50 protein-coding genes (1 of these 50 running past the window's edge) are annotated in these 57671 nt (G+C 63.5%); 21 read left to right on the top strand and 29 right to left on the bottom strand.

All coding sequences use genetic code 11. The features are described 5' to 3' along the window. From uvrA to AB4Y77_RS04335, 3 genes are all read right to left on the bottom strand, one after another. Positions 1–754, bottom strand: the beginning of a protein-coding gene (uvrA, locus tag AB4Y77_RS04345; RefSeq protein ID WP_442013079.1) for an excinuclease ABC subunit UvrA. The gene continues 2174 nt to the left of window position 1, outside the view; 754 of the gene's 2928 nt are visible here — the first part of the coding sequence; the start codon lies at positions 752–754; its stop codon lies beyond the left edge, outside the window. A 65-nt stretch (positions 755–819) separates the two neighbouring features. Continuing rightward, positions 820–1200: a GntR family transcriptional regulator gene (locus AB4Y77_RS04340; RefSeq protein ID WP_311213279.1), complete on the bottom strand. Its 381-nt coding sequence runs from the start codon at positions 1198–1200 to the stop codon at positions 820–822. A 202-nt stretch (positions 1201–1402) separates the two neighbouring features. After that, entirely contained in the window at positions 1403–2182 is a 780-nt protein-coding gene (locus AB4Y77_RS04335) for a trans-aconitate 2-methyltransferase (protein WP_442013078.1), read from the bottom strand. Positions 2183–2252: 70 nt separating this feature from the next. Between AB4Y77_RS04335 and AB4Y77_RS04330 the strand changes: the two genes are divergently transcribed. Genes AB4Y77_RS04330 through AB4Y77_RS04315 form a run of 4 tightly spaced genes read left to right on the top strand, consistent with a single transcriptional unit; the run spans position 2253 to position 8080 of the window. Then, positions 2253–4787: a DEAD/DEAH box helicase gene (locus AB4Y77_RS04330; RefSeq protein WP_311213277.1), complete on the top strand. Its 2535-nt coding sequence runs from the start codon at positions 2253–2255 to the stop codon at positions 4785–4787. Positions 4788–4797: 10 nt separating this feature from the next. Beyond that, complete coding sequence (locus AB4Y77_RS04325) at positions 4798–6168, top strand: CoA transferase (protein WP_442013077.1); 1371 nt, start codon at positions 4798–4800, stop codon at positions 6166–6168. Between the two features lie 48 nt (positions 6169–6216). Continuing rightward, positions 6217–6729 carry a GNAT family N-acetyltransferase gene (locus tag AB4Y77_RS04320; RefSeq protein WP_311213275.1) on the top strand — a complete coding sequence of 171 codons (513 nt, stop codon included), beginning with the start codon at positions 6217–6219 and terminating at the stop codon, positions 6727–6729. Further along, the gene (locus AB4Y77_RS04315) at positions 6722–8080 is read left to right on the top strand and encodes an alpha/beta fold hydrolase (RefSeq protein WP_311213274.1); all 1359 of its coding nucleotides are present in this window, start codon (positions 6722–6724) and stop codon (positions 8078–8080) included. The genes AB4Y77_RS04320 and AB4Y77_RS04315 overlap by 8 nt, the downstream gene beginning before the upstream one ends. On the opposite strand, the gene AB4Y77_RS04310 is transcribed toward AB4Y77_RS04315, so the two are convergent. The 4 genes from AB4Y77_RS04310 to coaE all read right to left on the bottom strand — a co-directional run bounded on the left by AB4Y77_RS04310 (position 8077) and on the right by coaE (position 14017). Beyond that, complete coding sequence (locus AB4Y77_RS04310; RefSeq protein WP_311213273.1) at positions 8077–9423, bottom strand: MFS transporter; 1347 nt, start codon at positions 9421–9423, stop codon at positions 8077–8079. The genes AB4Y77_RS04315 and AB4Y77_RS04310 overlap by 4 nt on opposite strands. Positions 9424–9452: 29 nt before the next feature. Continuing rightward, entirely contained in the window at positions 9453–10481 is a 1029-nt protein-coding gene (locus AB4Y77_RS04305; RefSeq protein WP_311213272.1) for a TerC family protein, read from the bottom strand. Positions 10482–10649: 168 nt separating this feature from the next. Then, entirely contained in the window at positions 10650–12749 is a 2100-nt protein-coding gene (uvrB, locus tag AB4Y77_RS04300) for an excinuclease ABC subunit UvrB (protein WP_011774759.1), read from the bottom strand. A gap of 29 nt (positions 12750–12778) precedes the next feature. Next, a complete protein-coding gene (coaE, locus tag AB4Y77_RS04295) occupies positions 12779–14017 on the bottom strand; it encodes a dephospho-CoA kinase (RefSeq protein WP_311213271.1) in 1239 nt (412 codons plus the stop codon). A gap of 22 nt (positions 14018–14039) precedes the next feature. On the opposite strand from coaE, the gene AB4Y77_RS04290 reads away from it, so the two are divergent. After that, positions 14040–14729: an IMPACT family protein gene (locus AB4Y77_RS04290; protein ID WP_311213270.1), complete on the top strand. Its 690-nt coding sequence runs from the start codon at positions 14040–14042 to the stop codon at positions 14727–14729. A gap of 203 nt (positions 14730–14932) precedes the next feature. On the opposite strand, the gene rpsA is transcribed toward AB4Y77_RS04290, so the two are convergent. The 4 genes from rpsA to polA all read right to left on the bottom strand — a co-directional run bounded on the left by rpsA (position 14933) and on the right by polA (position 21635). Further along, positions 14933–16414 carry a 30S ribosomal protein S1 gene (gene rpsA / locus AB4Y77_RS04285; protein ID WP_026540604.1) on the bottom strand — a complete coding sequence of 494 codons (1482 nt, stop codon included), beginning with the start codon at positions 16412–16414 and terminating at the stop codon, positions 14933–14935. 184 nt (positions 16415–16598) lie between these two features. After that, positions 16599–17540, bottom strand: coding sequence for a polysaccharide deacetylase family protein (locus AB4Y77_RS04280; RefSeq protein WP_311213269.1), 942 nt, complete (start codon positions 17538–17540; stop codon positions 16599–16601). A 50-nt stretch (positions 17541–17590) separates the two neighbouring features. Further along, the gene (locus tag AB4Y77_RS04275) at positions 17591–18907 is read right to left on the bottom strand and encodes a GNAT family N-acetyltransferase (protein WP_442013076.1); all 1317 of its coding nucleotides are present in this window, start codon (positions 18905–18907) and stop codon (positions 17591–17593) included. Positions 18908–18992: 85 nt separating this feature from the next. Further along, the gene (gene polA, locus AB4Y77_RS04270) at positions 18993–21635 is read right to left on the bottom strand and encodes a DNA polymerase I (protein ID WP_442013201.1); all 2643 of its coding nucleotides are present in this window, start codon (positions 21633–21635) and stop codon (positions 18993–18995) included. A gap of 160 nt (positions 21636–21795) precedes the next feature. On the opposite strand from polA, the gene AB4Y77_RS04265 reads away from it, so the two are divergent. Further along, positions 21796–22260, top strand: a complete 465-nt coding sequence (locus AB4Y77_RS04265) for a hotdog fold thioesterase (protein WP_311213267.1) — start codon at positions 21796–21798, stop codon at positions 22258–22260. A gap of 4 nt (positions 22261–22264) precedes the next feature. Here the strand turns inward: AB4Y77_RS04265 and AB4Y77_RS04260 are convergent, their stop codons facing one another. The 6 genes from AB4Y77_RS04260 to AB4Y77_RS04235 form a co-directional block, all read right to left on the bottom strand. Further along, the gene (locus AB4Y77_RS04260) at positions 22265–22816 is read right to left on the bottom strand and encodes a dihydrofolate reductase family protein (RefSeq protein ID WP_442013075.1); all 552 of its coding nucleotides are present in this window, start codon (positions 22814–22816) and stop codon (positions 22265–22267) included. A gap of 13 nt (positions 22817–22829) precedes the next feature. Beyond that, positions 22830–23717, bottom strand: coding sequence for a hypothetical protein (locus AB4Y77_RS04255; protein ID WP_311213265.1), 888 nt, complete (start codon positions 23715–23717; stop codon positions 22830–22832). After that, positions 23714–24493 carry a hypothetical protein gene (locus AB4Y77_RS04250; RefSeq protein WP_311213264.1) on the bottom strand — a complete coding sequence of 260 codons (780 nt, stop codon included), beginning with the start codon at positions 24491–24493 and terminating at the stop codon, positions 23714–23716. The genes AB4Y77_RS04255 and AB4Y77_RS04250 overlap by 4 nt, the downstream gene beginning before the upstream one ends. A gap of 327 nt (positions 24494–24820) precedes the next feature. Next, complete coding sequence (locus AB4Y77_RS04245; protein WP_311213263.1) at positions 24821–25042, bottom strand: hypothetical protein; 222 nt, start codon at positions 25040–25042, stop codon at positions 24821–24823. Continuing rightward, complete coding sequence (locus AB4Y77_RS04240; RefSeq protein WP_311213262.1) at positions 25039–26244, bottom strand: inorganic phosphate transporter; 1206 nt, start codon at positions 26242–26244, stop codon at positions 25039–25041. The genes AB4Y77_RS04245 and AB4Y77_RS04240 overlap by 4 nt, the downstream gene beginning before the upstream one ends. Before the next feature lie 181 nt (positions 26245–26425). After that, a complete protein-coding gene (locus AB4Y77_RS04235; protein ID WP_442013074.1) occupies positions 26426–26944 on the bottom strand; it encodes an HAD domain-containing protein in 519 nt (172 codons plus the stop codon). A gap of 108 nt (positions 26945–27052) precedes the next feature. On the opposite strand from AB4Y77_RS04235, the gene kynA reads away from it, so the two are divergent. Genes kynA through AB4Y77_RS04220 form a run of 3 tightly spaced genes read left to right on the top strand, consistent with a single transcriptional unit; the run spans position 27053 to position 30102 of the window. After that, positions 27053–27922: a tryptophan 2,3-dioxygenase gene (gene kynA, locus AB4Y77_RS04230; RefSeq protein ID WP_311213260.1), complete on the top strand. Its 870-nt coding sequence runs from the start codon at positions 27053–27055 to the stop codon at positions 27920–27922. 52 nt (positions 27923–27974) lie between these two features. Beyond that, positions 27975–29213, top strand: coding sequence for a kynureninase (locus tag AB4Y77_RS04225; protein WP_311213259.1), 1239 nt, complete (start codon positions 27975–27977; stop codon positions 29211–29213). Between the two features lie 7 nt (positions 29214–29220). Further along, positions 29221–30102: a PaaX family transcriptional regulator gene (locus AB4Y77_RS04220; protein WP_311213258.1), complete on the top strand. Its 882-nt coding sequence runs from the start codon at positions 29221–29223 to the stop codon at positions 30100–30102. A 55-nt stretch (positions 30103–30157) separates the two neighbouring features. On the opposite strand, the gene AB4Y77_RS04215 is transcribed toward AB4Y77_RS04220, so the two are convergent. The 5 genes from AB4Y77_RS04215 to AB4Y77_RS04195 form a co-directional block, all read right to left on the bottom strand. Next, complete coding sequence (locus AB4Y77_RS04215; protein ID WP_311213257.1) at positions 30158–30448, bottom strand: Dabb family protein; 291 nt, start codon at positions 30446–30448, stop codon at positions 30158–30160. Then, complete coding sequence (locus AB4Y77_RS04210) at positions 30445–32118, bottom strand: FAD-dependent oxidoreductase (protein ID WP_442013073.1); 1674 nt, start codon at positions 32116–32118, stop codon at positions 30445–30447. Before AB4Y77_RS04210 ends, AB4Y77_RS04215 begins: the two co-directional genes overlap by 4 nt. A gap of 38 nt (positions 32119–32156) precedes the next feature. Beyond that, positions 32157–32942, bottom strand: coding sequence for an SDR family NAD(P)-dependent oxidoreductase (locus tag AB4Y77_RS04205; RefSeq protein WP_311213255.1), 786 nt, complete (start codon positions 32940–32942; stop codon positions 32157–32159). Between the two features lie 176 nt (positions 32943–33118). After that, positions 33119–33913 (bottom strand): IclR family transcriptional regulator, encoded by a 795-nt coding sequence (locus AB4Y77_RS04200; RefSeq protein WP_311213254.1) that lies wholly within the window; start codon positions 33911–33913, stop codon positions 33119–33121. 1 nt (position 33914) lies between these two features. Beyond that, entirely contained in the window at positions 33915–34637 is a 723-nt protein-coding gene (locus AB4Y77_RS04195; RefSeq protein WP_442013072.1) for a GntR family transcriptional regulator, read from the bottom strand. Positions 34638–34740: 103 nt separating this feature from the next. Between AB4Y77_RS04195 and AB4Y77_RS04190 the strand changes: the two genes are divergently transcribed. The 5 genes from AB4Y77_RS04190 to AB4Y77_RS04170 all read left to right on the top strand — a co-directional run bounded on the left by AB4Y77_RS04190 (position 34741) and on the right by AB4Y77_RS04170 (position 39367). After that, entirely contained in the window at positions 34741–35676 is a 936-nt protein-coding gene (locus tag AB4Y77_RS04190) for an N-acetylglucosamine kinase (protein ID WP_311213252.1), read from the top strand. A gap of 74 nt (positions 35677–35750) precedes the next feature. Next, complete coding sequence (locus AB4Y77_RS04185; RefSeq protein ID WP_442013200.1) at positions 35751–36902, top strand: LolA family protein; 1152 nt, start codon at positions 35751–35753, stop codon at positions 36900–36902. After that, positions 36899–37870 (top strand): ABC transporter ATP-binding protein, encoded by a 972-nt coding sequence (locus AB4Y77_RS04180; RefSeq protein ID WP_442013071.1) that lies wholly within the window; start codon positions 36899–36901, stop codon positions 37868–37870. Before AB4Y77_RS04185 ends, AB4Y77_RS04180 begins: the two co-directional genes overlap by 4 nt. Continuing rightward, the gene (locus tag AB4Y77_RS04175) at positions 37860–38726 is read left to right on the top strand and encodes an ABC transporter permease (RefSeq protein WP_442013070.1); all 867 of its coding nucleotides are present in this window, start codon (positions 37860–37862) and stop codon (positions 38724–38726) included. The genes AB4Y77_RS04180 and AB4Y77_RS04175 overlap by 11 nt, the downstream gene beginning before the upstream one ends. Positions 38727–38746: 20 nt before the next feature. Further along, positions 38747–39367: an L-threonylcarbamoyladenylate synthase gene (locus tag AB4Y77_RS04170; protein WP_089595019.1), complete on the top strand. Its 621-nt coding sequence runs from the start codon at positions 38747–38749 to the stop codon at positions 39365–39367. A gap of 25 nt (positions 39368–39392) precedes the next feature. On the opposite strand, the gene AB4Y77_RS04165 is transcribed toward AB4Y77_RS04170, so the two are convergent. Both AB4Y77_RS04165 and ligD read right to left on the bottom strand, forming a co-directional pair. Continuing rightward, a complete protein-coding gene (locus AB4Y77_RS04165; RefSeq protein WP_442013069.1) occupies positions 39393–40421 on the bottom strand; it encodes a serine hydrolase domain-containing protein in 1029 nt (342 codons plus the stop codon). Positions 40422–40557: 136 nt separating this feature from the next. Beyond that, positions 40558–41583 carry a non-homologous end-joining DNA ligase gene (gene ligD, locus AB4Y77_RS04160; RefSeq protein WP_311213247.1) on the bottom strand — a complete coding sequence of 342 codons (1026 nt, stop codon included), beginning with the start codon at positions 41581–41583 and terminating at the stop codon, positions 40558–40560. Between the two features lie 76 nt (positions 41584–41659). Between ligD and AB4Y77_RS04155 the strand changes: the two genes are divergently transcribed. Then, a complete protein-coding gene (locus tag AB4Y77_RS04155; RefSeq protein ID WP_442013068.1) occupies positions 41660–42325 on the top strand; it encodes an alpha/beta hydrolase family protein in 666 nt (221 codons plus the stop codon). A gap of 15 nt (positions 42326–42340) precedes the next feature. Here AB4Y77_RS04155 and AB4Y77_RS04150 read toward each other — a convergent pair whose 3' ends face one another. From AB4Y77_RS04150 to AB4Y77_RS04140, 3 genes are all read right to left on the bottom strand, one after another. Then, positions 42341–44446 (bottom strand): elongation factor G-like protein EF-G2, encoded by a 2106-nt coding sequence (locus AB4Y77_RS04150; RefSeq protein WP_442013067.1) that lies wholly within the window; start codon positions 44444–44446, stop codon positions 42341–42343. Between the two features lie 159 nt (positions 44447–44605). Next, complete coding sequence (locus tag AB4Y77_RS04145; RefSeq protein ID WP_311213244.1) at positions 44606–45340, bottom strand: M50 family metallopeptidase; 735 nt, start codon at positions 45338–45340, stop codon at positions 44606–44608. 31 nt (positions 45341–45371) lie between these two features. Beyond that, the gene (locus AB4Y77_RS04140; protein ID WP_311213243.1) at positions 45372–45989 is read right to left on the bottom strand and encodes a TetR/AcrR family transcriptional regulator C-terminal domain-containing protein; all 618 of its coding nucleotides are present in this window, start codon (positions 45987–45989) and stop codon (positions 45372–45374) included. A 148-nt stretch (positions 45990–46137) separates the two neighbouring features. Here AB4Y77_RS04140 and AB4Y77_RS04135 point away from each other — a divergent pair, with 148 nt between their 5' ends. Together AB4Y77_RS04135 and AB4Y77_RS04130 are read left to right on the top strand one after the other, a co-directional pair. Beyond that, positions 46138–47595 (top strand): APC family permease, encoded by a 1458-nt coding sequence (locus AB4Y77_RS04135; protein ID WP_442013066.1) that lies wholly within the window; start codon positions 46138–46140, stop codon positions 47593–47595. After that, on the top strand, positions 47585–49216 hold the full coding sequence (locus AB4Y77_RS04130) for an amidohydrolase (RefSeq protein ID WP_311213241.1): 1632 nt from the start codon (positions 47585–47587) through the stop codon (positions 49214–49216). Before AB4Y77_RS04135 ends, AB4Y77_RS04130 begins: the two co-directional genes overlap by 11 nt. Here the strand turns inward: AB4Y77_RS04130 and hrpB are convergent. Beyond that, positions 49213–51879, bottom strand: coding sequence for an ATP-dependent helicase HrpB (hrpB, locus tag AB4Y77_RS04125; protein WP_442013065.1), 2667 nt, complete (start codon positions 51877–51879; stop codon positions 49213–49215). The genes AB4Y77_RS04130 and hrpB overlap by 4 nt on opposite strands. 81 nt (positions 51880–51960) lie before the next feature. Further along, entirely contained in the window at positions 51961–53004 is a 1044-nt protein-coding gene (locus AB4Y77_RS04120) for an NAD(P)-dependent alcohol dehydrogenase (protein WP_311213239.1), read from the bottom strand. Positions 53005–53134: 130 nt separating this feature from the next. Between AB4Y77_RS04120 and AB4Y77_RS04115 the strand changes: the two genes are divergently transcribed. The 4 genes from AB4Y77_RS04115 to AB4Y77_RS04100 form a co-directional block, all read left to right on the top strand. Then, entirely contained in the window at positions 53135–54025 is an 891-nt protein-coding gene (locus AB4Y77_RS04115; protein ID WP_442013064.1) for a helix-turn-helix transcriptional regulator, read from the top strand. Between the two features lie 18 nt (positions 54026–54043). Further along, positions 54044–54448: a (R)-mandelonitrile lyase gene (locus AB4Y77_RS04110; RefSeq protein ID WP_442013063.1), complete on the top strand. Its 405-nt coding sequence runs from the start codon at positions 54044–54046 to the stop codon at positions 54446–54448. A 102-nt stretch (positions 54449–54550) separates the two neighbouring features. Beyond that, the gene (locus tag AB4Y77_RS04105) at positions 54551–56260 is read left to right on the top strand and encodes an acyltransferase (RefSeq protein ID WP_442013062.1); all 1710 of its coding nucleotides are present in this window, start codon (positions 54551–54553) and stop codon (positions 56258–56260) included. Between the two features lie 114 nt (positions 56261–56374). Next, positions 56375–57671 (top strand): DUF222 domain-containing protein (locus tag AB4Y77_RS04100; RefSeq protein ID WP_442013061.1); only part of this gene is annotated, 1297 nt, incomplete at its 3' end.

Below are 57671 nucleotides of genomic sequence, written 5' to 3'. Positions count from 1 at the left end.
TTTCCACGGAATCCGTGAGCCGCTGGCTGATGTCTTCCTTGACCACCAAGCGGTCAACCACCACTTCGATGGTGTGCTTGAACTGCTTCCCCAGCTTGGGCGGATCGCTCAGTTGGACCAGCTCACCGTCAACGCGTGCGCGCGAATAACCCTTGGCTGTCAGCTCTTTGAACAGGTCAACGAACTCGCCCTTGCGCCCGCGGACCACCGGGGCGAGGACTTGGAAACGTGTGCCCGCCTCAAGCTCCAGAAGCTGGTCAACGATCTGCTGCGGCGTCTGGCGCGCGATGGGTTCGCCACAGACAGGGCAGTGCGGGCGGCCAACTCGGGCCCACAGCAACCGCATGTAGTCATAGATCTCGGTGATGGTACCCACCGTGGAGCGGGGGTTCTTGCTGGTGGATTTCTGGTCGATGGACACCGCGGGCGACAAGCCCTCGATGAAGTCGACATCAGGCTTATCCACCTGGCCAAGGAACTGGCGGGCGTACGCGGACAGCGATTCAACGTACCGGCGCTGCCCTTCGGCGAAGATGGTGTCGAAAGCCAACGATGATTTTCCGGAACCCGAGAGCCCCGTGAACACGATCATGGCATCGCGCGGAAGGTCGAGGTCCACGTTGCGCAGGTTATGCTCCCGGGCACCCTTGACCACCAGCCGCGAGAGGTCGGGCCTCGCGGGTTTGGTGTCAGGAACGACAGGAATGCTGTTCGGGGATTCGATGGCGGTATCTTCAGCTAAGGCTTTGGGCACTTACCAATGCTAATCGAAAACTTCTTCGAATTTCCATGTCGTGCCTCACATGCTACCGATCGGTATCAATCCGCGTCGTAAGCTGCGGCAAGAAGCTGGACTGCCTCGGCGAAAGATGCGCCCTGTGCCTTCGCAGCGGCCGCATACTCCCCCGCCACTTCGGCCAGGGCTCCCCAACGATCATCCCGTGCACAGACCACGGTGCCATTCCGGCCGCGGGTTGCCACGACACCCGCTGCTTCCAGTTCCTTGTAGGCCCGGGCGACGGTGTGCGGTGCCACGTCCAGAACGCCTGCCAGGTTGCGCACGGGCGGCAGCTTCGCTCCCACCGCCAGGACTCCCGAGTCAGCGAGTTCGATGATGCGCAACCTCAACTGCTCAAAGAGGGCGACGGCGCTGGCGGTGTTGGGGCGCCAGCTCCCCGGGAAGTCGCCTGAGGGAGTCACGAGGACCTCCGCCCGGGTGCCGGAAGGAGGCGGGGCATCTGGTGTTCGAAGCGTCCTTGGTCCATGCCGAGAATTAGACCAGCGACGACGGCACTGGACAAGCCATGACGACACGCGCATCTCCATCCATGACCAGGCGGATCACCATGCAGCTCACGGCGCAGGAAGATCGCTGCCTTCCCGCACGGGGAATCCAGCAGCATCATGTGTTCTTCCTTGCCACGGCAAAGATGCGCCGGAACGGGTAGACGGTTCCATGGCTTGTGGCGGGATAGGCCTCGCGCAGCATCGAGGCGTACTCAGCTTCGAAGTCGGCAGCTTCTTCCCCGGACAGGGCGGCCAACACGGGACGGAGCCCCGTGCCGCGGACCCATTGCAGGACCGGGTCACTGCCCGGCAGTACCTGCTGGTAGGTGGTTTCCCAAGCGTCAGCCGAGCAACCGGCGTCGAGCATTATTCCCAAGTAGTCCGCCGGGCTCCCCACGGCCCCGTCATGTCGGAGAACGCCGCCCAGCCGGGCCGACCACTGGGGCGATTCCGCGAGTTGCCGCATCAGAGTGTGGGAGGGAGAGGTGAAATTTCCGGGAACCTGCAGGGCAAACCACGCGCCGGGCTTCAGTGCGCGCAGCCACCCGGCCAGCATTTCCTGATGGCCTGGGACCCATTGAAGGGCTGCATTGCTCACAACTACATCGGTATCGGCGGAGGGCGACCAGTCCGCGATGTCGCCCTGTGTAAATTCCAGATGATTGAACTGCTGCGTGAGCGCGCCCGCTTTGCGGAGCATTTCCTCCGAAGAGTCGACGCCCACAACACGGGCCCCTGGCCAGCGTTCGGTGAGCGTAGCAGTCAGGTTTCCGGGGCCACAGCCAAGGTCCACTATCGTGCCGGGCTCACTGGACTGGACCCTCGCTACGAGGTCGTGGAAAGGACGGTCCCTATGGTTTCCGAATTCCACATACTTGGACGGATCCCACTTCATCAAAGCCTCCTCGCATTTGCCACCATTGCTGGGCCGAGCCTAAACCTTACGGGCACTAAGCTGGAAACCAATGAAACTTCTTGAGCAGCTTCCCGGTTCCACCGCCACCGGTCCCCTGGACCCGGACGAAATCTACACACGGTTCGTGGAGTGGACCGAAACCCGTGGACTGCAGCTGTACCCGGCCCAGGACGAAGCGATCATGGAGCTTGCCTCCGGCGCCAACGTCATCCTCGCCACCCCCACAGGCTCGGGGAAATCGTTGGTGGCGATCGCTGCACACTTCGAGGCGATGGCACGCGGCCAGCGGAGTTACTACACGGCTCCGATCAAGGCACTTGTGTCTGAAAAGTTCTTTGCCCTCTGTGACATCTTCGGCGCGGAGAACGTGGGCATGATCACCGGCGATTCCGGCGTCAACCAGGACGCCCCGATCATCTGCTGCACCGCCGAAATCCTGGCCAACATTGCCCTCCGTGAAGGCTCGACGGCGGAGCTTGGCTCGGTGGTCATGGATGAGTTCCACTTCTACTCCGATCCTCAGCGCGGGTGGGCGTGGCAGGTACCCCTGCTGGAACTCCCCCAGGCGCAGTTCCTCCTGATGTCCGCGACCCTGGGCGACGTCAGGCGCTTCGAAACCGGGCTGACTGAACTCACTGGCCGGTCCACCACCACAGTGAGCTCAGCGGAACGTCCTATTCCGCTGCACTACTACTACCACCTGACCCCGGTCCACGAGAGCCTGGAAGAACTGCTGTCCACCAAGCAGGTCCCGGTGTACGTGGTCCACTTCAGCCAGGCCGAAGCCATTGAGCGTGCCCAGAACCTTATGAGCATCAACATGTGCAGCCGCGCCGAGAAGGACAGGATCGCTGAGCTCATTGCTGGTTTCCGGTTCGCCGCCGGCTTCGGAAAAACCCTCAACAGGCTGGTCCGCCACGGCATCGGTGTCCACCACGCCGGCATGCTTCCCAAATACCGCCGGCTGGTGGAGCAACTGGCCCAGGCCGGGCTGCTGAAGGTCATCTGCGGTACCGACACCTTGGGGGTGGGCATCAACGTGCCCATCCGGACCGTGTTGCTGACTGCGTTGAGCAAGTACGACGGCGTACGCACCAGATCGCTTAATTCACGTGAGTTCCACCAGATTGCCGGACGCGCCGGCCGCGCGGGGTACGACACCGCCGGCACGGTGGTAGTCCAGGCCCCCGACCATGTGGTGGAGAACACCAAGGCAATGGCCAAGGCAACTGCCAAGTTCGGGGATGACCAAAAGAAGTTGCGGCAGGTGGTCAAGAAGAAGCCTCCTGAGGGATTCGTCTCCTGGGGTGAGCCCACGTTTAAACGGCTGGTGGAGTCCGTGCCTGAGCCACTGACGTCCAGTTTCACCGTGACGCACGCAATGCTCCTGAACCTGATGGAACGCCCGGGTGACCCGTTCCAGGCAACCAGGCGCTTGCTCAGCGAGAACCACGAGAACCGCGCAGCCCAGCTCAAGCTCATGAAGAAGGCTCTGGGGATTTACCGCGAACTGCTGGCCGCAGGGGTGGTTGAACGGATCCCGGAGGAAGAGCAGGAAGTCGAGGGGCGCTCTGTACGCCTGACAGTGCACCTGCAGGCAAACTTCGCCCTGAACCAGCCGCTCTCCCCCTTCGCTTTGGCCGCCTTGGAATTGCTCGATCCCGAGTCGCCGTCCTACGCCTTGGACGTGGTCTCCGTGATCGAGTCAACCTTGGAGAAGCCCCGCCAGATTCTTTCCGCGCAGCAAAAGAAGGCACGCGGCGAGGCAGTTGCGGCCATGAAGGCCGATGGCATCGAGTACGACCAGCGGATGGCCATGCTTGACGAAGTTACCTACCCCATGCCTTTAGCGGAGATCCTCGGCGAAGCTTTCGAGGTATACCGCAAGGCCGCGCCGTGGGTGGGCGACTTCGAGCTGGCGCCGAAATCCATCATCCGGGACATGTACGAGCGCGCCATGAACTTTGGTGAGTTCGTGCAGTTCTATGGCCTGGCGCGCTCGGAGGGCATCGTCCTGCGGTACTTGGCGGACGGGTTCCGCGCTCTGCGGCAGACTGTTCCCCAGGATTCGCTGCGTGAGGACCTTGAAGACCTGATTGCGTGGCTGGGAGAACTGGTCCGCCAGGTTGATTCCAGTCTGCTGGATGAATGGGAAGAGCTCACTTCGGGGCTTGCCCCCACACCACACGACGCGCCCCCGCCCCCGCCGCCGCTGCTGACGTCCAACATCCGGGCTTTCCGCGTGATGGTCCGGAACGAAATGTTCCGCAGGGTTGAACTCTTCGCGGATGAGGATTCTGCGGCACTGGGTGAGCTGGACGGCGATGCCGGCTGGGATGCAGAACGCTGGGAAGAAGTCCTGGACGACTACTTCGATGAACACGACGACATCGGCACGGGTCCTGATGCCCGTGGCCCGGGGCTGCTGATCATCACCGAAGAACCCGGCACCTGGAAAGTGCGGCAGATCTTCGACGATCCCGCGGGCAACCATGACTGGGGAATCTCGGCCGAGGTGGACCTGGCCGCATCTGACGAAACCGGTACCGCCGTGGTCCGGGTGACAGACGCCAACAGGCTCTAGGCCAACTGCTGTGGAACCGGTCCCGGACCTGACTGGCAGCCTGCGGTTGCTCGACGCCTTCAGTGCCGCGGAGCCGGCAGCCTGCATCGGTCCACGCTGGTGGTGGAGTGGCAACCTGGACGTCGAGGGCCTCGCGTTGGGGTCCGTCCAGGCAGCCGCCACTGCCCTCGAACTCCTGACGGGTTCTTCGGGACGCTACGCGGTGTCGTCAGAGCTGACGGCAGCCTCTTTTGATTCGTTGGGTCACCTGAGGATCTCGGGTCGGAAACCTCAGGGATTTGCTCCAATGTCCGGGTTCCGCGCCACCGCAGATGGCTGGGTCCGTCTGCATGCCAACTACCCGCACCATGCGGTGCGGCTGATGGAAACGCTCCGGGCCACTACGCCCGAGGAGCTTGACCGGGTGCTGCGTTCCATGACCGCACTGGAGGCAGAGGAAGCCATCACTGCCGGGCGGGGTGTTGCTGCGGCCGTCCGTACCCGGGAAGAGTGGACGGCAACAGCAATGCATACGGCGGCAAGCACTGGACCGTGGATCGCGTTCACCCGTCCCGCAGCGCCGGAGAATGCTCTGCGGCCGTCGTCGTGGATTCCCTCAATGGACCTTTTCCGGCCCTTGGCCGGACTCAGGGTCCTGGACCTGACCCGCGTCATAGCCGGGCCCACAGCCACGCGACTTCTGGGTGCCCTGGGTGCGGATGTGCTGCGGATCGATCCTCCCGGCCTTCCCGAGCTCACCGATGCCTTTGTTGACTCCGGGTTCGATAAGCGCAGCGCCGAAGCTGACCTCAGCAATGCCGGGGCCTTGGAAGTAGTGAACCGCTTGCTTTCGGCGGCCGACGTCGTAGTGACCGGCTACCGCCCAGGTGGACTGGGCAGGTTCGGTTTGAACCCGGACAAGATGCTGGCCGCCAGGCCTGATCTGGTGGTGGTGACATTGAGCGCCTGGGGCAGCTCAGGACCGTGGAACGGCCGGCGCGGCTTCGACAGCCTGGTCCAGGCAGCCTGTGGAATCGCGGAGCGATACGGAAACGACGACGACGGGTGGACGCCCGGCGCGCTGCCCGTCCAGGCGCTGGATCACGCAACGGGGTATGGGATTGCTGCAGCCGCCATGGCTCTCCTGTCCGAACGCCTCCACACAGGACGAGGAGGAACGGCGGACGTTTCCCTGGTCCGCACGGCGGAGGTGCTGTTCCGCCTGTCGTCGCCCGGGCCCGCCAGCGGTATCGGCGGACTGCCCGAACCGGACTTCCGGAAGGTGGACAGCCCTTACGGTCCGCTCCGGTTCGTAGGGCCACCCCTGACCATGGACGGTTTTCCCCTCCAGTACGGCAAGGCGCCGGTGAAGTACGGAACGTCCGCCCTGGCGTGGCAGTGAGGAAGAACCGGGAGCGGCAGGCACGGCTCCCCTAGTAAGCTCGGAGCCATGAGTGTAATCCGCCCAGCCACTGTAGACGACGTCCCTGCCATCCTCCGGATGATCCATGATCTTGCGATCTACGAGAAGGAACCCGACGCGGTCAAAAATACCCCGGCCATGCTTACCGAAGTACTCTTCGGTGAAAACCCGCGGGTCTACGCCAACATCGCCGAAAACAGTGCCGGCACAGTTCAAGGGTTCGCCCTCTGGTTCCTGAACTACTCCACCTGGGAGGGCGTCCACGGAATCTACCTCGAGGACCTCTACGTGAACCCCGATGCACGCGGCGAGGGCCATGGCAAGGCGCTGTTGCAGCATCTGGCGTCCACCGCCGTCGAACGTGGTTACGCCCGTGTTGAGTGGAGCGTCCTTGACTGGAACGAACCCTCCATCAACTTCTACAAGAACCTTGGCGCTTTCCCCATGGAAGAGTGGTCCACGTTCCGCCTGACCGGCGAGGCACTTGAGGCCTTTGGCACGAAAGCGGGCCAGGCCAACGAGGCTCTTGCCCGTGGCTGACCAAAACGCCGGCCAGAACGCCGGCCGTAGCACTGCAGGCGTCCACAGTGTTCACGCACGCCACGAGTTCCGTGGCTTGCGCACGGCGGAGCACTACTTCACCGTTCCCTTGGTGCACGCACCGGAGGAATCAGTCACCGCCGGCGAGACCATCACGGTCTTTGCCAGGGAGTACTCATCCACCGACCACTCGCCTGAGGAAGCCGGCAGGTTGCCTTGGTTGTTGTTCCTGCAAGGTGGCCCGGGTGGCCGTGGCAACCGGGTCACATCATTGTCGGGTTGGATGAAGGCCGCTGCCAAGGACTTCCGCATCCTGATGCTCGACCAACGCGGCACAGGCTTGTCCACACCCGTTGAACGGCAGTCACTCGAACTCCGGGGCGACGCCGCAGCACAAGCCGAATACTTGACCCACTTCCGTGCCGACTCGATCGTCGCTGACGCTGAGTACATCCGCGGCGTGCTCGGCTCGGGTCCATGGTCTGTCCTCGGCCAGAGCTTCGGCGGCTTCTGCGCGTTGACGTACCTGTCCTTCGCCCCGGGGGGTCTCCGCGAGGTCCTTATCACCGGTGGGCTGGCGCCGCTGCACGGTCCGGCGGACCGCGTGTACCAGGCCACGTTCCACCGCGTCGCTGCGCGGAACGCCGAGTACTTCTCCTGGTACCCGGAAGATCGGGACGTCGTCACCCGGATCGCCCGCCACCTGGACCGGAATGCTGAGTTCCTTGCCAGCGGCGAAAGGCTCACGACCGAGCGGTTCCAGATGATCGGATCCTTCCTCGGGGGCAACACGCGGGTGGACGCGCTTCACTACCTTCTGGAGGATGCATTTATTGACACGCCCTCCGGCCCAGGCCTGTCCGAGGCGTTCCTTGAACAAGTGCGGAGCCTCGTGAGTCGCGCGGCCAACCCTCTGTATGCCGTCGTCCATGAGTCGATTTACGGACAGGGTGAGGCAACCAACTGGGCCGCATGGCGGGTGTTGGAGGACCACCCGGAATTCAAGCCTGACGCGAACGAGCCTCTGCTCACCGGTGAGATGGTCTACCCCTGGTACTTCGAACAGGATCCGGCCTTGGTACCTCTGCGGGACGTGGCTGAGCAGTTGGCCGCCAAGAAAGACTGGAAGCCCCTGTACAGTCCCGAACGGTTGGCGGCAAACACCGTCCCCGTGGCGGCCGCCGTCTATAAGGACGATATCTACGTGGATCATGACCTGTCCCTGGAAACGGCGGCCGCGGTGCGTGGGCTTCAACCATGGGTCACCGCAGACTTCCACCACGATGGCATCGGCGAAGACGGCGAGGGAATCTTCGCTCGTCTCCTTGGGATGGTTCGGGCAGTCCGCTAGGCCGGTGGCTGGGGCGCCGGCGCGTCCTGGGCCCGTGCCGACCGTGCGGCCATGACGAAGGTCAAAGCCAGCACGATCGCGGCCAAAACGCTGGACGCGATATTCAGGCCCTGGTATCCGATCCACGCGAGCAGCAGGCCGGAGGTGGCGCCACCGATGGCGCCGGCGCCACCCATGAGGGTGTCAGAGACGCCCTGAACGGTGACGCGCGCATCGGGGGCAACACTTTCAGCCAGCAACGTTGAACCGGCGATGGTTGCCGCAGACCAGCCCAGGCCCAAGAGGATCAGGCCAGCGGTGACCAGACCAGGCTCATTCTGGCCAAACCCGGCAATGAACACGGCCACCAGCAGCAGGCCGTGGCCCATGGCAATGGTTTGCAGGCGCCCTGCTTTGTCAGTCAGCCACCCCCATAGCGGCGACAACGCAAACATTCCGGCAATGTGAAGCGAAATCGTGAGGCCGATGATCACCAAGGCATCCGCGCTGTCCGTCGTTCCAACATGGTGTCCTGCGTGGGAACCGCCCACGAGTTGCTGAAGGTGCAGGGGCGTCATGGACATCACGGCGACCATGACGCCGTGCGCGGCCACAACAGCGGCCAAGGCCAGCATCGCCGAAGGTGATGCGCGCACGGCGCGCAATCCTGAACGGATGGTACCCCTGACGGGCAGCGCGCCCTCGCCAGCGTCGCCGCTTGCCTGGGATGCCAGCCGCCGGGACAGCAACAGGGGGTCAGGACGAAGGCCCGCGAACAACAGGACGGCTGCAAGGAACAGTCCGGCCGCCGAAAAAACGAAGGGACCGGCAATGGGCGGCAGCCCGAGTGCCTCCCCCACCACGGCGCCGGGCTGGATCAGGTTGGGGCCGGCGACAGCACCAATAGTGATGGCCCAAACCACGGTGGACAAGGATCGTCCGCGGTGCTCAGGGTCAGCGAGGTCGACGGCGGCGAACCTCGCCTGCAGGTTTGCGGCCGTCCCAAGACCCAGGAAAGCTGCGCCCAATAAGAGCAACACGAAGGACTGGCCCACCACAGACGCAATAATCAGGAGGGCCCCCATCATCGCGGCCACCAGTCCGGTGACCAAGCCCGTGCGGCGTCCACGCGTTTCCGCCAGTCGCGCAAGGGGAAGAGCCGCGATCGCTGCAGCCAGGGTCAGCACTGTGGTGATGGAGCCGGCCCAGGCTTCTGAACCTGACAGGTCCACTGCCAGCAACGATCCAATGGAGAGCGTGGCTCCATTGCCGACGCCGCTGAGAAGTTGTGCGGAACTGAGCAGGAAAACAGTACGGCGCTGAACCCGTTGTGGGTCCAGCGCCGTAGTTGAAGTGGTAGTCACTTCACGAGACTACAACTTTCCGAGGAGAGTTACTCTGCCTCGCTCATGCTCTTTTTTGCATCTTCCTCGAGCCGTGCATCCAGTTTGGCCTGGCGTGCCTGCGGGCTCAGGAGGCTGGCGACAACAGCCACGATGATGGTTCCGACAATGACCGCCAAGGACACGTAGGTGGGGATCTCAGGAGCCCACTCGATGTGGTGGCCGCCGTTGATGAACGGAAGCTCGTTGACGTGCATGGCGTGCAGGACAAGCTTGACGCCAATGAAGGCAAGAATCACGGACAGGGCGTGCTTCAGGTACACCAAGCGTGTCATGAGACCACCGAGGAGGAAGTAAAGCTGGCGCAGGCCCATCAGCGCGAAAATGTTCGCCGTGAAGACGATGAAGGCGCTCTGGGTCAGGCCGAAGATCGCGGGGATGGAGTCCACAGCGAACAGGAGGTCCGTCAGGCCGATGGTCACGAAGACGATCAGCATGGGGGTGAAGACCTTCTTGCCGTCCACCACGGTGCGGATCTTGTTGCCGTCGAACTTTTCGGACATCGGCAGGACCTTGCGGAGGCGGGCAATCAGCGGGTTCTCTGAACCCTCTTCTTCGTCTTCGCCCGAGTCCTTGGCCTGCTTCCAAGCAGTCCAGAGGAGGAAGGCGCCGAAGATGTAGAAGACCCAGCTGAATTGTTCGATGACCACAGCGCCGAGGGCGATGAAGATACCGCGAAGGATCAGCGCGATGATGATGCCCACCATCAGCACTTCCTGCTGGTACTTACGGGGCACCGAGAAGCGGGCCATGATGATGATGAACACAAAGAGGTTGTCGATGCTGAGGCTGTACTCAGTGACCCAGCCGGCGACGAACTGTCCGCCGTATTCCGGGCCGGCGAACGCGAACATGGCTACGGCAAAGAGCAGTGCCAGTCCTACATAGAAGCTGACCCACAGGCCGGCTTCCTTCATGGAAGGTTCATGGGGACGCTTGACGACCAACAGGAGGTCGATCAGCAGGATGATTCCGAGAACGACAAACGAGCCGATCTCAAACCAGACGGGAAGCTGCATTAAAGGTGCCTTTCGCAGGGTACGGGAAAGCGGTGTAAGTCTCTCCGGCCTGCCAGGGTGCGGTGAATGCAAAAATTGGCGGCCCGCTAGATCCGGCGAGGCATCTGTGCCTTGCGTGCTGACGGACGTAGCGCTTGGGATACTCCCCTACGTGACCTCAACCTTACCTTAGGCGTGCCCGGCGGACTGCATCTGGCGTAATTCGCGCTTCAACTCCTTGACTTCGTCACGGATGCGGGCCGCGACTTCGAACTGCAGTTCAGCAGCCGCCCCGTGCATCTGTTCGGTCAGTTGCTCAATGAGGCCCACCAGGTCCTCGGCAGGCGCCGCGGCGAGGCCGTCCTGCCGAACTGTTGCCGCACCCTTGGCAGCCGACTTGCCGCGTTTGCCACCCTTGGCGAGTCGGTTGTTGTTGAGCAGCTCCTGGGTGTCTGCGTCTTCCTTGGCCAGCTGGTCCGTGATGTCAGCAATTTTCTTCCGCAACGGCTGCGGATCAATGCCATGGTCCGTGTTGTACTGCACCTGGATGGCTCGGCGTCGGTTGGTTTCCTCAATGGCGTGGGCCATGGAATCGGTAATCCGGTCCGCGTACATGTGGACTTGGCCCGACACGTTACGTGCTGCGCGGCCGATGGTCTGGATCAGTGAGGTGGACGAACGCAAAAACCCTTCCTTGTCAGCGTCGAGGATGCTCACCAGGGAAACCTCAGGCAGGTCGAGGCCTTCACGGAGGAGGTTGATGCCTACAAGGACATCGAACACGCCCATCCGCAGCTCACGGAGCAGCTCCACGCGCCGGAGGGTGTCGACGTCGGAGTGCAAGTACTCCACCTTGACGCCGTGACCCACCAAGTAGTCCGTAAGATCCTCCGCCATGCGCTTGGTCAACGTGGTGACCAGAACGCGCTCATTCTTTTCCGTGCGGGTCCTGATTTCACCGAGGAGGTCGTCGATCTGTCCCTTGGTGGGCTTGACCACTACCTCGGGATCGATGAGGCCGGTGGGACGAATGATCTGCTGCACGTAGCCATCAGCTTTGCCGAGCTCGTACTTACCGGGGGTTGCGGACAGGTACACCGTCTGGCCGATGCGTTCCAGGAACTCATCCCACTTCAGCGGCCGGTTGTCCATGGCGGACGGGAGCCGGAAGCCGAAGTCCACGAGGTTCCGCTTACGTGACATGTCGCCCTCATACATGGCACCGATCTGCGGGATAGTGACATGCGATTCGTCGACGACCAGCAGGAAGTCGTCCGGGAAGTAGTCGATGAGGCAGTGCGGGGCGGTCCCGGGATTACGGCCGTCAATGTGCACGGAGTAGTTCTCGATGCCGTTGCAGAATCCCATCTGCTGCATCATCTCGAGATCGTACGTGGTGCGCATACGGAGGCGCTGGGCCTCCACCAGCTTGTTCTGGCCTTCGAGGACCTTCAAGCGGTCAGCAAGTTCGTCCTCGATGCGCTTGATGGCACGGGCCATGCGCTCCGGACCGGCAACATAGTGCGACGCCGGGAAAACGTACATCTCCTCTTCGTCGCGGAGGACTTCTCCGGTCAGGGGGTGGAGGGTCTGGATGTTCTCGATCTCATCACCGAAGAATTCGATCCTGATGGCCAGTTCCTCGTACATGGGGATGATTTCCACGGTGTCACCGCGGACCCGGAACGTTCCCCGGTGGAAGTCCATGTCGTTGCGCGCGTACTGCATGGAGACGAACTTGCGCAGGAGGTGGTCCCGGTTCATTTCCGCACCCTTGCGGAGGGTCACCATACCGGCGATGTATTCTTCGGGCGTACCCAGGCCGTAGATGCAGGACACCGTGGCCACCACGATGACGTCGCGGCGGGTCAGCAGGGCGTTGGTGGCAGAGTGCCGGAGGCGTTCCACTTCCTCATTAATCGAGGAGTCTTTCTCAATGAAGGTATCCGTCTGCGCTACATATGCCTCGGGCTGGTAGTAGTCGTAGTAGGAGACAAAATACTCGACTGCGTTGTTGGGCAGCAGCTCCCTGAATTCATTGGCCAGCTGTGCGGCGAGTGTCTTGTTCTGGACCATCACCAAGGTGGGTCGCTGGACCTGCTCGATGAGCCATGCCGTGGTGGCACTCTTGCCCGTACCAGTGGCGCCGAGGAGGACTACGTCTTTTTCGCCGTTGTTGATTCGTTCCGTCAGTTCTGCAATGGCTGTCGGCTGGTCACCGGCGGGCTTGAACTCACTGATCACTTCGAAGGGCGCGACGACACGGTTGATTTCCTGGGCAAGGCTCATAAAACCAATCTACCCCTGCCCCAGGACAGCTACTGTCCGCGTTTGCCTTCAGCGGAAGACATATACGACGGCGGCTGCCACCCCGCGCGTTTGGCCCACTCATCCATGAGCGGCCAGGCAACATCGGTAAACCACGGCTCCTTGGCATCGGCATAGGCAGATGTGCCGCTTTCCCCCGCAAAGGTGGCGGCCAGATCGCGCTTATGCGCCTCGTACAGCGCCATGGCGGAGGGCTCAGAGCGCAACCAATCACGGAACAGCAGTGCATACCGCCACCCCGGCGACCCGACCACGCGGATATGCAGATTCACCGGCCGGCCGGGATCGGCGCTGGCGTGGAACCGCTTTTGCCAGTCTGCGGGATCAGGCTGGGTGGGTTTCGGTGTGTCCCGGTTGACTCCCGGGACCGGAGGGAAACCTGCTGCAGCCAGCTGATTCGCCATCAGATCAGCGGCCTTGAGATCGGCTACCGCCACCTGAAGGTCGATCACATCCTTGGCCGCCAGTCCCGGCACCGATGTAGAGCCGACGTGGTCCACCGCGAGGATCTGGTGGGGGGCAGCAACAGCAATGCGGGCGGCGAGGCGGTCAGCCTGACTGCTCCAGTCACTGTTGGATGGCGTCATGACCGGCCCAACGTGCCGTTCAGCCCTTGTTCCCTGGCTGAGATTCTTTGCAAAAGGCAACAGGCGGTCCGTCCACAATGCCTCAACCTTGGCGAGGAGCTCTTCGCGGTCACCGTCGTTGACCAAGACAACATCGGCAGCAGCATTGCGTTCCTCACGCGTGGCCTGGGCCGCAATACGGGCCTTGGCATCGTCGGGAGTCATCGCCCGGAAATCCACCATTCGTTGGACGCGAACCGTCTCCGGCGCATCCACCACCACCACCAGGTGGAAGTTGCTGCCCTGCCCGGTCTCGACCAGCAGCGGAATGTCCTGGACCACGACGTCGCCAGGGCCGGCAGTTGAAACGATCGCCCCCGCTGCTTCGCGGACCAGCGGGTGAACGATGCCATTGAGCACTTCGCGCTGTGAGGGATCCTGGAACACGATAGCTCCCAGCTTGGGCCGATCAAGCCGTCCATCAGAGTCGAGAATTCCAGTGCCGAATGCTTCTACAACGCGCCTCAGCCCGGGAGTTCCAGGCTCCACCACTTCCCGCGCAAGGAGGTCCGCGTCCACAAGGATGGCACCCAATTCCCGCAATCTGGACGCCACCAGCGATTTCCCCGAGGCGATGCCGCCCGTCAACCCAATCTTCAGCACCCTCCAACACTAGACTGAAGCGGTGGAAAATGAGGATGACAGCCGCGCGACAACATATACGACAATCGCGGTTGGGCCGGATTTCCGACACGAACTGGAGATTCGGCGGTCACGCTTCATCACAGTCCTTCGGCGCTCACCTGATGAGGAGACCGCGCGCTCTCTGGTCAGTGACCTTCGGCGCGAATTCCACGACGCCCGACACCACTGCTCAGCCTTCGTCATAGGTCCTGATCGGATGATCCAACGCTCCAGCGACGACGGCGAACCGTCGGGCACGGCGGGCATCCCCATGCTGGAGGCCCTCATCAAACGTGAGACGTCACCAAGGGTGACGGACCTCAGCGACGTCAGTGTCGTCGTCGTGCGCTATTTCGGTGGGATTCTCCTGGGAGCGGGCGGACTGGTCCGCGCGTACTCCGAATCGGTGTCCGCCGGTTTGGATCTGGCTCCGTTGGTTCATCGGCGAAGATTGCGTCTGTGCGCCATTGACGTCCCCCATGCCGAGGCCGGCCGCCTGGAAAACGAGCTGCGCGGCGCCGGGTACGTCATGGCGGACACCGGCTACGAACCCCAGCACACGGTCCTTCAACTCGCCTTGCCCGACGAGGCAACGGCCATCGCCGAGGCCCGCGCACGGCTGGCTTCCCTGACGGCAGGACATCTTGAGCTGCGGCCCCAGGGAACCGAGTGGGTAGACGTCCCCCTCTGACGAGTCTGACGAGTTGCCGCACCCCGCAACGCTCTGCGCGCCCAATTCACGCTGGACCTGCTCCCATTCCCGCAACATGCACCAGTGCTTACGGGAGCGTGAGGCGGCAAGTGGTGCGGCTTAGGGCTTAAAGCAGAAGGACCCCCGCCCGGAGGCAGGGGTCCTTCTTTGGCTATTCAGCACATCCCGTGAGGGAGGCGGAATTAGTTGCCGGTCAGCTTCTCACGCAGTGCGGCGAGTGCTTCGTCGGACGCCAGGGTACCGCCGCCGGTGTTGGACTCAGCAGCAGCAGGCTCCGAGGAGTAGCTGGTGGTGCCGGAATCGCTCTCACCGGACGTTGCAGCAGCAGCGTCGTCAGCAGCGTGCTGGGCAACCTGCTTCTTGTGGGCTTCCCAACGGGTCTGGGCGTCAGCGTACTGCTGCTCCCAAGCGGCGCGCTGGGTCTCGTAACCTTCGAGCCATTCGTTCGACTCGGGGTCGAAGCCCTCAGGGTACTTGTAGTTGCCCTCTTCGTCGTACTCAGCGGCCATGCCGTACAGAGCGGGATCGAACTCGGTGCTGTCAGCGTCAACGCCCTCGTTAGCCTGCTTGAGGGAGAGGGAGATACGGCGACGCTCGAGGTCGATGTCGATGACCTTGACGAACAGTTCGTCGCCAACGGAGACAACCTGCTCGGCGAGCTCCACGTGGCGGACAGCCAGCTCGGAGATGTGCACGAGGCCTTCGATGCCGTCTTCGACGCGAACGAACGCACCGAACGGAACCAGCTTGGTGACCTTACCCGGAACAACCTGGCCGAGGGCGTGGGTGCGGGCGAAGGTCTGCCACGGATCTTCCTGCGTAGCCTTGAGCGACAGGGAGACACGCTCGCGGTCCAGATCCACTTCGAGGACCTCGACGGTGACTTCCTGGCCAACTTCGACAACCTCGGACGGGTGGTCGATGTGCTTCCAGGACAGCTCGGAAACGTGAACGAGGCCGTCTACGCCGCCCAGGTCCACGAAGGCACCGAAGTTGACGATGGAGGAAACAACGCCCGGACGAACCTGGCCCTTTTCCAGCTTGTTGAGGAACGTGGAGCGAACCTCGGACTGGGTCTGCTCGAGCCATGCACGGCGGGACAGCACAACGTTGTTGCGGTTCTTGTCCAGCTCGATGATCTTGGCTTCGATCTGCTGACCGATGTACGGAGCGAGGTCGCGGACACGACGCATCTCGACGAGGGATGCGGGCAGGAAGCCACGCAGGCCGATGTCCAGGATGAGGCCACCCTTGACAACCTCGATGACGGTACCGGTAACGACACCGTCTTCTTCCTTGACCTTCTCGATGTCGCCCCAGGCGCGCTCGTACTGAGCACGCTTCTTGGAGAGGATCAGACGGCCTTCTTTGTCTTCCTTGGTGAGAACCAAAGCTTCGACCTGATCGCCAACGGCGACGACGTCACCGGGATCAACATCGTGCTTGATGGAAAGCTCGCGGGAAGGGATGACACCTTCGGTCTTGTAACCGATGTCGAGCAGAACTTCGTCGCGGTCGACCTTGACGACGGTACCTTCGACGAGGTCTCCGTCGTTGAAGTACTTGATGGTGGCGTCGACAGCTGCGAGGAAGTCCTCAGCGGTACCGATGTCGTTAATGGCGACTACGGGGGTACCGGGCTTCTCGGTGGAGGTGATGGTCATGTAGTAGGGGCTCCGTTGTGGATAGTGAGTCGGTCAGGCAAACCGCTGCCGTCCGGGTCCGGACGGCAGAACACGGCAAATTACCGGGTCATCCTGATTTGTGGATTAATACAAAATGGATGCATGCACGTAGTACACGCCCGTTTATTCTAGTCGCATTGGCAAAGCAGGGTCAAAAGGAGTGTCACAGGGTCAGCACGTCTCCCAAGCGGGCGAACGTGACGCCCCTGTCCAGCATTCCCGGCAAGGCCCGGGCATAGCCTTCGGCAGTGCCCGCAGCAGGCCTGTTGAAGTGCGATATGACGATGTCGCCGGCAGCTGCGCGCGACACCTCGGCTGCGACCGTGGCCGCCGGATAGGTGGCGCCGCCGTCCCCGTTGATCGTGAAGTTGACCGGCAGCATCCCAAGCCTGCGCGTCATCTCCACAGCGACGTCGTCGTAGTAGGCAGTTCCCGGGCGGAAGAACTTGGGAGGGGAACCGTCGAGTTCCTGCATCAGCGCCTGGTTTCCCATCAACTCATCGTAGGCAGCAGCGGTATTGGCCGTCCCGGGGATCCCGTAGGCAGACTTCCCGTTGACGGACAGGGGTTGGTGCAGGGTGCCATGGTTGGCCAGTTCGAACAGTGGGTCGGCGGCCAGTTCGGCGGCGAGCGATGGGTTGGCGTGGAGCCAGCGGCTGTTGATGAAGAGCGTCGCCGGGACATGGAGCCGGCGGAGTGTCTTCAGCAGGGCGTGGTCGCACCCAGCGCCCCCGGGTCCGCCGCACGCGTCGAACGTCAGCCCCACGTGCTTCGAGGCCGAAGCGTTGACCACTCCCGTGATGTGCAGCCCCCACTCTTTGGGCCGCCTGCCAGCGAATTCGGCCAGGATCTGCTGTTTGTCCGGCACTGCGGCCGCTGTGGCCGTTGCCGTTGGCGCGAGGGCGGCAGCGGCCTGCTCGCTTGATATCGCAGCAATCGACGGCGGTGGCGTGGCCGGGCCTGTCGGTGGCTCAGCCGACGGTGCTGCCGCTCCCGATGGTCCCTCGACCGATGCGCAAGCCGCCAACGCAGCCGACGCGAGGCCCGCCATTCCAAGCAGCACTGATCGCCGGCCGGCCAAAGGCCGCCGCGTGGAATCCCCCATGGATGTCCTTAATTAGGTGTGGCTATGTGTTCTGTATGACGTTGTGCAGCTTAGAAGTGCGTCAGGCAATGCGCCGGGCGATCCACCGCGAACAGTTGCTGGGCCAGGAAAGCGGCGCCGGCGGTCTTCTCATGGATGCGTCCCGCAGCAGCCAGGGTTACCGGGGAAACCGCACCAAGATAAATCGACGCGAGGTCGGTTACGTCCATGCTCAGGTCCGGTGATTGGCCCGCCGCTTCAGTCACGACGGCGGCAGCACCGCCGTCGGACTCCAGGACCCAGGTGCCGCCCGCCAGAGACAGGGGGTCCGCCACTTCGAGGACCAGGCGTCCTGCAGAGGCGAAGCGCCGCGCCTGCAGGGCGGCAGGCGTATCCAGGATCCGGAGCCACAGCATGTCCCGGACCTCGGAGGCTTCGATGCACCGCGGGTCTTCCAGCGCCCATGCCAAGGGGTCATCCACAGGGGCCTCAGCCCACGTCACTTCGTCGATGAGGTCGATGCTGCCCAGGAAACGCCACAGACCGAGGTAGGCGGCGTTGGCAGCGGCAACGAGGTCCACAATCTCCATGGTGTAGGGCTTGTGGTCCCACCCCTTGAAACGGTAGGAAACGTAGCCGTCCAAGGCTCCGGACAGATCGTAGTGCAGGGCACAGCGCACGCTGGTGTCGGGCTTGCCGTCATGCCCAATGGAACCGGAAGCAACAAGCCGGTAATACTCCTGCCGGTCCACCGAGCCCGGAGACAGCCGCTGGACGCGCTTGAACACTTGGGGTGCCAATTCCAGAAGCACTGAAGGATCGGCGACTTCCACGGTTCCCTCGGGTTGACCCTTCATCCGGAAACGGGGGCCGGTGTCAACCTTGATGCTGCGCTCAAAGGTAGCTACACCGAAGCCGAAACGGCCGTAGATGGATCCTTCGGAAGCCGTCAGCGCCGCCATGGCCAGGCCGTCATCCTTGGCGCCCTCCAGGTCGGCAGTGATCATCCCCCGCAGGATTCCATGGCGGCGGTGTGTTCCGCGGACCGTCACAGCCGTGACCAGATTGGACTCAAGCTGACGCCCAAAACCGATATTCAGGTCCTTGCGCATGGTGGCGTAGGTTGCCACCGGCACATTGGCTCCAAGGGAGTGCTCCGGTACAGGGCCGTTGACGTAGACGCCTGTCAGCTCACGCTTGTCGGTCTCGTATGAGGAAAGGGTCTTGGCGACGTACTCGTCGTCACGCCGTTGCTGGTGGAATCCGTGCGATACAGCCTGCACCCAGGTGGCGCAGCGGCCATAGTCTTCGGAATCTTCCTTGCCGGCGACAGCGGGGAAACGCTGGACGGAATATTTTTGGGAGGTTGGTTCATTGGGATCGGCCACGATTCCGAGCCTAGCCAGACGCCGCAGGGCGCGCCACCATCTCGGCGGCGCGCCCTGCGGCGATACCCGGAATTCAAGGGCCGGACTAGTGCCCGGCTTCGTACCAGCTGGAGCCAACGCCGATCTGGACATCGAGGGGAACGGACAGCTGGGCGGCTGAACCCATTTGTTCGATGACCAACTTCTCCACGGCTTGGCGCTCTCCTGGAGCAACTTCCAGGACCAGTTCGTCGTGGACCTGCAGCAGCATCCGGGACTTCAGGCCCTGGCTGGCGAGCTCGGCGGACACACCCAGCATGGCGCGCTTGATGAGGTCTGCTGCAGAGCCTTGGATGGGCGAGTTCAAGGCGATGCGTTCTGCTGCTTCGCGTGCCTGCCGGTTGGTGCTCGTCAGGTCAGGGAGGTAACGGCGGCGGCCTTCGATGGTGGCCGTGTAGCCGTCCGTCCTGGCTTGGTCGACGACTCCACGCAGGTAATCGCGGACGCCGCCGAAGCGGTCGAAGTAGTCCTTCATGAGCGTCCGTGCCTCGTCCACGGAGATCTCCAACTGCTTGGAGAGGCCGAAGGATGTGAGTCCGTACGCGAGGCCGTAGGACATCGCCTTCACCTTGGACCGCATGGCGCTGGTGACTTCGGCCGGCTCTACGTTGAAGATCCGGGAACCCACGAAGCGGTGCAGGTCTTCTCCGTCGCGGTACGCCTGGATGAGGGCTTCGTCGCCGGAAAGGTGCGCCATGATGCGCATTTCGATCTGAGAGTAGTCCGCTGACAACAGGCACTCGTAGCCTTCGCTGACCACGAAAATTCCACGAACGCGGCGGCCCTCTTCGCTGCGCACCGGGATGTTCTGCAGATTGGGGTTGTTGGACGAGATACGGCCCGTAGCGGCGATGTTCTGCGCGTACGTGGTGTGGATCCGCGCGTCATCGGCCACGGACTTCTTGAGCGTCTCCACCATCTGGGCCAGCTTGGAGGACTCACGGTGTGCCATGAGCTGTACCAGGAATTCGTGGCCGGTCTTCTCCAGCAGCCCCTTCAACGAGGCAGCATCCGTGGTGTAGCCGGACTTGATTTTCTTGGTCTTGGGCAGCCCCAGTTCCTCGAACAGAACGGTCTGCAGCTGCTTGGGTGAACCCAGGTTGACCTCATGGCCGATCGCTGCGAAAGCCTGCTCCTGGGCATTCTCGATCACTTTGGTGAGGTCGGCCAGTTGTTCGTCCATACGGTCCGTGGAAACGAAAATACCCGTCAGTTCCATCTGGGCGAGCACGCGGGCCACCGGAAGTTCCAGTGTGGTCAACAGGGCATCGGCCTTGATGGCGGCGAGTTCGGTCTCGAAGTGCTTGCTGAGGGCATGCACGACGGCGGCCTGCTGGACGAGCGCTGCTGCTGCAGCCTGGTCCGTTTCGCCCGAGAGGTCAAGCTCCAGCTGGCCGGAGGTGGCAACGGCCGTGCTGAGTGAGATTTTCAAGTGCACTTGGGCAAGCTCGGCGAGAACGTAGCTGCGGCGGTCCGGCTGGATCAGGTAGCCCGAGATGGAGGTGTCATCCACAACGCCTTCCAAACCGAGGCCGCGGTGGTGCAGTGCCTTGAGCGCCGACTTGAACTCGTGCAGGACTTTGGCTTCTTCGGGGTCCCGCAGCCACGTGGCCACTACGGTTTCCGCTGCCGCGTCCAGGGTTGCGAGGTCGATGTGGGCGGCGCCGTTGTTCCTGACCACGGCCAGGGCATTGGCGTCGTCGCCGATCCTGCCGGGGACCAGGTGCACGGCGAGGGCGGAGCGCATCCCCGCCCCTGCAGCGAAGAAGGCCTCCAGCCCGGAAGCATCAGTGAGCGTCGCAAACTCCGGGGCTTCAATGGTGTCCGGAGCCTCCCCTGCGGTGTCATCACCGTAGAGATCGAACAGTCGCGTGCGCAGGGTCCTGAACTCAAGTTCCTCGAAGAGTTCCTCGATCGCCTGGCGGTCCGGACGTGGCTCGTGCAGGTCAGCCAGGGTGAGGGGAAGGTCGAGGTCGGTCAGCAGCCGGTTGAGCCTGCGGTTGCGCTTGACGTTCTCCAGGTTCTCCTTGAGGGCCCCGCCGACCTTGCCGCCGATGGAATCAAGGTTTTCGAGGATGCCTTCGAGCCCACCGTAAAGATTGATCCACTTGGCAGCTGTCTTGGGGCCAACACCCGGGACGCCGGGCAGGTTGTCAGCGGTCTCGCCAACAAGGGCGGCGAGGTCCGAGTACAAGCCGGGCTTGACGAAGTATTTCTCTTCAATGGCCGCAGCGTCCATCCTGGGGATGTTGCTCACGCCCTGCTTGGGGTAGAGCACAAAGACGTTGTCGTTGATCAGCTGGAACGCATCCCTGTCGCCGGAGACGAGAAGGACTTCGAAGCCTGCGGCGTCGCCTTGCGCGGCCAGCGTGGCCAGGACATCGTCTGCTTCATATCCGGGCATGGCGATGGTCCTGATGCCCCAGGCCTCCATGACCTTGGCGATGAGGCCGATCTGGCCGGCGAACTCTGCGGGCGTCGCGTTGCGTCCGCCCTTGTACTCGCTGTACTCGGCTTTGCGGAACGTGGTGTCGTCAGAGACGTCGAAAGCTACAGCGACGTGTGTGGGCTTCTGGTCCTTGATCAGGTTGATCAACATGGAGGTGAACCCATGGACGGCGTTGGTGTACTGTCCCCTGGCAGTGGAGAAATTCTCCGCAGGAAGGGCATAGAAAGCCCGGAACGCCATGGAGTGGCCGTCAAGGACCAGCAACCTGGGCCGGCCCTCCCCCGTGGTGCTGGCGGATGCTGTGGCAGAGGGGGTGGGGGCTGTTGCCATGGCAACAGCCTGGGCCGTTGGAACCTGGTCCGGTTTGGTTGTTTCACTCACAGGTGCCAGCCTAGTTGGCATGATGGACAATTTCACGCCGAACCCCTTTGTCGATGAGCTCAACGAGGCAGGGGTGCCCGAAGAATTCCACGATTGGCTCTCGGCGCACGGTGTGGGTGCCCTTGTGGTGAAGCTCGGGATCCGGTTTACGGAGATGAGCGCGGAACGGATGGTCGCCACGATGCCGGTGGAAGGAAACACGCAGGTAGCGGGCATCCTTCACGGCGGGGCCCACGTTGTCCTCGCCGAGACCCTGGGATCGTTCGCGGCCTCCCTCCATGCCGGCCGGGGCCGCCACGCCGTAGGCATTGAGGTGGGCGCAACACACCACCGTTCAGCAGCCGGCGGCCTGGTGACTGGCACGTGCACGGCGATTCACTTGGGAGGCACCCTTGCCACGCACGAGATCGTGATGACCGATGACAAGGGCCGCCGCCTCTCGACCGCCCGGATCACCAACATGATCCGGGACAACCGGCACTGAGCCCCTAGTCCGAGCCCTTGGGCAGCCGGTAGTGCAACTCTGCCGCGGCCCCGCCAATGATCTTGTGCGAGACCAACTCAAGGGGCGCCGTCGGGCCCTTAAGCGGCAACAGCCGCTTCCCCGCGCCCAGCACCACAGGCACGATCGTGACGATCATCTCGTCCAGCAGTCCGGCGTCGGCGAACTGCGCCACAAGGTCACCTCCACCCACCAACCAGACATTCTTGTCCCCGGCGTCCTTGAGCAGGTCCGGGGCGAACTCGCGGACGTCTCCGCGGACAAAAGTGATGTCTGCGCCAGCAGGAGCCGAGTATTCATGGTGGGTGAAAACCCAGCAGGGAGTATCCGGATACGGCCATTGGCCGGGCTCGTGGTCCATCAGCCAGCGGTAGGTTTCCCCGCCCATGACGATGCACCCTACTCCCGCCATGAAGGACTCGATGCCCTGGTTCACGCCCTCCACCCGGTCGAACTGCAGGAGCCAGCCGAGGTCGTCGTCCGGGGAGGCTATGAAGCCGTCGATGGTGCAAGCTACGTAGTATTGAAAGGTCGACATTGGCCCAGACTAGTCAGTTCGACGAGGGGTTCCCATACTCCACGCGGACACTGCCATCATCCGGCAACACCACTACGCGCCCCCGCTCCAGCGACCAGCCGTCGTTGAGCAGGAAGATCCGTCCGCCGCTGACTACCAGCAAGCGCAGCCCGGTGTACCGATACAGCGGCGCCGCCTCCGATCCTGCCGACTCCTCTTGGACGTTCGGGGCACCAACCGCAAGGCGTTCCTTGCTGTAGACCACCGCCGTGGGCAAAAGGCCGGACCGTTCCTGGTAGTCGAGGGCAGCACCGCGCCCCAGTGCCTGCGCGTAGTCCGACGTGCCCCAAAACAGCAGCAGCGTGACCAGCACGAACACCAGCGACCTCTCAAGGGCCCTTGGGGTGATCTTCAGCGCAAGCCGCCCGCGTTCAACCGCCCGGCGTCGCACGCTCAGGCCCCAGACCCCTACTACCAATCCCCCGGCGATCAGGAAGGGCGCGTACAGCACGATCTGGCCGGGACGTGCCGAGATAGCCAGCCACATCGCTGCTGCATAGGCAAAGCCGAGCAGCATCACAATGGTGGCAGTCAGGTGGGCCGCTTTTCTGTGGCGCCCGGCCTCGAGGACCCGCGTTACCGCGCGGTCCAGCATGAACCACAGCAATCCGATGACCACAAGCCATGCCAACGGCTGGAAAAGCGACTGGATACTCCTGAGGACGAAGTCCTGGACTGTGTAACCGAAGAGGCTGACATCAAGGCCCATGGCTTTGGCCTGGGCGTCAGTGCGGGCCCAACCAAAGTAGACCAGCAGCGCCGTGGCAACGGTTAGGGGCGGACCGATGACGGAGAGGACCTCAAGGGTTCGTTGCCAGCGCGTGTTGTTGATTGCTCCTGCGGTATCCAGAGTGTCGCTCACGGCGCAGCCGTTGAGGAGGCATCGCTGGACGGCGGTGCAGTGGGGGGTGTTGTGGCCGATGGACTGCCGCCGGGCGAACCAGTGCCCGGGCTTGCAGTCTCCGGGGGCTTGGCGGGTCCAGTGGCCGTACCGGCGTCGTCGTAGAAGAAGGTGACTGTTCCGGCAATATCGACGGTGTCCGTGATGGAGATCCGGATCGAGTCCCGGCCACCTGAGGCGGGCATCCGCAGATAGACAGGCTGGTAGTCGTCCCTGCCGCCAACGAAGTCAGCATCCACGGGAACGCCGTCGAACAGGACCTCGCCCACCCGGACGTAGTAGCCGTCCAAGCGGACGATTGTGTCACCAGTACTGGGCCCGGAAGCGCGTGACAGCCCGGGGACCGGCCTGAGTTCTTCGTCGACCACCGTCAAACCAACCAACTGCCTCGGGCATGCTTCGCCCTGTCCCGGCTCCACGCTGAAGACGGCGCCGGGATTGCTGCGGTGCTGGGCGAGCAGCGACGCCGAGGTGGCGGCCACCCTGAACTCAAGACACTGGGTTTGCGGAATCCGTGGCGTGGCGGCAACTGCGATGGAAGCCCGCTGCCAATCCTGCTGACTCCCGCTCTGCAGTGCCTTGCACACCGCTGCGCCGGCCAGCCAAACGGCCGCGTCGTCGGCGCCCTCCACGCTCTGCACCAGGGCATCGCATTGGAATTGCTGGAGCAAAAGATAGCGCTGGCCGGAGGTGGGATCGTTGGGGCCAACCGGTCCGACGGGAACCCAACGAACCACTGGAGCATCTGCCTGTGGCGCCCCAGGGCCCGCTGGCCCTACGGGTTGGGTGGCAGTAGGACCCAGGGTGCTTGGTAATGGTTGCGCAGGGGTGGCAGCCGTGGACGAGGTGGAACCCGGGGCGGGTGTTCCGCCACCGTCGGCAGCGGGCGGAAGGCAGGCGGAGAGGCCCAGCATCAAGACCGGAACCAGGGCCAGTCGGATGAGATGGCTTTGGGATGGGCAATTCATGACAGCCCCGCATCTGCCGGATCACAACCACGCAGTTATGTGCATAACTACACTGCTGATTATTCTCCCGAAAGCCCTTGACTGCCAGAGAGGCTGCTACTTTCCGAAGTAGGGAACAATCAGGTAGATCCCGAACAGCACGGCCGCAGCGCACACGCCAAAGCAAACGAACGCCAGGGACCGCACCAGGGCAGGCGACTTCTGCTGGGCGTCACCGGCGATGGCCGTGAGGCGGACTCCCAGGGAATAAAGGACCACCAGCGTCACGGCTGCCACGAGAGTAACGCCTGCTACCTGCAGCAATTCCAACCATTTCATCGCTGCACATCCTCGTTCTGGGTGGTCTTCCGGGTCTTTTTCTTCTTGCGGAACCGGACGGCATGGCCGGCTTCTTCAACCTCGACGGCGTTGTGGTGGCCCACATGCGACTTGCGCGAGGCTACGAACATGAACAGCACCGCTGCTGTTCCAACAACTGCCGCGATGATGACGCCCACGACGCCGATGCTCACCAAGAGCGCCGTCAGCGCACCGACAATGGCCGACGCCGGGAGGGTAAAGAGCCAGCCCAACGCGATTTTGCCCGCGGTCCCCCAGCGAACGGAGGTGCCTTTGCGGCCCAGGCCCGAGCCGATGACGGACCCCGAAGCGACCTGCGTCGTGGACAGGGCAAAGCCGAGGTGGGACGAAGCGAGGATGGCCGAAGCGGTGCTGGTTTCAGCTGAGAAACCCTGGGCGGGCTTGACCTCGGTCAGGCCGGATCCCATGGTGCGGATAATGCGCCACCCACCTGCATAGGTTCCGATGGCGATGGCGAAGGCACATGCCGCAATCACCCAGAACTGCGGGCCGCTGCCCGGTTCCTGGGTACCGCCTGCAATAAGAACCAAGGTGATGATGCCCATGGTCTTCTGGGCATCGTTGGTACCGTGTGCCAGTGCGACAAGGCTGGAGGTAAAGATCTGTCCGGTGCGGAAGCCCCCGCGTTTCTGCGTGAGCTTGTCACCGGTCTCGGGATCGTGGCGCGAGGTCAGCGCATAGGCCAGGCGGGTACAAATGTAAGCCACCAGGCCGGCAATCAGCGGCGCGAAAATGGCGGGCAGGATCACTTTCTGCAGCACGGTCTCGAAATTGATCGAGTGGAATCCAATGCCCACCACTGCTGCGCCGATCAGGCCGCCGAACAAGGCGTGCGAGGAACTCGACGGGAGGCCCTTGAGCCAGGTGACCATGTTCCACAGGACAGCGCCCATAAGTCCGGCAAAGATGATGTCCGGAGTGATGTGGATACCGTCCGAACCTTCCCGGATCAGTCCGCCGGAAATGGTCTTGGCCACTTCCGTGGAGAGGAAGGCGCCGACGAGGTTCAGGACGGCGGCCAGGGCAACGGCCGTCTTGGGCTTGATCGCCCCCGTAGCGATAGGCGTGGCCATCGCATTGGCGGTGTCGTGAAATCCGTTGGTGAAGTCAAAGAATAGGGCCAACGCTATTACCAGCGCGACCATGAAGGTGATATCCACCTGTTGCCCAATCTGCAGAGTCGACGACGTTCAGCAGTTTCACTTCCCCATACCTGCCATCCACAGCATAGTTCAGCAACTGTTCAACTGACTCGGCTTGCGGGATTCACTCTGGCGGGCTTGAAACCTTAAGAATCCTACGTGGCATCCAGTGCGCGGACAAACGTGCGCGGGCTCCGCTTCAGCCCAAGAACTCCCGTACCGCTGCAAGGTGGCTCGGGGACAGTCCCTTGCGGGGATCAGGTGAGATGCAAAGCACACGGTCTTGCTGGTATTCAGCCCAGGACCGGGCATCGGATTCCCGGCTGAGCTGGTCGTCGAGCCACACGATCCGCTGGCGGCCAGTGGCTGCCAGGTCCTTTTGGAGGGCGGCAAGTTTCCACCACTCTGGATTTTGGTCCCAGCCCTGGCTGGACAGTACTGGCCAGTCCTCCCCCTTGAGGCCGATAGCCGGGCAGAGGAACTCGGGTGCAAGACGCTCCCACGTGGTCAGCCACACGAAACGCGCAGCTGGATGGTGGGCAAGGTCATTAAGGCCGGCCACAAGTTCCGGTGCGAAGGAAACCTCCAGGATGCCGGCGTCTGCGGTGGTCCATTCACCACCCCAATCGGTGGTTCCCACCGGACTGAAGGGGTTCACCACGCCGTCGACGTCCAAGTAAATGGACACGTGCGCGGAAGTCGTTCCCCCACTATCCATCTCCACTTCCCTTCCCCAATGGTTGTGCTTCAGCCTACGGGACCGGGATCCATCGCAGTCCAGAAATCAAAACCTTGACGTGCGTCATGGAAGTGATAATCTCAAGCCATGGAAAAGCCCACAGTCCATTCCGCCCACAGCGTCCGCGACATCGAGGACACCGTCCGCACCGATTTCCGGCATGCCATGTCCTACGGCGGATATCTGGACCTTGACCACCTGCTCAGCTCCCAGCATCCTCTGAGCGAGCCGGAGCACCATGATGAGCTGCTGTTCATCATCCAGCACCAGACCAGCGAGCTTTGGCTCAAGCTGGTCCTTCACGAACTTCTGGAAGCCCGCAGGCTCTTTGACGTGGACAACCTGGGCAAGGCGCTGAAGTGCATCGCACGCGTCAAGGCCATCCAGCGCACCATGACGGAGCAATGGTCGGTCCTGGGGACGCTGACGCCACGTGAATACGCCCAGTTCCGCGGGTTCCTTGGCAGCTCGTCCGGCTTCCAGTCCTATCAGTACCGGGGTGTTGAATTCCTGCTGGGCAATAAGAACCGCGGGATGCTGCGCGTCTTCGAAAGCGAACCCGAGGCTCACGCTTTGCTCAGCAAGCTCTTGGAAGAGCCAACGCTGTACGACGCCTTCCTGGCAGTTCTCTCCCGCGCCGGCTACGACATCCCCGTTGACATTCTGGAGCGGGACACCAGTGAGCCATGGACCTTCCGTCAGGACCTCGTCCCGATCTTCCAGAAGATCTACGAGTCGGACGACACCCCATGGGGCCTTTACGAAGCCTGCGAAGACCTGGTGGACATTGAGGACAACTTCCAGGCATGGCGTTTCCGCCACTTGCGGACGGTTCAACGAACCATCGGATTCAAGGTGGGCACCGGAGGATCCTCCGGCGTGGATTTCCTCAAGCGCGCCTTGGACCTGACCTTCTTCCCCGAGCTCTACGCCGTACGTACCGAAATCGGCAACTAAGCACCAAGGCAACCGTCCAGCATCGTCGCCCAACACTTCCGCAGGAGAAACCATGACAACAGCCCAGCAAACCCAACGGCCAACGTCGGCCGAGCTGGATGCCGCTGATCCCCTCGCCGCCCAGCGCGAAGCCTTTTACGCGCCCGACGCCGACCAGCTCACCTCATATTTGGACGGCAACTCACTGGGACGTCCGTTGAAAGCCACGGCAGGAAACCTTGAGTCGTTTGTGCACGAGGCCTGGGGCAGCCGCCTCATCCGGGGGTGGGATGAGCAATGGATGGATGAGCCGACAGCCGTGGGAGACCGTATTGGCGAGGTGACACTGGGCGCTGCCGCCGGTCAGACCACCGTGGGCGACTCCACATCCGTCATGCTCTACAAGATGATCCGCGCAGCAGTGGATGCCCAGCCTGGCCGGGATGAGATCATCATTGACCGCGACAACTTCCCCACAGACCGGTTCATCATCGAGGGCATTGCCGCGGAACGCGGAGCGAGCATCAAGTGGATCGCTGCGAACCCTGCCAGCGGTGTGCGCGCGGAGGACCTGGACGGCCTGCTGGGCGAGCGGACCGCCGTGGTGGTCCTCAGCCATGTTGCCTACCGGTCCGGCTTCCTGGCCGACGCGGAGGGGATCACCGCCAAAGTCCACCAGGCAGGTGCCCTGATGCTCTGGGACCTTTGCCACTCCGTAGGATCCGTGCCCATGGAGCTGGACAAGTGGGGCGTGGACATCGCCGTGGGCTGCACCTACAAGTACCTCAATGGTGGCCCCGGATCGCCGGCCTTCGCCTACGTCAACGCGTCCCAGCATGAACGTCTGCAGCAACCCATCTGGGGTTGGATGGGTGCCGAGAATCCCTTTGGCATGACGGATGCCTACCGCCCCGCGCAGGGGATGCGCAGGTTCATCACGGGAACTCCTCCCGTGCTGGCCATGCAGCCCATGAAGGACATGCTGGAACTGATTGCCTCCGTAGGGATGGACGCGGTCCGGGAGAAGTCCATCAAGCTCACCGAGTACGCAATCGCACTCTCCGAGGAGCTCCTGGTGCCCCTGGGCGCAGAAATCGTGAGCCCGCGCAATGTGGCCGAGCGCGGATCCCACATCACCGTGGACCACCCACTGTTCGCAGACGTGACGGCGAAGCTCTGGGAAAAGGGCGTCATCCCCGATTTCCGCCCTCCGCACGGCCTACGCATTGGGTTGTCACCGTTGAGCACAAGCTTTGCCGAAGTTGAACTGGGAGTGGCAGCCATCCGCGACGCACTCTCCGAATTGCAGTGAGCCGGAAATGAGTGCTGTCCTCGATGACATGGACTCCCGCCCGGGGAGTACAACGTCGTTGCTGCGTACCGTCATCGGCCTGTATCTTCGCGACGCCGGCGGATGGATGTCCGCCAAGGACATCGTGGCACTCATGGAGGCCCTTGGCACGTCCGGAACAGTAACCCGGACTGCCTTGGGCCGGCTGCGCAAAAAGGACGTGGTGCTGCAGGAAACGCGGGCAGGGGTTCCCGGTTTCACACTGACGGAAGGGGCTGCCACCATGTTGGCGCGCGGTGACCGCCGTATCTACAACCCAAGGAGCATGTCACCGTCGGATCCCTGGTGCCTGCTCTCGTTTTCCATTCCCGAGACGGAACGCGAAAAGCGGCACCAGCTGCGGCGCCGGCTCCACTGGATCGGTTGCGGGACCGTCGCGGCCGGTTTGTGGATCTGCCCCGATTCACTGCGCGGAGAAGTAGAGGAAATCCTGACGGACTTGTCGCTCCGGGACATGGCGACGATCTTCGTGACGGAAACACCCATGGTTGGCGGCAACCTCCGGGAAGCAGCCTCCAAGTGGTGGGACCTGGGAGCAGTGGCCGCGCTGCACAGGGACTTTATCCGTGAGCACGGTCCGGCCAGTGCGAACGGAGCTGCTGTTCCTACGCCTCACGGCCGGATGGTGGAGCCTTCTGCTGAAGCTTTCGCCACCTATGTGCAGTGCATTGACCGATGGCGGATCATCCCGTACCTCGACCCCGGGTTGCCGGTCGCCTTCCTGCCGGAGGACTGGCCCGGGGCCGAAGGTACGGCACTGTTCAGGCGGACAGTTGCCGCCTTTGCGGAGCCCAGTGCGGAGTTTGTTCGCCTGGCTCTGAAGGAAACTGCCGGCGCTACCGTGGCCTGACCAGCCGCCCCTGCACTGCTCAGCACTGCACGGCACGGCACGGCACGGCGCCAAACTAGAGCGCGAAATCCACCGCGATGATCTGCTCGCTGTTGGGAAAGGAGTACTTCTTCAGCGGCTCGTGCAGCGCATGCGTGGTGTAGACCTCGAGGTCCTCCACGGCCCTGAAGTCAGCCACAATGGCGTAGTCGAAGGAACGTTCTTGCTGGAGGACGTCCGGCCCGTGCGTAAGCTCCAGAAGCCCGGGAATATTGCCTTTCATCCTGTCCAGGCCCTCCTGCCAAGCAGCCTTGTCCGCCTCGGGAAAGTCGGCCTTGAACTTGAAAAGCACCGTGTGGCGAATCATGCTTCAACTCCTGCTGCTGCGCCCGAATACCCCGCCGCTGTGTACTCTGCCGGTTCGCCCGCAATGGTGCGGCCCGCCAGGTAGCCCATGGTCATGATGGGCCCCAAGGTGGCACCCGCCCCGGGGTAGCCTGCAGCGTAGGCGTTCTCAGTGGTGTTTCCGGCGGCGAACAGGCCGGGGATGGGCTCGCCGTCCACGTCAAGTACCCGTGCGAAGGCATCAGTGGCCACGCCTCCGTTGCTGCCAAAGGCGCCGTTGACCACCTCCATTGCATAGAACGGGCCGGATTGCAGCGGACCCAGGGATGGGTTGGGCCACGGGCAGTCGTCGTCACCCCAGTACTTGTCGTAGGCGCTTTCGCCGCGGCCGAAGTCAGGGTCTTCGCCGCTGACTGCATAGTGGTTGAAGCGTTCAACGGTGGCAGCCAGGTTGTCGGCAGGGACACCGATCTTCGCGGCCAGTTCCGCCAACGTGGGGGCCTCCATCAGGTAGGCCGGCGTCGGTTGTCCGGCTCGGTGCGCGAGGATCCCGTAGCGCTCCAGGTAACTGTGGTCGAACACCACGTGTGCAGGGGTGTTCAGGGTCTGGTTGTTGGGTGAATCCCATGATTGGAGGCAGCGTGCGAGGTCGTTGTAGTTCTGGGATTCGTTGGCGAACCGCCGGCCGTGACGGTTGACCATGAGCGAGCCCGGCCCTTGCCGCTCAAAGCGCAGAAGCGTACCAACAGGTGCACCATCCCGCGTGTCTCCCGTGATGGACATGGGGGCCCACCAGGCTTCCCGCGTTCCCCGGGTTTGTGCCCCGACCCGCTGGGCCATCTTAAGGCCATCGCCAGTATTGGAGGGCGGCGAGCACATGATGTACAGGCGTGAGGCCAGCAGTGAGTCAGCCAGTGCCTTGTCCCATTCGAAACCGCCCGTGCCGAGAACCACGCCGTCGTTGGCATGGAAGGTTTCGCCTGACGCCAGCTGCACGCCCACTACCCTGCCGCCGTCGTTCAGCAGCCGATGCCCACGGGCGCCAACCACCAGCGCAGCGTCATCCCGGACCAGGCTGGCCAACAGCATGGAGACCAGCGCCTGGCCTTTGGCCACCAGCCCCTGCTCCTGCCGTTGGTGCAGTTGCGCCCACGGAAACCTGGTGAAAGCGCCCCAGGTCTCGTACTCCTGCATGGTGAAGGGGGCCCGGCCATCGGAACGGACGTGGGCGGCGAGGCCGCCGAGCGCTTCACGAATGTTGTACAGCGCGGGTTCAACAGTCCTGCCGCCCTCCACGGAACCGGGCAGGTCCTGCCGGTAGTCCGGAAAGTTGTCCAGGAAGATGAACCGGACTCCGCATTCGTCTTCGGTGAAGCGAAGCATGGTGTCGCCGTAGGTCAGGGCCGCATCCAGAAGCTCTTCGCGGCTCCGGCCACGGGCAACGGCCCGGACGTACTGGGCTGCTGCTTCCTTGGAGTCGCTCAGCCCGGCTTCGCGGGCATGATGGTTGTCAGCAACCCATAACATGCCTCCCGAGACGGCGGTTGTGCCGCCCAGCAGTTCGGTCTTTTCAAGCACGACGACGGACTTACCGGCACGTGCGGCCGTGGCGGCTGCAGTCAGGGCTCCGGCGCCTGAACCGACGACGACGACGTCATAGGTATCGGAGGGTGTGCCGTTCAGGAATTTCATGGTGGTACCTCTCATAGGGCGTGATGGATGGGTGGGCGTCAGACGGCCGTGTAACCGCCGTCGATGACCAGCTCGGATCCGGTGGTGAACCGGGACTCATCGGAGGCCAGATACAGCACTCCGTAGGCGATCTCGTCCGGTTCGCCTTGGCGCGGGAGCGGGTTCCCGCCCACCAGTTGCTGGTAATAGGCCTCCGCGCCAATGTCCGACTGCTCTGCCGAGTGCCTGCTCATCCGGGTGTTCATGGATCCGGGATGGATGGAGTTCACCCTGACTCCGTGGGCGCCATAAGCCGCAGCGTCAGACTTGCTTAAGAGCCGGACGGCTCCTTTGGTGGCGTGGTACAGCGGGACGTTGCGGCCGCCGGTCAGTCCGTGGATGGAGGAAAAGTTGATGATGCTGCCGGCCTTCTTGGCGATCATGGCCGGAACAACGTGCTTGGTCAGGAGCCACACGCCTTTGACGTTGACGTCGAAGATGAGGTTGAACTCGTCCATGCTGGCAGTGTGGCTGGCACCTGCCGGACCGATGATTCCGGCTGCGTTGACAAGGATGTCCGGTGCGCCGAGGTCAGCGGTCAGTTGCTTCACGGCCTGGGCGACGCTGGCTTCGTTGGTGACATCGACGTCGTACTCAGTGATCCCTGGGTGGCTTCCTGTGGCGGATGTACCTGCCTGGTCAAGGCTGGCGACTGTCGCTCCGTGGCGGGCAAGCAGGCGGACCGTGGCGCCGCCAAGGTCTCCCCTGCCTCCGGTGACCACGGCTACCTTGCCGTTCACCCGTCCGCTGACGGACGTCTGCCCTGCCTGCGTTGCTGTATCCATGACCAACTCCTCCTGCCGCGGCGTTGCGGCTGCTGAAACCCACATACGACGCAGGGCAGCACAGAACAGGGCCCCGGGGGCCCTTAGTGGGTGGATGGTGGGCGGTGATGCCCTGCTGGGTTCCACCCTGCCAGCGCGCTTGTGAGTGGAACCACAGGGTTACCGATGAACGGGAATCAGATGCTTCCGTTGCTCTGCCGGACAGCTCCCTTGAGCTCTCCCCGCCAGCCCAGCGCACGTGAAATGCCGCGTGCCGCCGTCATCAGGACCGGCACCCGCGCTGCCACGTTTTCTTCATTTCTTGGAACCACGACGCTCAGGGCGGCGACCACTGTATTCGCACGGCCGAAGATGGGGACTGCGATTCCGCTGGATTCCGGAACGATGATTCCGGGCATGGAAGTAAACCCCTGTTGCCGGATATTTGCCAGGTGGCGGCGCAGGTCAGTGGGCTGGGTCAGGGTTGCATCGGTGAATTTCTCCAGCGTGCGCGACAGGAACAGGTCCTGGTAGGCAGAGGGCGAGTAGGCAAGCAGTACCAGCCCTGACGAGGTTCCATGGACCGGCAGGCGGCCGGCTACCTTGGTGATGTCCACCATGGAGTCCCGGGAGCCGATCCGCTCGATGTAGAGGACCTCATCGGAATCCAGGATCCCCAACGTGGTGGAGTGCTGGACCACCGATTGCACGTCCTCCATGAAGGGCAGGGCAGCTTCGCGGAGGCCCACCATGCGTGAGCTCCTGGAGACCAGCTCCCACAGCCGGGTGCCGATCCGCACCTCGCCATTGGCTTCGCGCTCGAGCAAACCTTCATGCAGGAGCTCATCCACAAGGCGGTAGGTGGTTGTCACCGGAAGCCCTGAACGCCGGGCCAAGGTGGCGACGCTCATGGTGAGGTGGGCGTCGTCGAACGCTCCCACCAGCCGGACCAGCCGCCTGATAATTGATTCCCCCGAGGACGAGTTGGCCACCTCAGCACCCCGACTTCACGCGGGATACGAACCGGAACCTGTCACCACGAAACGCACTGCGCGTCCATTCCACCGGGGCGCCATTGGCGTCGCGGGCCAGCCGGTGGACCACCAACAGTGGCGCGCCCATCCCGATCCCCAGCAGCCGGACATCTTCCGGCCCAGCCAAGGCCGTCTCCACAGTGTCCTCGACGTCGGCGACGCGGAGGCCGTAGACATCGGCCAGTACAGCATAGAGCGAACCTGCTTTAGCCAGATTGGACTTCAAGCGCGGCAGCCTGCCTGGAAGCCAGGCCACCTCATGCGCCAAAGGCTCCCCTTCAATCAACCGGATGCGTTCGAGCCTTGTCACAGGATCCCCCTGCTCAAGTCCCAACTGGACTGCGACGCCGGAATCGGCCCCGATCACATCAAGGCCAAGCACCCTGGAATCCGGCCGCAGCCCTTGGCTGCGGGCGTCATCGGAGAAGGACGTCAATTGCCTGACATGGGTTACCTTGGGCGGGGCCACGAACGTTCCATGCCCTTGGATGCGGCCCAGCTTGCCCTCGGCCACCAGTTCGCTGATCGCTTGCCTGACAGTGGTGCGTGACGTCCCGTATTTACCGGCCAGTGCACGTTCGGTGGGGATCAGCGTTCCTGGCTTGAGGCCTGCGATGAGCCCGAGAACCTCAGTCTTGAGGAGGTAGTACTTCGGCGTTCCCGGCGCGACGTCTGTGGGCATATTGGACATCCTACTTGTAGACAACACAATTGGTCTATGCCAATGTGAACTGGGCTCGTGGACCACGCTGACCTGACAAAGCAGGAAACGAAAGGGACGTCCGTTGGAGGAAATACAGCAGTTCCATGAAAACGGTGGGAAGAGTTCCGGGCCTGCAGTCCTCGGCCTTCACATCGGCGGCTCCAAGACCCATGCCGTGCGCTGGGACGGAACCCACGCGGAGGGCGGAGGTGTCGAAATCACCGAAGCGAGCGCCAACCTTTCCTCAGTGGGCCACCAGGGAGCCGACGCAGTTCTGCGAAGGATCGCCGCGAGCGTGGGCAGCGGAATCGAAGCCGTGTGTGCTGGAGCTGCCGGCGCCGACACCCCGTCCAGCCGGGCTGTGCTGTCCGCACTCCTGACTGAACACTTCCCGGGCGCCCGCATCGAGGTGGTCCATGACACGCGCATCGTCCTCGCCGCAGCCGGCCTGGACGCCGGAGTCGTCCTGGTTGCTGGTACCGGTTCGGTAGCCTGGGGCAGGAACCGAGACGGGTTGGAAGCCCGCAGTGGCGGCTATGGCTACTTGCTGGGCGATGAGGGCGGTGGCTACTCCGTGGTCCGTGACGCCGTCCGTGAAGCCCTTCGGGAATACTATGCAGGGCTGGAACCCGGCACCTTGGTCCGGGCGCTGATGGCGGCGACGGCCAATGTGGACGCCTTGCAGCTCATGGATTCCTTTTACGCGAAGCCGGAGCCGGACCACTGGGCGACGCTGGCCCCGCTGGTCCTTGAACTCGCGGCCGAAGGCGACTCCGCAGCCGTGCGGATTCAGGCTGAGGCCGCCCACCATCTGGCAAGTTTGGCCAGGCAGGTACTGGGAGAGCTCGGCCTTGACCTGCCGCTGGTCATGGCCGGCAGCTTACTGGTGAACCACAGCCAACTCGCCGGCTCTGTTGCCCGGAAGGTGTCCCTGGAAGATCCGTCATCGATTCGGATTCTCTCCCAAACCCCGGTCCACGGGGCGGTGGAACTGGCACGCCAACTCATCAAGGCCTGAACGCAGACAGGTGATCCGCGCGGGTAACCGGAGTAGTCTGTGTTCATGCCTTTCACGATCGGTGGTTGGTGACATTGGCGCGGTCCAAGCAGCGATGGCTGCCTGCCTGCGTGATCGCCCTTGTAATCGCGATGGCTGCGGCGTTCGGCTCGGTCCAAGCCGGTGCCACCGTTTCCCTCCCGGCCAAGACCGCTGACGAAATCCTGGCGATGATGGCCCGCACAGAGGTTCGGGCGTTGTCCGGCACCGTAGAACAAACAGCCGCACTGGGGTTGCCGGAAATCCCCTCGGCGGGCCCAGGCATTGCCCCCGGGGCGGCCTCGGCGATGGAGTTCTTGACCGGCTCGCACACAGCCCGGGTCTACGTCGACGGTCCCTCCAAGGCCCGATTGCAGATCATGGACCGCATGGCCGAGCGTGACGTGGTGATCAACGGGGGCGACGCTTGGTTCTACAACTCTGCGGACAACAGCGCCACGCATTTAACGGCGCCGCAGCCCTCTCCAGTCGAGGTCCCTTCCGTTGCGGGCCCCAGGCCGACGCTTCCACCCACTTCCCCATCCGACCCGCCTTCACCGGACATGTCCTCGCGGGACCTGCCCACGCCCGAGGCCATGGCCGGCCGTTTCCTGGCGGCCATTGATGACAGCACCGAGGTATCCGTTGGTGATTCCTCCTCTGTGGCCGGCCGCAGCGCGTACCGGCTCAGCCTGCATCCCCGGAGCACTACGACCTTGGTTGAGTCCGTGGCGATCGACGTCGATGCTGACACCGGCCTGCCCCTGCGCGTTGAAGTGCGGGCCAAAGGTCAGTCCGAACCCGCGTATTCACTGGCCTTCACCGAGTTGAACCTGTCCACTCCGGATACAGCGTTGTTCGAGTTCACCCCGCCACCGGGCGCCACCGTGACGGAGAAGGCCATCCCTGCCAAACCGGTTCCCACCATGGCCGCTCCCGGCACGCCCACACCGCAGGATGCCCCGGAGCTCAACCGGCCCCGCCCCACCGTGACCGGTGAGGGTTGGGAGTCCGTTGTTGCCTTGCCGGCAGGCTCTGCCCCGGCAGGGCTCACCTCCAGCCCCCAATTGTCCCAGGCGCTGGAACCTGTTGCCGGTGGCCGCGCGATGACGACGTCGCTGGTCAGTATCCTGATTCTCGACGACGGCCGCGTCTATGCGGGCATGGTGCCGTTGGAACGGCTCCAGTCAGCCGCTGCCGCCCAGTGAGCGAATCCTTACCCACTGAGTTCGCCATAGAAACGCGCGGCCTGGTCAAGCGCTTCGGTCGCCGTCCCGCCGTTGATGGGATAGATCTGGCGGTCCCCCAGGGCTCTGTCTTCGGCTTCCTTGGGCCCAACGGTTCGGGAAAAACCACCACCATCAGGGTGCTGCTGGGCCTTGCTTCGGCAAGCAGCGGCGACATCCGCGTGCTCGGCCAGGAGATGCCCCAATCGCTGGCGTCCGTGCTGCCGGATGTCGGCGCCTTGGTGGAGGGGCCGGGCTTCTATCCGTTCCTTTCGGGAACTGGCAACCTGATGCGCCTGGACACCGCCGACCGCCATGCCGCCTCATCCACCAGACGGCAACGCGTCCACGACGCGTTGGAGCGGGTGGGGCTTGGCCACGCCGCAGGCAAGAAAGTCCGCGCCTATTCCCTGGGTATGAAACAGCGCCTTGGCCTGGCCAACGCCATGCTGAGACCGCGGAAACTGCTGGTCCTCGACGAACCAACCAATGGATTGGACCCGCAGGGCACGCGCGAGGTGCGCAGCCTGGTTCGTGCCCTGGCCGCAGGCGGGACCACCGTATTCGTTTCCAGCCACTTGCTGGCTGAGGTGGAACAGATGTGCACCCACGTGGGCGTGATGAGTGCCGGCCGGCTGGTTGCCCAGGGTCCCCTGGAAGAGCTGCGTTCCGCCGGGCAGGCCCACGTTGTGGTCCACACACCCGACGTCGAACGTGCCGCCGGCGTCCTTGCCCGGCTGGGACTGGTTCCCGGCGAAGCTCCCGGTACCGGCAGCCCTTGGGGAACCACAGCGTTGTTGGGAACTGGGCTCAATGGCCTGGAACCCGAAATGATCGTGGCCTCACTGGTGGCCGAGGGTGTCCGGGTCCGAGGCTTCGCCGTGGAAAACGCGAGCCTCGAAGAACGTTTCGTGTCACTGACAGGAGAGGGGTTCGACGTTGTCGGCTGAACCTGCTGCGCACGGCACCCCGGCCGCTGTCCGGCCCGGAATCGGATGGGCGCTGCTGGGCTCTGAACTAACCGTGCTGTTCCGCAGGCTCCGCACGTGGGCCATGCTGATCGCTTTGGCCGTAGTTCCCCTGCTGATTGCCGTGGCTGTGAAGTTGTCGTCCCGGCCAGCGACGCCCGGGCGGGGACCGCTTTTCCTGGATCGCATCACCCAGAATGGTCTCTTCGTGGCCGTGACTGCCTTGGTGGTATGCGTTCCGCTGTTCCTGCCACTGACCGTTGGCGTGGTGGCAGGAGACACCATCGCGGGAGAGGCCAACATTGGAACCCTGCGGTACCTTTTGCTGGCTCCCGCAGGACGGATCCGCCTGCTGCTGGTGAAGTATGCGGGTGCCGTCACCTTCTGTTTCGCCGCAACGGCGACTGTGGCAGCCTCCGGCGCCCTGGCCGGCGTCGTACTTTTCCCTGTGGGGCCGGTGACCCTCCTGTCCGGTGACACCATCACCGTGGGTGAGTCTGCCTTGAGATCGCTGTTGATCGCTGGCTACATCACGGTGTCGCTGCTGGGACTGTCCGCGATCGGGCTGCTGATCTCGACGTTCACGGACGTCCCGGTGGGAGCCATGGCAGCCACCATCGTTCTTTCGGTGGTCTCGCAAGTACTGGATAATCTCCCCCAACTTGAATGGCTGCACCCCTGGCTCTTCAGCCACCATTGGCTGGGTTTCGCGGATCTGCTGCGGCAACCCATCTCCTGGACATCGTTCGGCGACAACGCGCTTCTCCAGGCCGGGTACATTGCAGTATGCGGCGCGCTGGCCTACGCCAAATTCTCCAGCAAGGACGTCTTGTCGTAGCTTTGTCGTAGGCTCTTCCCATGGCCAGATTCTTTGACGTTCACCCGGAAGATCCACAACCACGCGCCATCGGCCAAGTGGTGAATATGCTCCAAGGCGGCGGGCTGATCGCCTACCCTACCGACTCCTGCTACGCGCTGGGAGCCCAGATCGGCAACAGGGAAGCCTTGGACCGGATCAGGACCATCCGGCAGTTGGACGACAAACACCACTTCACCCTGGTGTGCAAGGACTTTGCCCAGATGGGTCAGTTCGTGATGCTGGACAACGACATCTTCAGGAGCATCAAGGCCGTCACTCCCGGCAGCTACACTTTCATCCTCCCGGCCACGCGTGAAGTCCCCAAGCGGCTGCTGCACCCCAAGAAGAAGACCGTGGGCGTGCGCATTCCCGACCACAAGGTAGTCCAGGCGCTGTTGGCCGAACTCGGCGAGCCTTTGCTCTCCAGCACCCTGCTGCTCCCGGATGAGGAAGAACCGTTGACCCAGGGCTGGGAAATCAAGGAGCTCCTGGACAACCAGGTGGATGGCGTCATCGATGCCGGCGATACCGGCTCAGAGCCCACCACCGTGATCGACTTCTCCAGCGGAGTGGCCGAGGTTGTTCGTCGTGGAATGGGCGATACTTCGCGCTTCGAGTAGCCGCGTGGATGCCTGGAAGGCACGCTCAGCGGAACTGGAAGCGGCAGCCTGAGTTCAGGGCCACCTGCGCAACACCCGTCATCTCCAGGGAAAGCGCGGACGGTTGCCTCACGAGAGGCTGCGGAGGATAGGCCACGAAAATGGCCAGCTGGCGGTTGCCGTCGGCGCTGCTGAGGGCAACACTTCCGTAGCCTGGAACATCTCCGGCATGGCCATAGTAGGAGCCGTTGGTGCAGCGGTCGTCCCAATGGTCCAGGCCAAGGCCGTACTCGGCGAACACCGTGCCCTTCATGGTGATGAGGCTTGCCGGCGCCAGCAACCGTCCCCTCAGCAAGGCGTCCTGAAAGGTAATGATGTCCCCGACGCTGGACACCAGGCCTCCTGGTGCAACCCCTGGTGGCGCCGAGGGAAACGTCACGTCCACCGTTTCCCCGCTCACCTGGATATAGCCGTGGACGAGGTCATCCGGCACGGTGGAGCCGGGGGCCAGCAGCCCGGTGGCCCCGAGGTCCAGGGGCGTCAGGATGTCGGCCCGCAGGACAGCCTCCAGCGGAGAACCACGGAGCTGCTCCACCACCCGTCCCAGCAAGGCATCGGCCTGGGTAGACGTCACGTCCGGGAGATCCGCGGTGGTTCCCAGGAGTTGGCCGATGGTGAGTGGGTTGCCCGCAGCAAGGGAACCCGGCAGGTAGGTGGTGACGGCGTCGTCCAACGTCAACAGGCCCTCTTCGGCGAGCTTGAGGATGGACACAGCCACCATGGACCGGAGCTGCCCACCCACAGGGAAACTGTCGCCGGGCTGGACGGCCGTGCGCGCTTCCCGGCTCCTCACTCCTGCTGCGCTGATCCACTCCTGCCGGCCAACTTTGGCCTTGATGAGCACCGCTGAGGCGCCCTCCTCCAGCTTCTCCCGGGAGAAGAGCTCCAAGGTGGCCCGGAGCTCCTGAAAGGCCGGCGAAGATGTGGCGGTGTCCGTGGGCAGCGCAGTTGGTGTTCCGGTGACCGTCGGCACCAAAGGAGGGGCCGTCGTCGTGGGTGCCACCGTTGCCGTCACCGGAGGCAGTGCCGGCGTGGTGGGCAGGGGCGGCAGGGGGCTAGGTGTGCCGGTGCATCCACACAGAAACAAACCGCACGCAAGTGCGAGGCTCGTTAACCCCTGACCTTGACGTCGCGGCACGCAGACTCCCGGTTTACTCCTCGGGCTTGCGGGCCCGGCTGGGCTGCACGCGCATGGGTTCACCCGGCATCTTGGGGAATTCGGGCGGGAAAGGCATCTCGCCCTGGCCGTTCTTGACGTCCCGCTCCCACCATTGGAGCAGCACGTCAATATCACCGGGGTGATCGTGCATGGACGCCCAGGGGTCGCCGGTCTTCGCCAGACGGTCCGGGACTGTGGTGATGGTGTACTTCGCGGGATCGGAGCTCTCCAGTTCATCCCACGTCAGCGGGCAGGACACCTGCGCCGTGGGCACGGCGCGGGGGCTGTAAGCGCCGGCGATGGTTCGGTCCCGGTTTGCCTGGTTGAAGTCCACGAAGATCCGCCTCCCGCGTTCCTCCTTCCACCACGCTGTAGTGACCTTGTCCGGCTGACGGCGCTCCAATTCGCGTCCTGCGGCAATCACGGCATGGCGTACATCGAGGAATTCATGCTTGGGGTGGATGGGTGCGTAGACATGGAGTCCCCGGTTGCCGGATGTCTTGATGAACGCCGTCAATCCGGCTTCTTCCAGAACGGACCGGAGCTCTTGCGCGGCGGGGATGGCGTCGTCGAAGTCGGTGCCCGGCTGGGGATCGAGGTCTATCCTCAGTTGATCCGGGTTATCGGGATCGCCGGCCCGCGACGCCCAAGGATGGAACACCACCGTATTCATCTGTGCCGCCCACACGGCCGCGGCAGGCTCGTCGATGACCAGCTGCGGATGCGACCGGGCACTGGGATAGGTCACCGGGACTGAACGGACGTACTCCGGTGCGCCCTTGGGCGGATTCTTGGAGAAGAACATCTCGCCCTCAATGTTGCCCGAGTAGCGCTGAAGGCTGACGGGCCGGCTTCCGTTGGCGGCCACAAACGCCTCTCCGACGTCGATGAGATAGTTGGCGAGGTCCAGTTTGGTCAGTCCCGCCTCGGGCCACATCACCCGGCTTGGACTGGAAATCCGGACCTCCCGGGGGCCATCGGGACCAGGAACAGTGACAGTGGTTGCTTCGCTTGCCATGGGCACAAGCTACCCCGTAAAGGGCTCGTACGTCAGCACCCACTTCGATTTTGCTGCGGTGGGCAATGATGGATGCATGCCAAATACTGAAACACCTGTCACCATCACGGTCGGTGAATCCGACATTTCCGCCCTCCACATCAGGCCGGACAGCCCGTTTGCCACGTTGGTGGTGGCGCATGGCGCCGGAGCTGGAATGGAACACCCGTTCCTCCAAGGTTTCGCTGGGGCGATGGCGGACGAAGGCGTGGCCACCCTGCGCTTCAATTTTCCCTATCGCGAGGCCGGCCGGCGATTCCCCGACCGCCCGCCTTTGGCCATCGCCACTTGGCGTGCGGTCATGGACAAGGCCGCTGAACTCAGCGATGGTGAGCCCCTCTGGGCTTCGGGCAAGTCCTTCGGCGGGCGAATGGCGTCCATGGCAGTAGCTGAAGGCATGACTGCCAGCGGATTGGTGTACCTCGGCTACCCGCTGCACGCGCCCGGCAAACCTGGGAAGCTGCGCGACGAACACCTCTACGGCGTCACGGCGCCCATGCTCTTCCTCCAAGGAACGCGGGATGCCTTCGCAACACCGGAACTCTTGGAGGCCGTGGTGGAAAAGATAGGCCCGACGGCGACGCTTCAGTGGAGCGAGGGAGGCGACCATTCGTTCGCGGTCAAGGGCGTCAAACGTGGGGCGGAGCAGACCGGGGCTTCATTGGCGCCCGCGGTGGCTGCGTTCCTGAGGGCAAACTCCTAAGGATGTCCCCCGGCTCTACTTTGGCAGGGGCTCGTGGCGCAGGTAAGAACGGCGAAAACGGCCAGTACCGGCCGTGAGGGCGCGCAGTTCGATGGCGTAGCGCAGAAGTTCCTGGTCCGGCACTTCAGCGCTGATGTCCGTTCCCTCGGCGTCGGTCGCGGTAGTGCCGGTGACCCGGCCGCGCCGTCCCGAAAGATCACCCATCACGGCACCCACGTACTCGTCAGGGACGCTGACAACAACCGACGAGACAGGTTCCAGCAGCTGGATTTTGGCGGCCGCCGCAGCTTCACGGAGGGCCAGCGCTCCAGCTGCCTGGAAGGCCGCATCCGAGGAGTCAACACTGTGGGTCTTTCCGCCCACCAACGTCACTTTGATATCCACCACCGGGAATCCTGCGGATACGCCCTTGAGCATCTGGGAACGGACGCCCTTCTCCACGCTGGTAACGAACGTTGCCGGGATCGCTCCACCCACAATTTTGTCGGTGAAGGCGAAACCTTCACCTCTGGCAAGGGGCTCCACCTCGATGTCGCAGATGGCAAACTGCCCATGGCCGCCGGATTGCTTGACGTGCCGTCCGTGGCCCGCGGCTTGGCCTGCGAAGGTCTCCCTGAGCGGAGTGATGACGTCCACGGTCTGCAGTTTGACGCCTTGGCTGCGCAACCTGTCCAAAACAACCTCCGCGTGGGCTTCTCCCATGCACCAGAGGATGAGCTGGTGGGTGTCCTGGTTGCGTTCCAATCGCAGCGTCGGATCGGCGGCCGCCACCTTCCCGATGCTCTTGGCCAGCGCGTCTTCATCACTCCGTGAAGCACCCTCGATGGCAATGGGCATCAGTGGCTCGGGCATGTTCCACGTCTCGATCAGCAGCGGCGCTTCTCTGTCGGACACAGTGTCTCCGGTCTCGGTACTGGCAAGCTTGCTGATGGCGCAGATGTCCCCGGCAATACACTGCGGAACGGCCTTCAAGCTGGAGCCCACCGGCGAATAGAGGTGGGTGACGCGTTCGTCGGCGTCGTGGTCCTCATGGCCCCTGTCCGCCAATCCCCTGCCGCCCACGTGGATCGAGGAATCCTCCCGCAACGTCCCCGAGAACACACGGACCAGGCACACGCGGCCAAGAAAGGGATCCACGGTGGTCCGGACCACTTCGGCGGCGAGACGCCCCGCAGGATCACACTCCAACGGTTTCATTGACGAACCGTCCAGTTTCATCACCGCGGGGTTGATGCGCTCCATGGGCGATGGCAAGGCATCGGTCAGCAAGGCCATGAGCTCCGGAAGGCCCACACCGGTATCCGCCGACGCCGGAATGACCGGGAAGAAGCTTCCCCGGGCCACGGCGGTTTCCAGGTCCCTTACGAGGTCTGCCAGTGGCAACTCCTCGCCACCAAGATACCGGTCCATGAGTGTTTCGTCTTCGCTCTCGGCAATGATCCCTTCGATCAAGGGGCCCCGCGCCTCCTCGGCATCCGTTACCGATGCCGAATCCCCCTCAGCGGGGCCGTTGAGGATGCCGACAAGGCCGGTATTGCCCACCTGAGGAATGTACAACGGGAGCACCGACTCACCGAAAGCCTCCTGGCACCGCACGACGGCGGCACTGAAGTCGCCGCGCGGATGGTCCAGTTTGCTGAGCACCACCGCCCGAGGCATGCGGACTTTCTCGCATTCGCCCCACAGGGCAATGGTGGCAGCGTCAATACCGTCGACGCACGAAACAACAAAAAGGGCCGCATCGGCGGCCCTGAGACCAGCGCGCAATTCGCCGGTGAAGTCGGTGTAGCCCGGGGTGTCGATCAGGTTGACCTTGATTTCACCTACCAGAATGGGCGCGACAGACATGGCCACTGAGCGTTGTTGGTGGATCGCCGACGGATCGGAATCGCTGACGGTGGAGCCTTCGCTGATGGATCCCATCCGGGTGATGGCTCCGGTTGCGGCCAGCAGCGCCTCCACCAGCATCGACTTGCCGGCTCCTGAATGCCCCACGAGCGCTACATTTCGGATTCGGGAGGGGTCCCGTGCTGCCAGGCCCGCCCCGTTGTCACCCCGGCGGGCTTCAGGCATGCCGGGGCCGGTTCCCCTTGGCGTTTCGCGTGTGCCCTTCGCGGACATGGGCACCTCCTGGTGTTGAATCCCGGCACGGAGTCCGAGCACATTCCGCTCGAACGTTAACAGGATTGGACACCCTGAGGTGACCACAGGGCAAGGGCTGGCAGCCAGCAAAACCGGCCGGCCGCCGTCGGGCCCTTGGCAGCGTGCGGAACTGGCGAACTACGGGGCGAGCATCCCCCACAGCAACAAGGCCGACGCTGCCGCGCATCCCGCGATCACCACAGTAAAACCCGTCAACCACACGAAGGCCGGGAGGCCTGTGGTGCGGCCCAGGATGAAGGCGTCGGAGTCTGCAATCCGGTCCCGGCGGCTGGTGTGCACACCGGCCAGTTTGAAGAGGTCGCGGACACCTCCCACCGACAGGGCGACACCAAGGGCGAGCACCACGTAGTTCACCGTCGTGGGCGCAGCGAACAGGATCAGGAGCTGGGCGACCGCAGCGCTCACCACGGCCACGAGAATCCCGGTGATGTTCCTCAGGAAAATGAGTGATACCAGCAGGATCAAGGCCCCGATGGACATGGCAGCACCGGAACGGCCCGCAGCAAACGCGGCGATCAGCCCCAGGCCAACCACCGCTGGTGCCGGGTAACCCCAAAATCCGGACCAGGCCGCCCCAAAAGCACTCCGGCCACTGCTGACAAGACGTCCCGAATGGTCGAGCCCTATCCGGAGCCCGTGCACAAAGCGCCCTGTCATGAGCGCCGCATAAGCGTGGCCGAGCTCGTGGACGAATGTGACGTAGAGGCCGAACCAGCGCCAGGTGACACGAGGGATGCTCAGGACAACGGCACACGCAAGGATACCCAGCAAGGCAGGCAGTGGCACCGCAGTGGTGTGCATTTCGGTGAAACCGCGGACCACCGCGTCCCACCAGGTTTGAAAGAGGGTCATTGCGCCTTCCGGATTCCCTGAACTGACATCCTCACAGCACTGTTGACTGAAGACGGGAATGCAGCCCGGCGATGAGTATCTCGAGGCCGAAGTCGAAAGCGGCCTCGCCACGCTCCCCAGCAGGTCCAGCTTGCGCCAAGGCATCGGTCAGGGCCGGGTACCCCTGCGCAGGTGGAGCCCAGACGACATCCGGCGCTGCCAGGTCCAAGGCGAAACCCAGGGCGAAGCTGTCAATGGTGGAAATCGCTGACATCACGTCCCGGCCCCGGAAACCTGCGGCGTGAAGGGCCACCGCAAGGTTCTCGTAGAGTGCCATCACCTGGTCGTCTTGAACTGTTTGGAGCACCAGCAGGGGTGCGAGTTTCGGATGTCGGGCGAAGGCATCGCGATAACTCCGGACAATGGCGCGAAGCGACGCCTCCCAGTCCTCCTCGTCCTCCAGGACGTAGGGACTCTCGCCGATGATCCGGCCCCGCATCAGCTCAAGGATTTCCTCCCGTCCGCTCACATGGTTGTAGATGGAGGACTGGCTGACGCCGATCCGCTTGGCCAGTTTGGGCAGGCTGAAGTCCCCAGCCTCGTCCACCAACTCAAGGGCGGCCGTGACGAGTGCATCGATTGATATCAGCGGGACCAACGGGCGTGCCATACGGGTGTCTCCATTCAAGGTTGTTGTTACGACTCTAACCAGAACTTTGCGTCCGGGTATTGTGCTCCGGATCACTAGGCCCTACGCTAAACGAAAGCCTTTCGCTTAATGATCGGCACTCCTTCCCCCAACACTCCTGAGGATCCCCATGTCTGACCTCGAAACCCGACCTCCAGCAGCAGATGCTGGAAATGGGCTCAAACGGAATGCCATCGGCACCGGCGGCATCGCCTTCCTGGTGATCTCCGCGGCAGCCCCCCTGACAGTGATGGCCGGCGTAGCCCCTGTGGCCATCGGCATCGGGGGCATTGGCGCCCCCATGGGATACGTCATTGCCGGGGCCGTCCTGCTGGTTTTCGCCATCTCCTTCATGGCCATGACCAAACACGTCAAAGCCGCAGGCGGTTTCTATACCTACATCAGCCTGGCCATGGGCAGGACAGTGGGCCTGGCTGCGGCCGTACTGGCGATCGTGTCCTACAACTGCCTGCAAATCGGCGTCTATGGATTGTTCGCAGTCCAGACCCAGGCCATGCTCCGCACGCTCTTTGGCGTGGACGTGCCATGGCCTGTTGTGGCGTTGGTGGCCATCGCAGCCGTCTGGCTTCTCGGATTCCGCGGCATTGACGTCGGCGCGAAGGTCCTCGGAGTCCTGCTCATCGCCGAAACCGCCATCCTGGCGATCATGGGCGTAGCGATCCTTGCCCGGGGCGGAGCTACCGGCATCAGTTTCGCCTCGTTCTCCCCTGAGCACGCATTCACACCGGGCGTCCTGGCCATCCTTGCTATTTGCTTCGCGGCATTCATGGGCTTCGAATCCACCGTGCTGTACCGGCGTGAGGCCCGGAACCCGGACAAGTCCGTCCCGCGCGCAACCTACATCGCCGTCGGTTTCATGTCCGTGTTTTACGCCTTTATCGTCTGGACAGTCATTCAGGCCTTCGGCGACGGGAACGTAATCACCGCTGCCGGTGAACTGGCCGACGGAATGTTCTTCGCCACCATCAACCAGTACGTGGGGCCGTGGGCCGAGGTGGTGATGTACGTGCTGATCGTCACCAGTGTCTATGCTTCACAACTGGCCTTCCACAACGCCATCAACCGCTATGTCTACATGCTCGCCAAGGACGGCGTCCTTCCCGCGTTCCTCGGCAGGACCCACACCACCTACAAGTCCCCGCACCGCGCCGGGCAGATCCAGACCATTCTGGCCGCCGTCGTCATCATCATTTGCGCGATCGCCGGCGCCGACCCGTACAAGCAGCTGCTGATCTGGGTGAACACTCCGGGGATCGTCGGGATCGTCGCCTTGCAGGGTCTGGTGTCCGTGGCCGCGTTCATCTATCTCCGCCGTCATCCGGCTGCCGTCACCAACCGTCTTCTCCTGCCGGTCAGCGTGGCCTCGGCCGTCCTCCTGTTCGGAGTGGTGGCGTTGATCGCCATCAACATCGAACTCCTCACCTTTGCCGATGCCCTCACCAACACCATCCTCCTTCTGGTGGCACCCCTTGTTTTCCTGGCAGGCCTGCTGATTGCACGCCGCCTGCGCACCACCCGCCCCGACGTTTTTGCACGGATTGGAAGCTTCGAAAAACATGAATCCTGACCTCATAGTCCTCGCCGACACCATCCACACCATGGACGGTCACCTGGGCGATTCCCACCAGGCTGTAGCCGTCCGCGATGGGGTGATTACCGCCGTCGGAAGCCGGGCTGAAGCGCAGGACTGGGCGCACAACGGCACCCGCGTGGTAGAGCTTGGCAACGCGACGCTGACCCCGGGCCTGGTGGATTGCCACATCCATCCGGTGTTCGGACTGGACCTGACAATCGGCGTCGACCTTTCCAGTGCTGCCACCCTGGAGGAAGTCCGCGTCCTGCTCCAGTCGGAGTCAGAGAACGACGGCGGCTGGTTGCGTGGCTGGGGACTGAACCCCAACGCCTTTGGCGCAGTTCCGTTGCACCGGGGCGTTCTGGATGCTGTCAGCGGCGACAAGCCCGCGCTGATCCGGTTGTTCGACGGTCATTCAGCCCTTGCCAACAGCCGGGCACTGGACCTGGCAGGCGTCCGGGGCAGGTACGAATTCGAGCAGGCTTCCGAGGTGGTTTGCGATGCCGATGGCGTTCCCACCGGGCTCCTCCTCGAAGCAGCCGCCATGGAACTTATCCAACGGCATATCCCCCAGGAAACGTTCGACGAACGGAAGGCCAGGCTCGCGGCCCTGCTGGAGGACTTTGCCCGATCAGGACTGACCGGCGGCCACATCATGGACCACAGCGACGAATCCGCCCGCCTCTTCCGGGCCCTGGAGATCGACGGCGAGCTGCCGCTGCGCCTTCGGAGCGCCCCGTGGTGCATGCCCGGCACCGATGAATCCGAGTGGAAGGAGCTTGCCCGCACCGTGGGAACCGGTGGTCGACGGTGGTCCGTTGAGGCCATCAAACTGTTCGTCGATGGAACCGTGGACAACGGAACCGCCTGGCTTTATGAACCCGACGCCTACGGCCAATCAACTGCACCGTTCTGGCCACGGCCGGAAGAATACTCGGCGGCCGTTCGCTACTTCGCCTCCCGGGGCATCCCGACGGCGACGCACGCGATCGGTGATGCGGGTGTGGAACATGTGTTGAATGCTCTGGAGTCGTTGCCCGGTACAGTACCGGCTGATGTCCTTTGCCGGACCGTCCACCGCATTGAACACATCGAGACAGTTCCGGACACACTCCTGGAGCGTTTCAGGACTGCGGGTGTGGTGGCAAGTATGCAGCCGACGCACTGCACCCACTATTCAGCGGCAGACCACAGCGACAACTGGTCCACCCGGTTGGGCGCCGAGAGGGCAGACCGGGCCTGGCGCTGCAGGGACCTCCGTGAGGCGGGAGTGACTTTGGGCATTGGCTCGGACTGGCCGATCGCTCCGTTTGAGCCCCTTCCCATCATCGCTGATGCGCAGTTGCGTCGGCGCTCCGGACATCCCGAACAAGAGCCCATCGTGCCGGCGCAAGGTCTCACCGCATACCAAGCACTGGAGGGCTACACCTCCCATGCAGCAAAAGCGGCAGGCCTCTGGGATGTCTCCGGTTCCATCTCGGTGGGCAAACGGGCAGACTTCACGGCTTTCGAGCTGGATCCCCTGACCACCCACCCCGACGAGTTGGCTGCCAGCAAGGTTCTGGGAACATTCGTGGACGGTGAGATCCAGTTCATGCTGGAGCGGCTCGCCTAGCTGGAGGGGCCGGACTGCATTCTGTTCTTCGTCCTGGCGGTGGCCAGCGCAGTCCACGGGTCTTCGGGCCAGGGATGCTTGGGATAGCGACCACGCATCTCGGCCCGGACCTGGGAGTAGGGGCCGGACCAGAAGGAGGCGAGATCATCCGTGACGGCCAATGGCCTTCCTGCCGGAGACAACAGGTGGAACAGCACAGGGACCCGGCCATCGACGAGCAGTGGCGTGCGATCCCAGCCGAAGCATTCCTGGAGTTTGACCGCCACAACCGGCCTGCCGCCGTCGTGCTCTTCCGGTCCTTTCTCCGACACTTCCGGATAATCGATCCTGACCCGCGAGCCGCTGGGAACCTGCAGACGCTCGGGAGCCAGGCTGTCCAGGCGGGATGCTTCCGGCCACGGCAGCAGCCGACGCAAGGGCTCCGCCAGATTGATCGACTTAGCGGGCGTCCCGGTGGCCATCTGTTCCAGCTCCGGGGCCAACCAGTCCTCCAGCCGGGCCAGCAGGCTGGCTTCGCGGACGTCGGGCCATGGCGCGCCGAGCTCATGGTGCAGCAAGGCGAGCCGCCTCCGCAGGGCATCGGCTGCTGTTGACCAACCGATCATGGACAACCCTGTTTTTGCCAGAGCTTCACCCACCGCATGGCGTCCGGCTTCAGCGTTGGGCCGCACAGGCGTGGAGGACAGGACGATCGATCCCAACCGACGTTCCAAGCGGGCGGTCACCTTCCCGTGGTCAAACTTCGCCTGCACCTTGGTGACCATAAGATCCGGGGCAGCAGCTTCGGCAAGTTCCGCGGACAACGGCGCCGCTGAGCGGATCACCGCACCCGTTCCAGCAGCGTCGCGGCCCTGTGCCCGCGACACTTCCGATACGGCCAGCCACTCATGCCCGGACAATGGACTTCCGGCGGGAAGCCCGGCCCGGGTCCCGGAGGACAACAGATATGTGGATCCATCGCCAGGGACGCGACGCGCCACGCGGTCCGGGAAAGCCAACGCCACCACAAACCCGGGCGCTTCCTTGGCTGTAACGTCCCCTGGTGGTTGTGAAGGCGCGACGCCGGACGCCTCCTGGCGGGCCATCGACTCCATCCGCTTCGCCTCCTCCGCGAAACGGCGTGCGGCGGGATCGGAACCGGACCTCAGCGACGTCAGGAAGGCGGTGAGGTCTGCACCGGGTGCGCGCTGGTCACCGGCAACGAGTGCTACCGTTTCCGCCGCTGCCCGCGTACCGACCAGTGCAGCTCCATCCAGCAAGGCGCGGGCAAGGCGGGGATCGGCCGGAATGCGTGCCAGTGCCTTGCCCAACGTTGTGACGGATCCGTCCCCGGCCACTGCACCTAATTCCCGGAGGACTTCCACAGCCTCGTCCATGGCTCCGGAAGGTGGAGCGTCAGGCAGTTGCAAGCCGAGGCCTCCCGGCGCACCCCAGCATGCGAGGACCAGCGCGGCTCCAGTGAGGTCGGCTACCGAAATCTCAGGTGTTTGGTGGGCCGGGGCTGCTGCGAAAGCCTGGTGGTCGTAGCAGCGGACCACTGCGCCTGGTCCTTGTCGTGCCGCGCGTCCGGCACGCTGGTCGGCCGACGCCCGCGAGCATGAGACGGTCACCAGGCCTGACATTCCACGCCCTGAATCCCTGCGCGGTTCCCTGGCCAACCCCGAATCAATGACGAGCCGCACACCGGGAACGGTGAGGGATGACTCAGCGAGCGACGTCGACACAATGATCCGTGGCGGACCGCCGGGCGCCCGGCCCGAAACCGCCCGATCCTGGGCATCGGGGCCGATCTGGCCGTGCAGCTCAAGTACCTCCACGTTCCGGGGAACCTGGGCGCGAAGGCGATGTGCGACGTCGGACACTTCACGGGCGCCCGGCAGAAAAACCAACGCATCAACATCTGGGTTGGTGGCCAACGCCTGTCCGTGGGCGGTCGCGGCGGCACGGGCCACGTGGTCCAGGAACGTGCGGGCCACTCCCCGATTGTTAAGGCGGTGCTCACCGGAGGGGGCCCACTGAACCTCCAGTGGGTGCAGCGCGGAAGGGCAGTCAACCACGGGAGCCGGGCCGCCGTCGTCGTGGGCTGTCCCGCTCTGCTCCAATAAGGCTGCAAAACGCGGGGCGTCGAGGGTTGCCGACATTGCGATCAACGTCAGGTCGCCACGGAGCTCACGGACCTCGGCAAGCATGCCAATCAGCAGATCGGTTTCGAGCCCGCGCTCGTGCACCTCATCCAGGACCACAGCATGAACGTCCTCCAGGCCGGGATCGCCCAGGAGCCGGCGGAGGAGAATGCCGGGCGTGACGAATTCCACCACCGTGTCCCTGCCGGTCTTGCTCTCCCCGCGCACGGTGTAACCCACTCTGCTGCCCAAACGGCTGCCGTCCAGTGACGCCAGCCTGCGGGCAGCGGATCGGGCGGCAACTCGCCGTGGTTGGGTGACGACGATACGTGGCTGGCCGGCTTTCCGTTCGGAGGGCAGCTGCCGTTCGGCCAGCAGGTTGGCCAGCAGCGGAGGCACGAGTGTGGTCTTGCCGGTGCCGGGCGGCGCCTGGACGACTGCCGCCCCGCCGTCGCCCTGGCGTTCCAGCGCTGCGGTCAGGTCGGCCAGGGATTCAGCAAAGACCAGCCCCTTACCGATGGTGTCCAGTCTGAAAGTCACCAGACCATTGTCCCTGCTGGGCGGTACGGGAAAGGCCACGCCGGCGTGAACCGGGCGTGGCCTTCCTCTGGTGCTGTGTTTCTAGCCGATGGTGGAAGCGTCGATGACAAAGCGGTAGCGGACGTCGGAGGCGAGCACGCGCTCGTAGGCTTCGTTGATCTTGCTGGCCGGGATGACCTCGATTTCGGCACCGAGGCCGTGTTCTGCGCAGAAGTTCAGCATTTCCTGCGTTTCGCGGATGCCGCCGATCGCTGAGCCGGCGAACCGGCGACGACCCATGATCAAGGAGAAGACGTTAACCGGCAAGGGTTCTGCCGGGGCGCCAACGTTAACCAGGCTTCCGTCGAGCGTCAGCAACTGGAGGTAGGCGCTGATGTCGATCGAGGCGCTGACCGTGTTGATGATGAGATCGAAGGTGCCGCCGAGCTGCTCGAACGTGGTGGGATCGCTGGTGGCGTAGTAGTGGTCCGCGCCGAGCTTGAGCCCGTCCTCCATCTTCTTCAGCGACTGCGACAGGACCGTGACCTCAGCGCCCATGGCATGGGCGATCTTGACGGCCATGTGGCCGAGTCCGCCAAGCCCAACGACGGCGACCTTCTTGCCGGGACCGGCGCCCCAGTGGTGCAGGGGCGAGTAGGTGGTGATGCCTGCGCAGAGCAGCGGAGCAGCGACGTCGAGTTCCAGACCCTCCGGAATGGTGACGACGAAGTCCTCGTTCACCACCACATGGCTGGAGTATCCGCCCTGGGTGATGGTGCCGTCGCGGTCAACGGCACCGTAGGTGCCCACGTTTCCCTTGAGGCAGTACTGTTCTTCTCCGGCCAGGCAGTTCCTGCACTCCTTGCACGAGTTGACCATGCAGCCGACGCCAACGCGGTCTCCCACCTTGTGCTTGGTCACATCGGAGCCAACCTCGGTGACGATGCCGGCGATTTCATGTCCGGGGGCCAATGGATACTGCTGCGGTCCCCAATCACCGCGGACAGTGTGGATATCGGAATGGCAGATGCCGGCGAACTTGATGTCAATGTGGACGTCGTTCGGACCGACCTCGCGACGTTCGATGGTGGTCAGGGTCAGGTCGCCCGTAGCCGAGGGGGCAGCGTAAGCGTTAGCGGTAGGCATGTTTCTCCTGCGTTGTGAACGTTGGTGGATATTTCCATCTAACCCTGTTTCCCTGGGCGTAAGGAGTTACTGCTGTTAGGGGTAATGACAGGGACTCCCTTAGCCGGACAAAAGCCATACCGTTGAAAGCATGGACAACCGGACAGAGACGCGTGACTTTCTTTCCACCCGGAGGGCGAAAATCACCCCGGAACAAGCGGGATTGGCAGCCTATGGCGGCAACCGTCGGGTCCCGGGACTTCGACGCGGCGAAGTGGCCATGCTGGCCGGCGTGAGTGTTGAGTATTACACCCGCCTGGAACGCGGAAACCTCGCAGGAGTCTCCGAGAGCGTACTGGAGTCGCTCGCCAACGCCCTGCAGCTGGACGACGCCGAACGCGCCCATCTATACGACCTCGCCCGCGCGGCAAGCGACGGCGGCAAGTCCCGGCGTCGACCTGTCCGGAAGCACGCCATCCGGCCGGGAGTCCAACTCACGCTGGATGCGATCACCGGCTCGCCGGCTTTCATCCGCAACGGCAGGTTGGACCTTCTGGCCACGAACGCCCTGGGTCGGGCTCTGTACTCGGACATTTACGACAGCCCATCCGGACCGCCCAACCATGCGCGCTTCCTCTTCCTTGATGCCCGCAGCCACGATTTCTATACGGACTGGGAGCGTGCCGCCAACGACACCGTGGCCATCATGCGCACGGAGGCCGGCCGTGATCCCTACGACCGTGGGCTCAGCGACCTGGTGGGTGAACTGTCCACCCGCAGCGAGGAATTCCGGGTCCGTTGGGCATCCCACAACGTCCGCCAGCATTTCACCGGCAAGAAACACTTCCGGCACCGGATAGTCGGTGACTTGCACCTGATCTACGAGGCCTTGGACTTGTCCGCTGATGCCGGTCTTACCTTGACCGTCTACAACGCCGAGCCCGGGACGGGCACTGCGGACGCCCTTCAATTGCTCGCAAGCTGGGCTGCGACGACTCCTGTGCCGGCCTCGGACCCAGAGCCTCTCCGTCACCACCAGTAACACCTACGCAAAGGAATCATGGATATTTCTCCCAAGTCCACCAGCACCAAAGGGCCGGCAGAGCTCTTCACGGGCGACGTCTACTTTGACGTCATCGCCAAGGGCGAAGCGCCATCGCAATTACGGGTGAACATCGTCCGGTTCGCGCCGTGTTCGCGGACTGCGTGGCACAATCACGCTGCGGGGCAAACACTGCATGTCACGGACGGCGTCTGCCTGGTGCAGGCGCGCGGAGGTGAGGTTCAGGTGGTCAAGCAGGGCCAGACCATCTACACGCCGCCCGGCGAGTGGCACTGGCACGGCGCGGCCCCGGATCACTTCATGAGTCATTTGGCCATGTGGGAAACCGCGGGCGCCACCGATGGCTCGGAGACAACGTGGGGCGAGTTGGTCAGCGATGAGGAGTATGGCTACCCGGAGTGATCGACCTTGATTGATTGCGTTTGACGCATTGACCGGGGTGAGTCGGCCACGAATAATGAGGGGGAAGCGCTTTCCCTCTTCTGTTACCGCGGAGTCTACGACGTGAATCCCCAGCACCACCTGAACTTTGACTACTCCCCTTGGCCGTTTTGGAGTGCTGCCGCCGAGGCGGAGCGCGAGGCGCAGCACGAATACCAGAAAGGCTTCGCCGAACGGGATGGCGTCACCATAGGTGAGCGGGCTTTCCTGTCTCCCTTGGCCAGTATCGACCCCGATGCGCTGTCCATTGGGGCCGACTCCTTCATTGCCGCCCACGCCTACGTCACGGGTACCGTCACCATCGGCGACGACTGCTCTGTCAACGCTTTCACTGTGGTCCGGGGCAACATCACCATGGGCGACGGCGTGAGGATCGGCGCCCACACGTCCATCCTCGGATTCAACCACTCCATGGATCCCGCCGAACCCGTCTTCAAGCAGCCGTTGACCAGCAAAGGCATCCGCATCGGAGACGACGTCTGGATCGGGTCCAACGTGGTGGTCCTTGACGGAGTCACCGTCGGCCCGCATGCAGTTCTGGCCGCAGGCTCGGTGGTCACCAAGGACGTGCCCGAATGGTCCATCGTGGGCGGAAACCCCGCCCGCAGCATCCGCGACAGGAGGGATGGCGCAAGGTCTGGGGACCGGACTGCGACGTCCGGCGGCCAGACCGAAACGTTTGCGGAAGGGACCGCGGCCGACGGCGGCTTGTTGGCAGAGTTGGGGGCGTTCGCCGATGCGGCACGCACCGATGCTCCGATGATTCTTTCAAGGTGTTGGACCTCTGCCGACGGCGGCCATTATGTGGACCGTCCTGAGACTTCGCCGTCCGTCAGGGCGCACTGCGATGCCATTGAAATCGCCGACCTCCTGCTGGGCTCCGTCCCACCGCAGCTCACACGGGAGGATCACATCGAACGGCTGCAGACACTCCAGGATCCGACAACCGGGCTGGTGCCGGAGTTTGGCTCCGACATCAGTGATCCGCTCGCCTTTGGCGAGGGACCAGCCACCTATCACGTCCTCGCGGTGGGCTATGCCCTGGACCTCCTGGGGAGCCGGTTCCGCCATCCGGTGCACTCCATCGCCGACATGGATCCGGCGACGCTGATTTCTTCCTTGGATGCCCTGCCGTGGCGAAAGGAAGCCTGGGGATCGGGTGCTTGGGTGGACGCGTGGGGCACTGCCGCTTACTGGAACCTTTCACAGAATCATCCCAATTCCTTGGGGTCGCTGGAGGCGCTGTTCGGTTGGCTGCTGACGCACGCCAACCCAACGGCCGGAACGTGGGGTACACCCACATCAGACACCCGACTGAAGTTAGTCAACGGGTACTACCGTCTGACGCGTGGCACTTTTGCGCAGTTCGGGGTGCCGGTCCCCCACGTTGAACGCCTCGTGGACACTGTCCTTGAGCACTCCTCGGATCCACGCTTCTTCTCACCTGGGCGGCAGAACGCCTGCAATGTCCTGGACGTCGCGCACCCCTTGTGGCTGGCGTCCAAACAGACCTCTCATCGCCGGGCGGAGATCAGCAACTGGGCCGCGAGCCAGCTGAAGCAGGCCTTGGGCCAGTGGCATCCGGCCCAAGGAATGGCCTTCAGCGTTGCTGAGGAGAGCGGAGCCCACCATCTCCCAACACTCCAGGGAACGGAGATGTGGCTTGCCATCATTTGGTACCTCGCCGACCTCTTGGGCAGCGCCGAGGCACTGGGATACAGGCCCCGCGGCGTCCACCGGCCCGAACCCGCATGGTTGCTGCCTGGTCTGTAGCCTCTGGTGAATCACCACATCGGCTGATGTCGTTCGAACGCTCTCACCTGACGCCGAAAGCACGTGGTACATCGACGGGCTAATAATGTCAGACCCCCCTGACATGATGTTTTTATGGAAGATCAAGGGCAGTTGACAGCACTGAAGGGGGAATGGTCCCCTGCTGTCGCTGCCCTGTCCGCCGTCCGGTCACGGCGCTTCTTGAGGATGCCGGACTTGCTGAGGGGCGGGTTCAAGGATTCGACGGCGCCCGTCACCATCACCATCCCATTTCACGGCGCTGGGCTGCTCAAGGGCAAGTCCAAGTCCGCCCGGGCTTCCTCGCTCAACGGCCCGGCCCCGGCGGACGTTCCGGCCCAAAATACGGGATCGATCCCTGAGCCACGGCGGGATCCCCGGACCGGCCATGACCCCAGGCCAGCTCAGCCAGACAAACGTTCCGACACCCTGCGTCCTGACCCCAGCGCAGCTGGCGGGCGGGACCTGAAGGCGCTTCTTACCCACAGCGCGGCACTTCTGGACACTGCACGCCTGTCCGCCGCCGGCGAGAGTTCCCTGTTTGGGTTTGTTGAGGCGGCGGATTTTGCCGGCAGGGTCGAGGACGTCTCACGGGTACTGGAGTACCTGCAGATTGTTGCTGCCCGCGCGGTGGAACGGGCCCGGACCGAAGCACTACAGGCCGGTCCGGGGTCCTCGGCAGCAGCGCCGGAATGGCGGACAGGCTGGACAGCACCGCAGCTTGGAACCGACACGGCAGCAGCTTCGCAGGGCGAGGCGCCTCAGTGCAGGACGGGAACTACTACTGCTGCGGCGACCGATGGTGAAGCACGCCCCACCCCTTCTGTGGGTGGCGATGATTCCGTCCATGGGGATAGTTCCGACCACGGGAATGGTTCCGCGCCGGGAACAGAATCAGCAAGTTGGGCTTCCGCGGCCAAGGCCAGTGTTTTGGATGACGGGTACCGGAACGCGGCCGAGTTCTTGCGGGCACGGTTGAGGATCGGCATCGGCGAGGCCAAACGCAGGCTCGCGCTCGCCCCCGAGGTCCTCCCCCAGACAGGGATCGCCGGGCAGGAGATCCCGGCCCGCCGCGACATACTGGCACAAGCGGTTGGTTCCGCGCTGGTGCCCTCCCGGTCCGCGACGATCATCAGCACCGCCCTGGACAAAGTCCGGAACCTCACCGACGAGGATACCCTGGGCCGGATGGAACACGCCCTGACCACCACCGCGATCGAAACCGACCCGGACTTCGTCACCAAAATGGCCAAACGCTGGACCGACCTCATCGACCACGACGGCCCCGAACCTTCCGAAGAAGTCCTCCGCCAACTCCAAGGCGTGTTCCTGCGCCGCCGACGCCGCCACGGACTGCACCACCTCGAAATCTTCGCCACGAAATCTTCGCCAC

The sequence above is a fragment of the Paenarthrobacter sp. YAF11_1 genome, assembly GCF_052113445.1.
Classification (GTDB): domain Bacteria; phylum Actinomycetota; class Actinomycetes; order Actinomycetales; family Micrococcaceae; genus Arthrobacter.
This window is presented reverse-complemented; position numbering and strand designations above follow the sequence as displayed.

Coding starts and splice junctions, on each gene's coding strand:
- AB4Y77_RS04335 (WP_442013078.1), bottom strand. CDS start 2,182: ATGAAGTGGGATCCGTCCAAGTATGTGGAATTCGGAAACCATAGGGAC.
- AB4Y77_RS04330 (WP_311213277.1), top strand. CDS start 2,253: ATGAAACTTCTTGAGCAGCTTCCCGGTTCCACCGCCACCGGTCCCCTG.
- AB4Y77_RS04320 (WP_311213275.1), top strand. CDS start 6,217: ATGAGTGTAATCCGCCCAGCCACTGTAGACGACGTCCCTGCCATCCTC.
- AB4Y77_RS04305 (WP_311213272.1), bottom strand. CDS start 10,481: ATGCAGCTTCCCGTCTGGTTTGAGATCGGCTCGTTTGTCGTTCTCGGA.
- uvrB (WP_011774759.1), bottom strand. CDS start 12,749: ATGAGCCTTGCCCAGGAAATCAACCGTGTCGTCGCGCCCTTCGAAGTG.
- rpsA (WP_026540604.1), bottom strand. CDS start 16,414: ATGACCATCACCTCCACCGAGAAGCCCGGTACCCCCGTAGTCGCCATT.
- AB4Y77_RS04280 (WP_311213269.1), bottom strand. CDS start 17,540: ATGGGGGATTCCACGCGGCGGCCTTTGGCCGGCCGGCGATCAGTGCTG.
- polA (WP_442013201.1), bottom strand. CDS start 21,635: ATGGCGTTCCGGGCTTTCTATGCCCTTCCTGCGGAGAATTTCTCCACT.
- AB4Y77_RS04265 (WP_311213267.1), top strand. CDS start 21,796: ATGATGGACAATTTCACGCCGAACCCCTTTGTCGATGAGCTCAACGAG.
- AB4Y77_RS04260 (WP_442013075.1), bottom strand. CDS start 22,816: ATGTCGACCTTTCAATACTACGTAGCTTGCACCATCGACGGCTTCATA.
- AB4Y77_RS04245 (WP_311213263.1), bottom strand. CDS start 25,042: ATGAAATGGTTGGAATTGCTGCAGGTAGCAGGCGTTACTCTCGTGGCA.
- AB4Y77_RS04235 (WP_442013074.1), bottom strand. CDS start 26,944: ATGGATAGTGGGGGAACGACTTCCGCGCACGTGTCCATTTACTTGGAC.
- kynA (WP_311213260.1), top strand. CDS start 27,053: ATGGAAAAGCCCACAGTCCATTCCGCCCACAGCGTCCGCGACATCGAG.
- AB4Y77_RS04225 (WP_311213259.1), top strand. CDS start 27,975: ATGACAACAGCCCAGCAAACCCAACGGCCAACGTCGGCCGAGCTGGAT.
- AB4Y77_RS04220 (WP_311213258.1), top strand. CDS start 29,221: ATGAGTGCTGTCCTCGATGACATGGACTCCCGCCCGGGGAGTACAACG.
- AB4Y77_RS04215 (WP_311213257.1), bottom strand. CDS start 30,448: ATGATTCGCCACACGGTGCTTTTCAAGTTCAAGGCCGACTTTCCCGAG.
- AB4Y77_RS04210 (WP_442013073.1), bottom strand. CDS start 32,118: ATGAAATTCCTGAACGGCACACCCTCCGATACCTATGACGTCGTCGTC.
- AB4Y77_RS04205 (WP_311213255.1), bottom strand. CDS start 32,942: ATGGATACAGCAACGCAGGCAGGGCAGACGTCCGTCAGCGGACGGGTG.
- AB4Y77_RS04195 (WP_442013072.1), bottom strand. CDS start 34,637: ATGCCCACAGACGTCGCGCCGGGAACGCCGAAGTACTACCTCCTCAAG.
- AB4Y77_RS04170 (WP_089595019.1), top strand. CDS start 38,747: ATGGCCAGATTCTTTGACGTTCACCCGGAAGATCCACAACCACGCGCC.
- ligD (WP_311213247.1), bottom strand. CDS start 41,583: ATGGCAAGCGAAGCAACCACTGTCACTGTTCCTGGTCCCGATGGCCCC.
- AB4Y77_RS04155 (WP_442013068.1), top strand. CDS start 41,660: ATGCCAAATACTGAAACACCTGTCACCATCACGGTCGGTGAATCCGAC.
- AB4Y77_RS04150 (WP_442013067.1), bottom strand. CDS start 44,446: ATGTCCGCGAAGGGCACACGCGAAACGCCAAGGGGAACCGGCCCCGGC.
- AB4Y77_RS04145 (WP_311213244.1), bottom strand. CDS start 45,340: ATGACCCTCTTTCAAACCTGGTGGGACGCGGTGGTCCGCGGTTTCACC.
- AB4Y77_RS04140 (WP_311213243.1), bottom strand. CDS start 45,989: ATGGCACGCCCGTTGGTCCCGCTGATATCAATCGATGCACTCGTCACG.
- AB4Y77_RS04135 (WP_442013066.1), top strand. CDS start 46,138: ATGTCTGACCTCGAAACCCGACCTCCAGCAGCAGATGCTGGAAATGGG.
- AB4Y77_RS04130 (WP_311213241.1), top strand. CDS start 47,585: ATGAATCCTGACCTCATAGTCCTCGCCGACACCATCCACACCATGGAC.
- AB4Y77_RS04120 (WP_311213239.1), bottom strand. CDS start 53,004: ATGCCTACCGCTAACGCTTACGCTGCCCCCTCGGCTACGGGCGACCTG.
- AB4Y77_RS04115 (WP_442013064.1), top strand. CDS start 53,135: ATGGACAACCGGACAGAGACGCGTGACTTTCTTTCCACCCGGAGGGCG.
- AB4Y77_RS04110 (WP_442013063.1), top strand. CDS start 54,044: ATGGATATTTCTCCCAAGTCCACCAGCACCAAAGGGCCGGCAGAGCTC.